Annotated in this window: 53 protein-coding genes and 1 pseudogene (2 of these 54 running past the window's edge); 40 read left to right on the top strand and 14 right to left on the bottom strand. The window is 33.0% G+C overall.

Annotated features, from left to right (window positions below):
- On the bottom strand, nt 1–296 hold the 5' portion of the coding sequence (locus LNP04_RS06475; protein WP_229985735.1) for a 5'-nucleotidase C-terminal domain-containing protein. 460 nt of this gene lie to the left of the window's left edge; the window shows 296 of its 756 coding nt (coding positions 1–296); its start codon is at nt 294–296; its stop codon lies beyond the left edge, outside the window.
- Nucleotides 297–403: 107 nt separating this feature from the next.
- Here LNP04_RS06475 and dapA point away from each other — a divergent pair, with 107 nt between their 5' ends.
- Both dapA and LNP04_RS06465 read left to right on the top strand, forming a co-directional pair.
- Nucleotides 404–1,276 carry a 4-hydroxy-tetrahydrodipicolinate synthase gene (gene dapA, locus LNP04_RS06470; protein ID WP_229985734.1) on the top strand — a complete coding sequence of 291 codons (873 nt, stop codon included), beginning with the start codon at nt 404–406 and terminating at the stop codon, nt 1,274–1,276.
- A 257-nt stretch (nt 1,277–1,533) separates the two neighbouring features.
- Complete coding sequence (locus tag LNP04_RS06465; protein ID WP_229985733.1) at nt 1,534–2,034, top strand: GNAT family N-acetyltransferase; 501 nt, start codon at nt 1,534–1,536, stop codon at nt 2,032–2,034.
- An 84-nt stretch (nt 2,035–2,118) separates the two neighbouring features.
- On the opposite strand, the gene LNP04_RS06460 is transcribed toward LNP04_RS06465, so the two are convergent.
- The 4 genes from LNP04_RS06460 to LNP04_RS06445 all read right to left on the bottom strand — a co-directional run bounded on the left by LNP04_RS06460 (nt 2,119) and on the right by LNP04_RS06445 (nt 6,447).
- Complete coding sequence (locus tag LNP04_RS06460; protein WP_229985732.1) at nt 2,119–3,777, bottom strand: ribonucleoside-diphosphate reductase subunit alpha; 1,659 nt, start codon at nt 3,775–3,777, stop codon at nt 2,119–2,121.
- A 448-nt stretch (nt 3,778–4,225) separates the two neighbouring features.
- Nucleotides 4,226–4,513 carry a hypothetical protein gene (locus tag LNP04_RS06455; RefSeq protein WP_229985731.1) on the bottom strand — a complete coding sequence of 96 codons (288 nt, stop codon included), beginning with the start codon at nt 4,511–4,513 and terminating at the stop codon, nt 4,226–4,228.
- Nucleotides 4,514–4,558: 45 nt separating this feature from the next.
- The gene (locus LNP04_RS06450) at nt 4,559–5,467 is read right to left on the bottom strand and encodes a TIR domain-containing protein (RefSeq protein ID WP_229985730.1); all 909 of its coding nucleotides are present in this window, start codon (nt 5,465–5,467) and stop codon (nt 4,559–4,561) included.
- A 5-nt stretch (nt 5,468–5,472) separates the two neighbouring features.
- Nucleotides 5,473–6,447 carry a ribonucleotide-diphosphate reductase subunit beta gene (locus LNP04_RS06445; protein ID WP_229985729.1) on the bottom strand — a complete coding sequence of 325 codons (975 nt, stop codon included), beginning with the start codon at nt 6,445–6,447 and terminating at the stop codon, nt 5,473–5,475.
- A gap of 431 nt (nt 6,448–6,878) precedes the next feature.
- Between LNP04_RS06445 and LNP04_RS06440 the strand changes: the two genes are divergently transcribed.
- The 4 genes from LNP04_RS06440 (at nt 6,879) to LNP04_RS06425 (ending at nt 11,611) form a co-directional block, all read left to right on the top strand.
- The gene (locus LNP04_RS06440; RefSeq protein ID WP_229985728.1) at nt 6,879–7,568 is read left to right on the top strand and encodes an ABC transporter ATP-binding protein; all 690 of its coding nucleotides are present in this window, start codon (nt 6,879–6,881) and stop codon (nt 7,566–7,568) included.
- Between the two features lie 181 nt (nt 7,569–7,749).
- Complete coding sequence (locus LNP04_RS06435; protein ID WP_129534694.1) at nt 7,750–8,979, top strand: ABC transporter permease; 1,230 nt, start codon at nt 7,750–7,752, stop codon at nt 8,977–8,979.
- 85 nt (nt 8,980–9,064) lie between these two features.
- Nucleotides 9,065–10,336 carry an ABC transporter permease gene (locus LNP04_RS06430; RefSeq protein WP_185145182.1) on the top strand — a complete coding sequence of 424 codons (1,272 nt, stop codon included), beginning with the start codon at nt 9,065–9,067 and terminating at the stop codon, nt 10,334–10,336.
- 78 nt (nt 10,337–10,414) lie between these two features.
- The gene (locus tag LNP04_RS06425; protein ID WP_229985727.1) at nt 10,415–11,611 is read left to right on the top strand and encodes an efflux RND transporter periplasmic adaptor subunit; all 1,197 of its coding nucleotides are present in this window, start codon (nt 10,415–10,417) and stop codon (nt 11,609–11,611) included.
- A gap of 108 nt (nt 11,612–11,719) precedes the next feature.
- Here LNP04_RS06425 and LNP04_RS06420 read toward each other — a convergent pair whose 3' ends face one another.
- On the bottom strand, nt 11,720–12,013 hold the full coding sequence (locus LNP04_RS06420) for a hypothetical protein (protein WP_229985726.1): 294 nt from the start codon (nt 12,011–12,013) through the stop codon (nt 11,720–11,722).
- Nucleotides 12,014–12,294: 281 nt separating this feature from the next.
- Between LNP04_RS06420 and glyA the strand changes: the two genes are divergently transcribed.
- The 26 genes from glyA (at nt 12,295) to rimO (ending at nt 44,423) form a co-directional block, all read left to right on the top strand.
- A complete protein-coding gene (gene glyA / locus LNP04_RS06415) occupies nt 12,295–13,560 on the top strand; it encodes a serine hydroxymethyltransferase (RefSeq protein WP_229985725.1) in 1,266 nt (421 codons plus the stop codon).
- A 109-nt stretch (nt 13,561–13,669) separates the two neighbouring features.
- Nucleotides 13,670–14,137 (top strand): regulatory protein RecX, encoded by a 468-nt coding sequence (locus LNP04_RS06410; RefSeq protein WP_229985724.1) that lies wholly within the window; start codon nt 13,670–13,672, stop codon nt 14,135–14,137.
- A gap of 355 nt (nt 14,138–14,492) precedes the next feature.
- A complete protein-coding gene (locus tag LNP04_RS06405; protein ID WP_229985723.1) occupies nt 14,493–17,309 on the top strand; it encodes a gliding motility-associated C-terminal domain-containing protein in 2,817 nt (938 codons plus the stop codon).
- Between the two features lie 421 nt (nt 17,310–17,730).
- On the top strand, nt 17,731–18,861 hold the full coding sequence (locus tag LNP04_RS06400; RefSeq protein WP_229985722.1) for an aminotransferase class I/II-fold pyridoxal phosphate-dependent enzyme: 1,131 nt from the start codon (nt 17,731–17,733) through the stop codon (nt 18,859–18,861).
- Between the two features lie 127 nt (nt 18,862–18,988).
- Nucleotides 18,989–20,893 carry a nucleoside-diphosphate sugar epimerase/dehydratase gene (locus tag LNP04_RS06395; RefSeq protein ID WP_229985721.1) on the top strand — a complete coding sequence of 635 codons (1,905 nt, stop codon included), beginning with the start codon at nt 18,989–18,991 and terminating at the stop codon, nt 20,891–20,893.
- Between the two features lie 123 nt (nt 20,894–21,016).
- Complete coding sequence (locus LNP04_RS06390) at nt 21,017–21,748, top strand: polysaccharide biosynthesis/export family protein (protein ID WP_229985720.1); 732 nt, start codon at nt 21,017–21,019, stop codon at nt 21,746–21,748.
- A 48-nt stretch (nt 21,749–21,796) separates the two neighbouring features.
- The gene (locus LNP04_RS06385) at nt 21,797–23,092 is read left to right on the top strand and encodes a nucleotide sugar dehydrogenase (RefSeq protein WP_229985719.1); all 1,296 of its coding nucleotides are present in this window, start codon (nt 21,797–21,799) and stop codon (nt 23,090–23,092) included.
- 74 nt (nt 23,093–23,166) lie between these two features.
- The gene (locus tag LNP04_RS06380; RefSeq protein WP_229985718.1) at nt 23,167–25,518 is read left to right on the top strand and encodes a tyrosine-protein kinase; all 2,352 of its coding nucleotides are present in this window, start codon (nt 23,167–23,169) and stop codon (nt 25,516–25,518) included.
- 5 nt (nt 25,519–25,523) lie between these two features.
- Entirely contained in the window at nt 25,524–26,522 is a 999-nt protein-coding gene (locus tag LNP04_RS06375; RefSeq protein WP_229985717.1) for a mannose-1-phosphate guanylyltransferase, read from the top strand.
- A 2-nt stretch (nt 26,523–26,524) separates the two neighbouring features.
- On the top strand, nt 26,525–26,866 hold the full coding sequence (locus LNP04_RS06370) for a phosphomannose isomerase type II C-terminal cupin domain (protein ID WP_229985716.1): 342 nt from the start codon (nt 26,525–26,527) through the stop codon (nt 26,864–26,866).
- Between the two features lie 183 nt (nt 26,867–27,049).
- Nucleotides 27,050–28,312: a lipopolysaccharide biosynthesis protein gene (locus tag LNP04_RS06365; RefSeq protein ID WP_229985715.1), complete on the top strand. Its 1,263-nt coding sequence runs from the start codon at nt 27,050–27,052 to the stop codon at nt 28,310–28,312.
- Between the two features lie 4 nt (nt 28,313–28,316).
- A complete protein-coding gene (wzy, locus tag LNP04_RS06360; RefSeq protein WP_229985714.1) occupies nt 28,317–29,636 on the top strand; it encodes an O-antigen polysaccharide polymerase Wzy in 1,320 nt (439 codons plus the stop codon).
- On the top strand, nt 29,617–30,414 hold the full coding sequence (locus tag LNP04_RS06355; RefSeq protein WP_229985713.1) for an alpha-1,2-fucosyltransferase: 798 nt from the start codon (nt 29,617–29,619) through the stop codon (nt 30,412–30,414). The genes wzy and LNP04_RS06355 overlap by 20 nt, the downstream gene beginning before the upstream one ends.
- Nucleotides 30,399–31,313 carry a glycosyltransferase gene (locus tag LNP04_RS06350; RefSeq protein WP_229985712.1) on the top strand — a complete coding sequence of 305 codons (915 nt, stop codon included), beginning with the start codon at nt 30,399–30,401 and terminating at the stop codon, nt 31,311–31,313. Before LNP04_RS06355 ends, LNP04_RS06350 begins: the two co-directional genes overlap by 16 nt.
- The gene (gene gmd, locus LNP04_RS06345; protein WP_229985711.1) at nt 31,306–32,370 is read left to right on the top strand and encodes a GDP-mannose 4,6-dehydratase; all 1,065 of its coding nucleotides are present in this window, start codon (nt 31,306–31,308) and stop codon (nt 32,368–32,370) included. Before LNP04_RS06350 ends, gmd begins: the two co-directional genes overlap by 8 nt.
- Before the next feature lie 3 nt (nt 32,371–32,373).
- A complete protein-coding gene (locus LNP04_RS06340) occupies nt 32,374–33,444 on the top strand; it encodes a GDP-L-fucose synthase (RefSeq protein WP_229985710.1) in 1,071 nt (356 codons plus the stop codon).
- Nucleotides 33,445–33,450: 6 nt separating this feature from the next.
- Nucleotides 33,451–34,557 (top strand): glycosyltransferase family 1 protein, encoded by a 1,107-nt coding sequence (locus LNP04_RS06335; RefSeq protein WP_229985709.1) that lies wholly within the window; start codon nt 33,451–33,453, stop codon nt 34,555–34,557.
- A 63-nt stretch (nt 34,558–34,620) separates the two neighbouring features.
- Nucleotides 34,621–35,577, top strand: a complete 957-nt coding sequence (locus LNP04_RS06330) for a GDP-mannose 4,6-dehydratase (RefSeq protein ID WP_229985708.1) — start codon at nt 34,621–34,623, stop codon at nt 35,575–35,577.
- 97 nt (nt 35,578–35,674) lie between these two features.
- Complete coding sequence (locus tag LNP04_RS06325) at nt 35,675–37,216, top strand: glycoside hydrolase family 55 protein (protein WP_229985707.1); 1,542 nt, start codon at nt 35,675–35,677, stop codon at nt 37,214–37,216.
- A 14-nt stretch (nt 37,217–37,230) separates the two neighbouring features.
- Nucleotides 37,231–38,256, top strand: coding sequence for a glycosyltransferase (locus LNP04_RS06320; protein WP_229985706.1), 1,026 nt, complete (start codon nt 37,231–37,233; stop codon nt 38,254–38,256).
- 33 nt (nt 38,257–38,289) lie between these two features.
- On the top strand, nt 38,290–39,810 hold the full coding sequence (locus tag LNP04_RS06315) for a glycoside hydrolase family 55 protein (protein ID WP_229985705.1): 1,521 nt from the start codon (nt 38,290–38,292) through the stop codon (nt 39,808–39,810).
- Nucleotides 39,811–39,852: 42 nt separating this feature from the next.
- The gene (locus LNP04_RS06310) at nt 39,853–40,596 is read left to right on the top strand and encodes a glycosyltransferase family 2 protein (protein WP_229985704.1); all 744 of its coding nucleotides are present in this window, start codon (nt 39,853–39,855) and stop codon (nt 40,594–40,596) included.
- Between the two features lie 9 nt (nt 40,597–40,605).
- On the top strand, nt 40,606–41,499 hold the full coding sequence (locus tag LNP04_RS06305; protein WP_229985703.1) for an NAD(P)-dependent oxidoreductase: 894 nt from the start codon (nt 40,606–40,608) through the stop codon (nt 41,497–41,499).
- A complete protein-coding gene (locus LNP04_RS06300; protein WP_324292110.1) occupies nt 41,500–42,465 on the top strand; it encodes a glycosyltransferase family 4 protein in 966 nt (321 codons plus the stop codon).
- 16 nt (nt 42,466–42,481) lie between these two features.
- Entirely contained in the window at nt 42,482–43,027 is a 546-nt protein-coding gene (gene rfbC, locus LNP04_RS06295) for a dTDP-4-dehydrorhamnose 3,5-epimerase (RefSeq protein WP_229985702.1), read from the top strand.
- Nucleotides 43,028–43,121: 94 nt separating this feature from the next.
- A complete protein-coding gene (rimO, locus tag LNP04_RS06290) occupies nt 43,122–44,423 on the top strand; it encodes a 30S ribosomal protein S12 methylthiotransferase RimO (RefSeq protein ID WP_229985701.1) in 1,302 nt (433 codons plus the stop codon).
- Between the two features lie 53 nt (nt 44,424–44,476).
- On the opposite strand, the gene LNP04_RS06285 is transcribed toward rimO, so the two are convergent.
- Nucleotides 44,477–44,638, bottom strand: coding sequence for a hypothetical protein (locus tag LNP04_RS06285; RefSeq protein ID WP_229985700.1), 162 nt, complete (start codon nt 44,636–44,638; stop codon nt 44,477–44,479).
- Nucleotides 44,639–45,076: 438 nt separating this feature from the next.
- On the opposite strand from LNP04_RS06285, the gene LNP04_RS06280 reads away from it, so the two are divergent.
- Nucleotides 45,077–45,448 (top strand): septal ring lytic transglycosylase RlpA family protein, encoded by a 372-nt coding sequence (locus LNP04_RS06280; protein ID WP_229985699.1) that lies wholly within the window; start codon nt 45,077–45,079, stop codon nt 45,446–45,448.
- Between the two features lie 59 nt (nt 45,449–45,507).
- On the opposite strand, the gene LNP04_RS06275 is transcribed toward LNP04_RS06280, so the two are convergent.
- Together LNP04_RS06275 and LNP04_RS06270 are read right to left on the bottom strand one after the other, a co-directional pair.
- Nucleotides 45,508–46,272: an exodeoxyribonuclease III gene (locus LNP04_RS06275; RefSeq protein ID WP_229985698.1), complete on the bottom strand. Its 765-nt coding sequence runs from the start codon at nt 46,270–46,272 to the stop codon at nt 45,508–45,510.
- A gap of 259 nt (nt 46,273–46,531) precedes the next feature.
- Nucleotides 46,532–48,076: a bifunctional response regulator/alkaline phosphatase family protein gene (locus tag LNP04_RS06270; RefSeq protein ID WP_229985697.1), complete on the bottom strand. Its 1,545-nt coding sequence runs from the start codon at nt 48,074–48,076 to the stop codon at nt 46,532–46,534.
- Between the two features lie 256 nt (nt 48,077–48,332).
- On the opposite strand from LNP04_RS06270, the gene LNP04_RS06265 reads away from it, so the two are divergent.
- The 7 genes from LNP04_RS06265 to LNP04_RS06235 all read left to right on the top strand — a co-directional run bounded on the left by LNP04_RS06265 (nt 48,333) and on the right by LNP04_RS06235 (nt 54,962).
- A complete protein-coding gene (locus LNP04_RS06265) occupies nt 48,333–49,538 on the top strand; it encodes an HD domain-containing protein (RefSeq protein ID WP_229985696.1) in 1,206 nt (401 codons plus the stop codon).
- A gap of 89 nt (nt 49,539–49,627) precedes the next feature.
- Nucleotides 49,628–50,659 (top strand): UDP-3-O-(3-hydroxymyristoyl)glucosamine N-acyltransferase, encoded by a 1,032-nt coding sequence (lpxD, locus tag LNP04_RS06260; RefSeq protein ID WP_229985695.1) that lies wholly within the window; start codon nt 49,628–49,630, stop codon nt 50,657–50,659.
- On the top strand, nt 50,652–52,049 hold the full coding sequence (locus tag LNP04_RS06255) for a bifunctional UDP-3-O-[3-hydroxymyristoyl] N-acetylglucosamine deacetylase/3-hydroxyacyl-ACP dehydratase (protein ID WP_229985694.1): 1,398 nt from the start codon (nt 50,652–50,654) through the stop codon (nt 52,047–52,049). Before lpxD ends, LNP04_RS06255 begins: the two co-directional genes overlap by 8 nt.
- A complete protein-coding gene (gene lpxA, locus LNP04_RS06250; RefSeq protein ID WP_129534663.1) occupies nt 52,050–52,838 on the top strand; it encodes an acyl-ACP--UDP-N-acetylglucosamine O-acyltransferase in 789 nt (262 codons plus the stop codon).
- Nucleotides 52,839–52,853: 15 nt separating this feature from the next.
- The gene (locus LNP04_RS06245) at nt 52,854–53,201 is read left to right on the top strand and encodes a hypothetical protein (RefSeq protein WP_229985693.1); all 348 of its coding nucleotides are present in this window, start codon (nt 52,854–52,856) and stop codon (nt 53,199–53,201) included.
- Nucleotides 53,202–53,220: 19 nt separating this feature from the next.
- Nucleotides 53,221–53,787, top strand: a complete 567-nt coding sequence (gene efp / locus LNP04_RS06240) for an elongation factor P (RefSeq protein WP_229985692.1) — start codon at nt 53,221–53,223, stop codon at nt 53,785–53,787.
- 272 nt (nt 53,788–54,059) lie between these two features.
- Complete coding sequence (locus LNP04_RS06235) at nt 54,060–54,962, top strand: LpxD N-terminal domain-containing protein (RefSeq protein WP_229985691.1); 903 nt, start codon at nt 54,060–54,062, stop codon at nt 54,960–54,962.
- A gap of 13 nt (nt 54,963–54,975) precedes the next feature.
- Here LNP04_RS06235 and LNP04_RS19520 read toward each other — a convergent pair whose 3' ends face one another.
- The 5 genes and pseudogenes from LNP04_RS19520 to LNP04_RS06220 form a co-directional block, all read right to left on the bottom strand.
- The gene (locus LNP04_RS19520; protein ID WP_324292109.1) at nt 54,976–55,260 is read right to left on the bottom strand and encodes an IS1 family transposase; all 285 of its coding nucleotides are present in this window, start codon (nt 55,258–55,260) and stop codon (nt 54,976–54,978) included.
- Nucleotides 55,260–55,673 carry an IS1-like element transposase gene (locus LNP04_RS19515; RefSeq protein WP_324292108.1) on the bottom strand — a complete coding sequence of 138 codons (414 nt, stop codon included), beginning with the start codon at nt 55,671–55,673 and terminating at the stop codon, nt 55,260–55,262. The genes LNP04_RS19520 and LNP04_RS19515 overlap by 1 nt, the downstream gene beginning before the upstream one ends.
- A 119-nt stretch (nt 55,674–55,792) precedes the next feature.
- Nucleotides 55,793–55,843: pseudogene (locus tag LNP04_RS19565) on the bottom strand (hypothetical protein); the annotation flags it as partial.
- Nucleotides 55,844–55,930: 87 nt separating this feature from the next.
- On the bottom strand, nt 55,931–56,182 hold the full coding sequence (locus tag LNP04_RS06225) for a hypothetical protein (RefSeq protein ID WP_229985690.1): 252 nt from the start codon (nt 56,180–56,182) through the stop codon (nt 55,931–55,933).
- Nucleotides 56,183–56,186: 4 nt separating this feature from the next.
- Nucleotides 56,187–57,671, bottom strand: the 3' portion of a protein-coding gene (locus tag LNP04_RS06220; RefSeq protein WP_229985689.1) for a polymorphic toxin-type HINT domain-containing protein. It continues 72 nt past the right edge of the window; 1,485 of the gene's 1,557 nt are visible here — the last part of the coding sequence; its start codon lies beyond the right edge, outside the window; the stop codon is at nt 56,187–56,189.

Below are 57,671 nucleotides of genomic sequence, written 5' to 3'. Positions count from 1 at the left end.
GCTTTTGCCCAAACATTCGCTCCGTCAAAAGTATAATCTGCCAAAAGATTTCCAAGATTACTGTTGTCACCTTCTTTTGTTAAATCTACTAGGGTATAAGAGATTTTTTGATTCATCTCTTTATTGAGTTTCTCTGTGTAAGGCTCGATAAATTTAGCAAAATCTTCATTAGCCTTCAGGTCCTGATTAATAGAAATATTCTTCTGCGTCTGCACATTGGCAACCCGCAACGATGATGTTCTACAGGCTGTGAGCGAAAACAAGGCAATTCCTAGTAATAAGAATTTATTTTGCATAATATCTTTAGTATAATGCAAATATAATTATATGTATAATAAAATAGGATTAAATATTGTAAATTCTTGTATGAAATTATTAAATTTGGGGAAAATAATTCGAACAGATGAGCATTTTAAAAGGAGTAGGTGTTGCTTTGGTAACGCCCTTTAATGAAGATTTATCCGTAGACTTCGATAGTTTGACAAAACTTGTTGAATACAACATCGAGAACGGAACCAACTATTTGGTAGTATTGGGAACTACAGCAGAAGCTGCTACACTTTCTTCAGACGAGAAGAAACAGGTAGTTGAACACATCATTAAGGTTAATAATAAACGTCTTCCATTAGTTTTAGGAATTGGCGGAAACAATACTCTTGAAGTCAAACAGCAAATCGAAGAAGCAGATTTATCTGATTTTACAGCAGTTTTATCGGTATCTCCATATTACAATAAACCTAATCAGGAAGGGCTTTACCAGCATTATAAAATGTTGGCTTCTACAGGAAAAAACATCATCATTTACAACGTTCCCTCAAGAACCGGACAAAATGTTGAGGCTGAAACGACTTTGCGTCTGGCAAAAGAATTCCCGAATTTATTCTTAATAAAAGAAGCTGCGCCAAACATTCTTCAGTATTTTGATATTTTAAGAAAAAAACCTGAAGGATTTAATTTGGTTTCTGGAGATGACGAATTCACACTTCCGGTGACTTTAGCTGGTGGAGCAGGAGTGATTTCTGTGATCGGACAAGGGTATCCGAAAGAATTTTCAACTATGGTTCAGTTGGCTTTTGATAAAAAAGTAGATGAAGCGTATGAAATTCACAATAAATTGGTAGAAATCACAAGACTTATCTTTGCAGAAGGAAACCCTTGCGGAATTAAAGTGGTTTTAGCAGAAAAAGGATTGATTAAAAATTACCTGAGACTTCCATTGGTTCCTGCTTCAGAAGGTCTTTACGCTAAAATTAAAGCTGAAATGGCGAAAATTTAAATAAATTAAAAGTTCTATAAAATATTAAAAGTGAAAGGCTCAATGCTTTTCACTTTTTTAATCTAAAAAATTTAATTGCATTTTTTTACACATAAGTTACCTGAAGTGATTGATTCGAATGTTTAGAAGAACACATTAGTTCTTGAAAATCTTTGATTTTCCTCTTAGGTGTTCTAAATATTTTCAAAGGATTTAAACTGAAAAAAAAACTTAGGTGTTCTAATGTGTTTAAAAAAAATCTAAATAATTATTCAGAAATGAAATTAATCGAAGCAAAAGAAAAGGATATTCCTCTAATTCAGGATTTGGCAAAAAGGTCATGGGAAAATGCTTACGCAGAAATTCTTTCACAAGAACAGATGAAATACATGTTGGATACAATGTATTCAGAAGCTGAAATCTCAGAACATTTAAAAAATTCAAACTACCATTATTATCTAGTTTTTGATGAAATTTTAAATGTTTTTGATGGATTTTTGGGCTACGAAAATCATTATGAAGACCAAACCACAAAACTTCACAGAATTTATTTAGTTCCGGAAAGTAAAGGAAAAGGTTTAGGCAAAAAAACACTTGAATTTTTGAATAAAAAGGTGAAAGAAAGTGGCGATAACCGAATTATTTTAAATGTCAATAAATACAATTCAGCACAAAAATTCTACGAATCTCAAGGTTATAATGTTTATGAGGAAGGTGTTTTTGATATAGGAAACGGCTTTGTTATGGATGATTATTTGATGGAAATAAAATTTGGATAAAACAAAAACCGCAGAAAAAATTCTACGGTTTAATATATTCACAGCCAAAAAATTGGCTCTTTAAACTTTTTACTTGGCTCTTTTCTAAGCTTCACAAGCCGAACAGCTCACAAAATTCACCATCATTTCCTTAGAAACAGATGAACTTCTTTGGTAGTACAAAGTTTTCACCCCTTTTTTCCAGGCTTCAATGTAAAGGTAATTCACATCCTTCACAGGCATTGTAGAAGGAATCTGTAAGTTTAGAGACTGCGCCTGATCGATGTACTGTTGTCTTTGTGCAGCCTGAGAAATAATCTCCATCGGAGAAATTTCTTTGAACGTTTTAAATACTGCTTTTTCTTCGTCAGTTAGTTCATTCAGGTGCTGTACAGAACCGTGGTTCAACATAATTGTTCTCCATGTTTCTTCATTGTCTAGACCTTTTTCTTCCAACAGTTTAGCAAGATATTTATTCTTACGCATGAAGTTTCCTTTCGCCAAACCTGCTTTGTAATAATTCGATGCAAAAGGCTCAATTCCAGGAGAAGTTTGACCCAAAATCGCAGAACTAGAAGTCGTAGGAGCGATCGCCATTACGGTTGTATTTCTCATTCCGTAACCTTTCAGAAGTTCAGGCTCACCGTAGATGTTTGCCAATTCTTTTGATGCAATATCAGCCTGCGCTCTGATGTGTTTGAAAGCTCTTGCATTGAATTGAGTCGCCTCAAAACTCTCAAAAGGAATCATATTTTTTTGAAGATAAGAATGATAACCCAAAACTCCTAAACCAAGCGCTCTGTGACGCATTGCGAAGTCTCTTGCTCCCTGAAGGTAATAATTTCCTTCAGTTTTTTCGATAAATTCAGATAAAACAGCATCAAGGAAATAGATTGCCAATTGTACAGCGTTGGTATCTTTCCACTCGTCGTATAATTCTAAGTTCATAGACGACAGACAACAAATAAAAGACTCTTCTCTGGTTGACGGAAGCATAATTTCCGAACAAAGATTACTCGCATTGATGGTCAATCCAAGGTCTTTGTACACCTGAGGTTTGTTTCTGTTCACGTTATCTGTAAAGAAAATGTACGGAAGACCTTTTTGCTGACGGCTTTCCAAAACTCTTGCCCAGATTTTACGCTTGTCGGCATCACCGTCAATCATATCCTGCATCCAGTAATCTGGCACACAAATTCCTGTAAACAGGTTCTGAATCGGACTTCCGATGTCTTTAATTGATAAAAATTCTTCAATATCACCGTGATCAACATCAAGATAGGCCGCAAAAGCACCTCTTCTCACACCGCCCTGAGAAACGACATCCATCGAAGTGTCAAAAAGCTTCATAAACGAAACTGCACCAGAAGATTTTCCGTTATCGGTCACTGCCGTTCCTCTGTTACGAAGTTCCCCGAAATATCCCGAAGTTCCGCCCCCGATTTTCGTCTGCATAATCACTTCACCCATTTTGTGGGTAATTCCTTCAATGCTGTCCGGAATATGCACGTTGAAACAAGAGATTGGAAGACCTCTCTGCGTTCCCATGTTCGCCCAAACCGGAGAAGAAAAACTGATCCATCCTTTCATGATCATCTCCTTGAAAGCCGGCTGTAGTTCAGGTTTGTATAGTTTTTTTGCTGCTGCAGTGGTGATTCTGTCGATTGCACCGTCTACGGTTTCCCCTTTCAAAAGGTAACCTCTGTTCAGCATTTGCTCAGATTCTTCGTTGAGCCACCAGATATTGTTGTTTTGTTCTTCCATTTTTTATATTGTAAAATGCAACCTGTGCATTGTTATGTTATTGTTATTTAGGAGCAGAAAATGTTGTCTTTCTCCTCACTTGTGTACCTGCTTTCGCTACTCGCTTTTTTCTTTTGCAAAGAAAAAGAGCTCAAACATGCCGCTCAATCGGGGCTAAATTGATGATTTATCATTTTTTTGCTGATCTAAAATTTACCAACCTTGACAAATTTCTTTCCGAATTAATGTCTCTGTTTCAACCCAAACCTAACGGGTTTTTAAAACCCGTTAGGTTTTACTTTTCCATCAATTTCCATTTTTATCATCGGCTATGCCGAATCTTCGATTTCTGAGAAACTAAGAATCTCAATTTTGTATGTGAGATGCTTCGACTTCGCTCAGCATGACAACTCTAATACTAACTGTTTCGACGCTCGCTTCGCTCGCTTCGCTCGCGCCCTTATTTATTTCAAACAGGCTTCAAAAACTCTACTTTATGAGAATCATTCAATCCGCTTTCGTCTCTTAACCTCTGAAATTCTTTGAATGACGGCACATTTAAAACCTTATTCTGAACTTCTTCGTTTTCATAATTTGAAAAATGAACAAACGTAACACCATCTTCTTTTACAAAAACTTTATACTCAAATTTTGTCTGATCCAAATTTTTAAAATCATTCAGAAATTTCTGAATGTTGTTTTTGTTTTCAGAAACAAATTCAGGTTTTACGGTATAACTTACGATTACATTAATCATATTTTTATTTTTTTTGTCATTGCGAAGAATAAAGCAATCTTTGTTTTAAAAAAGATTATTTGTATCAATTTTGAAACCAGCTGATTTCAATTCTTTCACAAGTTCCGACTTCCAATTTCCATAAGCATCATAATGAGTATATACAACACCTGAAATATCATTGGGGGTTTCAATGCCTTCTTCCTTCAAAGTCATCACATTTTCTCTTCCAAGCTTTCCTATAAAATATCCTAATTCAAAAATGACGTTTTGTCTTGCTCTTTTATTTAGATGTTCTATGTTTTTAGAATTACCCAAATCATCAGCTGTCAGTAAAATTATAGCGAAAGAAACATCCGAGAATTTTTCAAATTTCTCTATTATAGTTTTGCCATTATTTACTTGCTCATGTAATATTATTGGCGTTAAATTTAGTTTTTCAATCGTTCTAGCAACATCTAATTTTAAAGTATCGTTGTGACCATGAACTATAAAAATTTTTCTTTTGTCCATATTAGGCTCTTTAACTTCGTAAATTTTTTTGTTAGCTACATCCTGTATTTGTGTTGATGGAAATTCTGAATTTTTTACGTGGCTTATTTCCTTTATTCTATTAATATTTTCTAAACTAAATTGTGCAAGCTCTAAGCTTTCTAAAATATTTTTAACATCAATTCTATCTTTACTAAATAAAATAAATTCAATGATTATCTCAACAATAACTATTTCGTTATGAAAAGTTTTATCATTCAATAAAGATTTAAATGTATCTGTTGAATTCCATAACTCATAATCGCTTCCAACAGAATATACGCTTCGAGAACTATCAATTTGTTCCATTCTGCTTCTCCAAAAATCATAATAATCTTTTCGAATCATAAAAGATTTAAAATCTCTTGATTTAAAGAATGAACTAAATTTTACATTCTGTAAATCATTATACAAGACTTCGTATTTTGGAAGTAAATTGATCATAAATATTAAAACAAATCATTCGCCGTAATACTCTTATCGTGCTTCGTATAATCCACTGGTCTTTTTGCGAAGAAATCATCCATAGAATTGGCGAAAACTTCTTCTTCAAACCATTTCATCGGGCTGTATTGTTCTGCGGTGGTGTTGTAACGTTTTTCCATGTTGATTTTGGTTAAACTTTCGTCAACACGGTATTTCATAAAGTTAATTAAATCTTGTTTAGAGAATTTATCCAGTTCGCCCATTTCAAAGATCCAGTCAAGAATTTCACCCTCCACCTCGATAGATTGATCAACCAAAGTATAAATATCTTCAATATCAGAATCAGTCAAAAGATCCGGCTGCTCTTCACGGATTTTATTAATCAGATAAATTCCGCCGTTTGCGTGAATCTGCTCATCAATAGACGTCCACGCAATAATATTGGAAACATTTTTCATGAAACCTTTGAATCTTGTGAACGATAAAATAATCGCAAACTGTGAAAACAAGGACACATTTTCAATCAGGATACTGAATAAAAGCAAAGAAGAAACATATTCTTTCGGCGTTGTAGAATTGGCGTGTTTCAGAACGTTGGATAAGAAATCAATTCTTTTCTTTAAGGCAGGAACTTCTACAACGTGGGTAAATTCTTCGTTATATCCCAAAACTTCCAACAAACGAGAATAGGCTTCAGAATGACGGAATTCACATTCTGCAAATGTAGATCCTAAACCGTTCAATTCAGGCTTTGGTAGGTGATGATATAGGTTTCCCCAAAATGACTTTACCGAAACTTCGATCTGAGCAATCGCCAAAAGTGCATTTTTTACCGCATTTTTTTCGTGCGGCTCCAGCTGCGACTGGAAATCCTGAACGTCTGCCGTGAAATCAACTTCTGAGTGTACCCAGAAAGATTTGTTGATCGCTTCTGTAAACTGAAGAACCTCAGGATACTCAAATGGCTTGTAGCTTACTCTTTTATCAAAAATTCCCATATTGAATGTAATGTCTTTAAAAATTATAAAAAATAGATCACTGTGTATAAAACCCGCGAGATGGTTAACTTTCTGATTCGTTGTAAGTTATGTTTGAAACTTATTAACGGAAGTAATCATTCATCTCTCGTACCGTGCGAAGCACAAAGTTCGAAAAAAAGAAACGATTTGGAAAGGGGTAAAGAGTAATTGACTGACTTTTAACCTTAAAAGTTTTCCACATTTACATGAAACTCGCTCTGATATTGGTTTATAGATACTTAACACTTAAAAATCGAAGTTATGGTAAGTTTGTAATTAAACACTTTATTTTAATTTATTGAATATTAATTAATTAAATATTAAACAAGATTTTTTTTAAAGATTTTTTTAATCTTGTAACAAAACGAAAATATATACTACTTATTGGAAATAAAAACAGCAATCACTTAATGTTAGTAATTCAGGATCTACATAAATCATACGATACAGGCAAGAGTAAACTGCACGTTCTCAAGGGTATTAATCTTAATATTGACGAGGGTGAATTTGTCTCTATTATGGGAAGTTCCGGCTCCGGAAAATCGACTTTACTGAATATTATCGGAATTTTGGATGAAAAAGACAGTGGCGTTTATGATCTCGACGGAATTCCTATTGAACATCTGAATGAAGTAAAAGCGGCAGAATACCGTTCGAAATTTCTGGGATTCGTCTTCCAATCGTTTAATTTGATTGGATATAAAACGGCTTTAGATAATGTTGCACTTCCTTTATATTATCAAAACGTTCCGAGAAAAGAGCGTAATCAAAAAGCAATGGAGTATCTGGAAAAAGTAGGTTTGGCACAATGGGCAACCCATCTACCAAACGAACTCTCAGGTGGGCAAAAACAGAGAGTTGCGATTGCCAGAGCATTAATTACCAATCCTAAAGTTGTTTTGGCAGATGAACCCACAGGAGCGTTAGATTCAAAAACGACTCACGATATTATGAAGCTCCTTCAGGATATCAACAATGAAGGTAAAACCATCATCGTGGTAACCCATGAACCCGATGTTGCTGCACAAACCAAAAGAAATGTCATCCTCCGAGACGGAATTATTGAGAGTGATGAGTTTATTAATCAGATTGTTTTGTAATAGGCTGGATGTTAGATGTTGGATGCTTGAAGTTTTATTAAGTGGTTCCAATTAAATTGTAGTTATAACTGACTTTTCAAAATAAAAAACATTTCATTCTTTACTTTGAAAATTTAAATAAGATTAAAAAATCTGCGGTAGGATTGGAAACTTCCATCATCCCGCATCAAACCAAAAAATTATGTTTGACCTAGATCGTTGGGAAGAAATATTCAGTTCTATTCGCAGTAATGTATTGCGGACGGTGCTTTCGGGCTTTACGGTGGCATTGGGTCTGTTTATATTTATCGTTCTTTTCGGAATTGGAACCGGGCTGAAAAATGCTTTTACACAAGGTTTTGCGAGAGATGCTCAAAATCTGATTTCAATTTTTACGGGAAATACAACAGTTGCTTATAAAGGTTTGCAGTCAAATAGAACGGTGACAATGAATAACGACGACTATGATTTCTTAATCGACAGCGATAAAGAAAAAGTAGGGTATTCTACCCCGAGATATACTGCAAATCTGATGGTAAAATATGGTAAAGAAAGCGGAAATTACCAGATCAACGGTGCAGATCCTGAAGAGAAATTTATCGAAAACAGGAAAATGCTCGAAGGACGTTACCTTACCCCCGGAGATTTACAAAGAAAGCAAAATGTTGCGGTTGTAGGAAGAATGGTGCAGCGGGATTTAATCAAAAATGGAAGTCCGGTAGGTAAAGATCTCGATATCAACGGAACGATGTTCAAAGTAGTTGGAGTTTTCTCAGATGACGGTGGCGACTGGGACGAAAGACACATTACAGTTCCCATCACCACTTTGCAGCAAATGAAAAAAGGTTCTGATACGGTGAGCGGAGTTTATATTGCTTATGATGAAAATATGACACCGGAACAGGCCATCAAATACGGTGACCAGCTTAAAGAAAGGCTTAAATCCAGAAAAAATGTTTCTCCGGATGATGAAAACGCAGTCCGTGTCTGGAACAATGCTCAAAATATGAATGAAACCTTCATGTTTATGGCAGTTCTTACAGGAATTGTGACTTTTATTGGACTAGGAACTTTATTGGCAGGAATTATCGGGATCAGCAACATTATGGTGTATATCGTAAAAGAAAGAACCAAAGAAATCGGTGTGCGAAAAGCTATTGGTGCAAAACCACGAAGCATTGTTGCTTTGATTGTTCAGGAAAGTGTCGTGATTACCGTAGTTTCAGGGTTTGTAGGAGTTGGTTTGGGTGTTTTAGCATTACATTTAATAGGTGACAGTCTTGAAGATTACTTCATTAAAGATCCGAGTGTGGGTTGGGGAACTATCTTTGCGGCATTTGTAGCATTGGTTTTTTCAGGTTTGATTGCAGGATTCGTTCCTGCCTACAGAGCCTCAAGAATTAAACCTATCGAAGCATTAAGAACAGAATAATTTAATTTGAAAAATTTGTTAATGAGATAATTTGAAAACAAAATTCAATTTACAGCTCATAATTAATAACTTATAACTCATCAAAGTGAACATTTTATTTAAAAAAGATACCTGGCAGGAAATTTATTATTCACTAAAGAATAATAAGCTCCGCACATTCCTTACCATGATTGGAGTGGGTTGGGGTATGTTTTTGTATGTAGTTTTACTGGGTTCCGCAAAAGGAATGGAGAATGGTTTTGATAAATTGTTTTCAGGATTTGCGACCAATTCTATTTTCCTTTGGGCACAAAACACTTCGATTCCTTACGAAGGTTTTCCAAAAGGGAGAGATGTGAATCTGAAATTAACTGATGTTGAAGTTTTAAAAAGAAAAATATCAGATATCGATTATATTTCGCCACAGAACTCAAGAGGAAGTTTCACAGGAACGCCCGGCGAATCGATGTCAAGAAACGGTAAAAATGCAACCTATTCTTTAACGGGAGATTACCCGATCGGGAATAAAATTTCAGAAAAGAAACTGATTTTCGGAAGATATATCAACGATGCAGATGTTTCCGGAAATAAAAGTGTAGCAGTGATTGGAGAAGAAGTGTACAACAACTTTTTCGATTCAAAAAAGAAAGAAAATCCGCTAGGGAAATCAATTAACGTGAAAGGACTTTTCTTTAATGTGATCGGAGTTTTCAGAGTGAGAAAAGGGGGTGGTTTTGAAAATGACCGTACTGTTTTTATACCGCTTTCTACGTATACCAAAATGTACAATGCAGGAGAGCAAATCGATATGTTTGCGATTGTGAGCAAGCCCAATGTTGATGTAAATAGCGTTGAAGAAAGAGTGAAAACAGAATTAAAAGCCAAAAATCAGGTTTCGCCGGAAGACACTAATGCTTTTGGAAGTTTTAATTTAGGTAAAGAATTTAAAAAACTCACTGGGTTTTTAACCGGAATGCAGCTTTTAACAATAATCGTAGGAACGCTCACTATTTTGGCCGGGGTCATTGCGATTTCAAATATCTTATTGATTACCGTAAAAGAAAGAACTAAGGAAATAGGCATTCGAAGAGCTTTAGGTGCTAAACCTTCTGAAGTAAGAAACCAGATTTTGCTGGAAAGTGTGGTCATCACGCTCAGTTCGGGTATATTAGGCTTTATTCTAGGGATTTTTGTTTTGATGATATTCAACTCATTGACTCAGAATCAGGATGAATTTCCGTTTTATAACCCGACTGTCAATTATACCAATGTTTTTGCGGCAATGTCGGTGATGGTAATTTTAGGTTTAATTATCGGAATGATTCCTGCTCAAAGAGCGGTGAAAATACGACCGATTGAGGCATTAAGAAGTGAATAACAATTTGGGAATATATATTTAGATTTAGTTTTAAATCTTCAAATAAATTAAATTATTAAATAAAAAATAAACTACTATATGAAAAAGAAGTTCACCTGGAAAAAAGCAATCTATATCGTCTTGGGACTTTTATTGGCATGGGCATTATTTGCAGGAATCAGTTATCTTGTAAAATCAAATTCTAAAGAAAGTGAAGCGTTCCTTACCAGAAAACCGACTGTTCAGAATATGGATGACAAAGTGATGGCGACAGGGAAAATTATTCCAAAAGAAGAAATTGAGATTAAGCCCAATATCGCAGGAATTATCGATAAAATATTGGTAGATGAAGGTGATAGAGTAGAAGCCGGACAATTGATCGCCACAGTGAAAATCATCCCGAATATCGCTGAGGTCAACAATGCACAACAGGAAGTTCTTAACTCTCAACTTCAGATCAGCAATGCCAAAATGAATGTTGATAATATGCAGAAGCAGTTTGCAATGCAGCAAAAACTATTCAGTCAGGGTGTAATTTCAAAACAGGAGTATCTGAATTCTCAGCAACAATTATATTCAATGCAGCAAAGTTTGAAGAATGCCAATCAGCAACTTCAGACTGCGCAAAAAAGATTGCAAATTGTAAAAACGGGTGCAACTCCTGAATTACAAGGTTTGGCGACAACCCAGATTCGTTCAAAAGCTGCAGGAACTGTTCTTGAAGTTCCGGTAAAAGTGGGAAGTCAGGTAATTGAGGCTAACTCTTTCAACGCAGGAACTACGATTTGTTCGATTGCAGATTTGAATTCTTTGATTTTTCAAGGTGAAATTGATGAAGCTCAGGCAGGAAAATTGAAGCAGGGTATGGATATGAATATCGTGATTGGTGCTTTGCAAAACAAATCTTTCCCGGGAAGACTGACGATGATCGCTCCAAAAGGAAAAGATAACAACGGAACGATAAAATTTCCTGTAGAAGGTGATGTTCACAATCCTAATAACGAGTACATTAGAGCCGGATTTTCAGCAAACGGAGAAATCGTCATGAGTTCTCAGAAAAACGCTTTGTTATTAGATGAATCTTTGGTACAGTATGAAAAAAGCAATGGTAAAGACAAAGCTTTTGTTGAAGTAAAACAGCCAGACGGAAAATTCAAAAAAGTATATGTGAAATTGGGCGCAAGCGACGGTATCAATGTACAGATTCTTTCAGGGATTGATAAAAACGCAAATGTAAAAGTCTGGAATCCGTCTGATAAAGATAAAGAAGAATTGAAAGAAAAAGCGAAAAAGTAATTGCAACTCATATAGATAAAAAAGTCCCGGTAATCCGGGACTTTTTGTTTTACTATTCTTCAACCTAAAAGGTTTTAAATTTTAATTTAATAAAAAATTGACGTTAAATTAACTTAAAAACTTAATTTCTTTATCTTTAAATTTATTTTTCATCACCAATTTATTCATTGTTTTCAACATTTGTCGGCGAAGTTTGGCTAATTTTCTTATGTTTTTATCTTCGCTGTAATCAAAAATATTATCCTTGAAACTAAATGTGTCACCATCTTTGAATGTGATATTGTTTTTCTTCAATTCCCTCTGTATCATAAGATTGGTCATGCTTTTAAGGATTAAATATTCAGATTTACCAAGAGATTTCAAAGAAGTAAGCAACTGTTTTTTGTATTTTTTCTTTCCCATAATTCAGACTATTTTTTCCTTTTTAAGATTTGTTCAAATATATATTTTTCTTAACAAACTTTTTTAAAATTAGTCAAAATTTATTCCTCAAACACTATAGAAGGTAATCTTAACGAATTTTATGAAATTTCCTTTATCCAGCTTTAATAAAAGAAAATTTAAACAAATTTCTATAAAATGCTGAATGATTAATCAATTGCAAATTAATGGACTGATTGATAACAAATAATTCTCTAAAATTCCGTAATTTTGGCATTCAAAATCTAAAAATCTAAAAGTAAATGGACATTATTTTTGACCTTATCGAAAAAGAAAGAGAGAGACAATCCCACGGATTAGAACTTATTGCTTCAGAAAACTTTGTTTCTGAAAATGTAATGAAAGCAATGGGAAGTGTGCTTACAAACAAGTATGCAGAAGGGTATCCCGGAAAAAGATATTACGGAGGTTGTGAAGTAGTAGATGAGGTTGAGACTTTGGCAATCAACAGAGCTAAAGAACTTTTCGGAGTAGAGTATGTAAATGTTCAACCACATTCTGGTTCTCAAGCGAATGCTGCGATTTATTTAGCAGTTTTGAAGCCTGGAGATAAAATCATGGGGATGGATCTTTCTATGGGAGGGCATCTTACTCATGGTTCTGCAGTGAATTTCTCAGGAATTCAGTACGACGTAGTTTCTTACGGCGTTCAGCAGGAAACAGGTTTGATCGATTATGATCAAATGAGAGAAGTGGCTTTGAGAGAAAGACCAAAAATGTTAATTGCAGGTTTCTCAGCTTATTCAAGAGATTTAGATTATGCAAAATTCAGAGAGGTTGCAGACGAAATAGGAGCTACACTTTGGGCAGATATTGCACACCCTGCAGGTCTTGTTGCTAAAGGTTTATTAAATAACCCATTCGAACATTGCCACGTTGTAACAACAACAACTCACAAGACTCTAAGAGGTCCAAGAGGTGGAATGATCATGATGGGTAAAGATTTTGAAAACACTTACGGTCACAAAACTCCAAAAGGAGAAATCAAGCAGATGAGTCAGGTTCTTGACGGAGCTGTTTTCCCAGGAATCCAAGGAGGTCCTTTGGAGCACGTAATTGCCGGTAAAGCTGTTGCTTTTGCTGAAGCAATCGATGATCAGTTTTTAACGTACGCTAAACAAGTACAGTCTAATGCTCAGGCTTTATCAAAGGCAATGGTAGATTTAGGTTTTGATATTGTAAGCGGCGGTACAGATAACCACTTGATGTTGGTAGATCTTAGAAACAAAGGTGTAAACGGAAAAGAAACCGAAAAAGCTTTGGTAAAAGCAGATATTACTTGTAATAAAAACATGGTTCCTTTTGATGATAAATCTCCGTTCACAACTTCTGGGATCAGATTAGGAACTGCGGCTATTACAACAAGAGGTCTTAAAGAAAATGATATGGAAACTATTGCAGGATTGATTTCTGAAGTAGTAGACAATATCAAAAACGAAGAAGTGATTTCTGAAGTTAGAAAAAAAGTAAACGGATTGATGGAAGGTAAAGCTTTATTCAATTACTAACGAGCTATTGGCTTTTTAGCTTTAAATAAATCAAATAATATAAAGAGGTGCAAATTATTTTGTGCCTCTTTTTAATAAGTCTTAATTTTTAATTACTCATGATCTAAATATGCAGTCTGAAAAAAAACTTTTCACCTTTGAAGAAACTAAACAAAAGCTAGTTAATTATTGCGTGTATCAGGATCGTTGTCATGCTGAAGTAGAGCAGAAGATGAGAGAATTTGTATTGATTCCCGAAGCGAAGGAGGAAATTCTTTTGTACTTAATGAAAGAAAACTATCTGAATGAAGAACGTTTTACAAGAAGTTATATTCGTGGTAAGTTTTACATAAAACATTGGGGCAAAACCAAAATCAAAATGCATCTCAAGCAAAAAGGGATCACGGAAAAGTTGATTACTAAAAGCTTTGATGAAATTGACGAGGAAGATTACGTGAAAACAATACGAAGATTATACGAAAATTACGAATCAAAACTGACTGGATTACAGGCGTATCAGAAGAAATCTAAAACCATAAAGTACCTTTTAAGCAGAGGTTTTGAATATGAGGTGATTTTACAACTGACTGAAAATTAAGACCATTGTGATTTTAAATCTTTATTGAGTTTTTTCGGGATGAAAGGTGAATTTTGAATTAGAAATATTTCTGTTAGAATGAATGAAAACATTTATTTATCAAATGTAGAGCGGTTTAGAATATATATTATTTGGAGGTTTTTGTAAAATACAATTTGCTACAAAATACAAATGTAATTACTTTTTGATATTATAAATTATTATTGAATGATCGAAATATACATATGAAAAATGAATAGAATTAATATTATGGATATGTTATTTTAATATTTTTTATGATTATTTTAGGAAATAAAAAGTGAAATTTGTATATTTAATACGAGATAGCTCTGATATTAAATGAAAATGATTAAATATGAAAAAGCTTTTATTTTTTTTACTCCCTATTTTTTTGTTTAGTAATTTTTTTTACGCCCAGCGAGACACAGATCATTGGTTTGCTCCTTATTATGACAGCTCCTCTACTAATTATGTTCACGCTATATATCTTTCTACCGATTCTGTTATACCTTTCCAGGTTCGTGTTTATAATAATAATATTCAAATAGGAACAGTAACAATAAGTAAAGGCAGTCCTCAGGTTTTCAATGTTCCGACCGCATTCATTAAAGCTAATGTGGTGAATAATGCAGCTCAGGTTAGGACTTTGGGTCTACATACAAACGGTAATTTACCTTATTTCGCTACACTCAGAATTTATAGTCCCAACCATGGAGAAGTGGTAACGTCAAAAGGTAGAGCTGGTCTTGGTCGATTTTTCTATAATGTTTCTGCTCCTATGACCTACACGAATAGTACATTGAATTTTACGACAGGTTTTTTGGCTGTAGAAGATGATACTACTGTCACAGTTTCAGATTTTGATAATGGTGTTCAGTTTATTAATGTCACTGGTTCTCCTTCTACGATAACGTTTACATTAAACAAGGGACAATCATATATTCTTGCAGGGCAATCTGTGGTACCGGAAAACAGATCCGGATTTATAGGGGCGAAAATTGTTTCAGATAAACCCATTTCTGTAACAAATGGGAATGCTAACGGTTTCTATGCCACTACAAATACACCACTTGGTTCCGATCTAATATTAGATCAGTCTGTTCCAAGTACACGGTTAGGCTCTGAATTTACAATAGTTAAAAGCTTGTCAACCAGTCCCAACAATATGGAGGGGGGGATTATTGTGGCTACTGAAGATAATACACAAATATTTTTGAATAATAATCCGACACCGGTTGCAACTATTAATGAGGGGGGATTTTATCGGGTTTTAACTTCTTCTTTCGTTAATCAAGGACAGGGGCATTTTAATCTGTATGTAAAAACATCTAAAAATGTATATTTCTATCAGCTGGTTGGTGCGTCAGGAAATACAAATTATACTGGAGGTTTCAACTACATTCCGCCGCTCAATTGCTATCTCCCAAAAACGATTGATGAAATTGGTTTTGTTAATCAAATGCCAACCTATACCGGTAATATTAATTTAAAACTTAATATAATAACAGAAACAGGTGCTGCTGTTACAGTGAATGGTATAGCACCGACTGCTGTCCAGGGGCCATATCCTGTAACAGGTACCAATCAATGGGTAACCTATTCAATTCAGGGGATTTCCGGTAATTTAACTATTAACTCTAACCGTGCTGTTACTGCAGGAATAAATGGTGGTTATTCAAATGCGGGTTATGGCGGTTTTTTTGCCGGTTTTTCATCTTTACCGGCGATTACCAGATTAACAGGTGACTGTATTCCCGGAATAGTTCTTCGTACTGAGGCTATTTATAATACCTATCAATGGTATTTAAATGGTAACTTAATTCCTGGGGCGACGAATAGTATTTATACGCCTTTACAGGCAGGTGTTTATAGTTTAATGGTAAGTGCGGGGGGCTGTGCTCCGATTATGACTGCGAATTATAAAGTGTATACTTGTCTTTATGAAACAGCACAGACTACTACTATGTGCGAAAGTTCACTTATGATAACACCTCAATTTTCGACCTCGCAGCAAGCAGTTTTAAATTCTTCAGTCCATATTATTACACCACCCACAAACGGTACGGCAGTAGTAAATCCTGCAACCGGAGTAATAACCTATACTCCAAATACAGGCTTTTTAGGTACAGATACTATTTCCTATCAATTTTGTGGTAATGTTCAGGATTTTCAGGATTGTGAATTGATTACATATACGATTAATGTTGTACCGATCCCCGTAGTGAACAATGCTGTTTTGCGCTCATGTGCAATCGAAACCAATCCGGCAAACGGTTTATTTGATCTTACTACAGCACCGGTTAATGCTCAGCCAGGTGTCGTGAAAACCTACTTTACATCATATAATAATGCGGTTAACAATACGAATCCTATTTCTGCTGTCTCAGCATACACATCAGGCAACGCAACAATTTTTGTAAGGGTAGGGTATCCCGGAGGTTGTTTTAAAATCGCTGAAATACAACTGTTTATTATTCCTTTGGTTTATTCGCAAACGTTATTAGATCAAACCATTTGTCAAGGAGCTACCACAACGCTGGACGCAGGTGCCGGTTTTGATTCTTATCAATGGAGTACAGGGGCAACAACCTCTTCTATCACTGGGGTTGGAGTAGGAACTTATTGGGTGAAACTGACAGAAGGACAATGTACTGTTCAGCAATATGTTAATGTATTTGCTGCTTCACCACCAGTAATAAGCAATGTAGAGATAAAATCAAATGGCTTTACGGTTATAGTGACCGGAGGGAATCCTCCTTATGAATATTCTATCGATGGATTCAATTGGAGTACTTCCAATGTTTTTACCAATGTGATGCGTGGAGATATTACAGTGTATGTACGGGATAGGTACAAGTGTACTCCAGTGAAATATGAATTTTTTCTTCCAAATATTGTAAATGCTATTACTCCGAATGGGGATGGGCATAATGATATCTTAAATTATGCAGGATTAAGTACCTACCCTAACTTTAGATTTGAAGTCTTTAACAGATATGGTGCTGTGGTTTTTTTAGGAAGCAAAAATAATAATTATACTTGGGACGGAACAATCAATAATAATATTAAACTTCAAACCGGAACCTATTGGTATAAATTAAGCTGGAGTGATCCCAAAAGCAATATTTTGATGGACTTTACAGGATGGATCCTGCTTAAAAATCGGGAATAAATGATGATTTGTAATTATGAAAAATCAGGTCTTTCCTCTTATGAATAATTATGTTTAAAATATTGTTTTCTGTTAAACTGATGATTTCGAGACTGAAATTAGGAACTGTTAAGATTTTTTTATGTAATGTTTTGATTTTTAGTAAATTATTGATAGGTTTTACATGGCATTGTGTAAAACCAAAATCAAAATACATCTCGAGCAAAAAGGCATTACGAAAAAGTTAATACTAAAAGCTTTGATCAAATTGACGAGGATGATTACGTGAAACAATATAAAGATTATACGAAAATTGCGAATCAAAACTGAAGGAATACAGGCGTATCGGAAGAGAAATCTAAAGCCATAAGTGCCTTTTAAGCAGATGTTTTGAATATGATAAAATAAGTGATACATTTGATCAATTATAAAATACAAATTTTTGAATAACAATAAAATTTGGCTTTCACCACCCAGTATAGGGGGAAGTGAGCTAGAATATATACAAAACGCATTAGAATCAAATTGGGTTTCTCAATACGGCTCAAATATAGATGAATTTGAAAAAAAATTAGAACAATATTTGGGGGAGAATTCTCATGTTTCTGCTTTGTCTTCCGGAACTGCAGCTATTCATCTGGGGCTGAAACTTCTAAAGGTTGAAGAAGGTGATTTTGTGATTTGTCAGTCTTTTACTTTTGTGGCATCTGCCAATCCTATTTTATATCTAAAAGCAATTCCGGTATTCGTTGATAGCGAAAAAGATACTTGGAATATATGTCCTAATGCATTGGAAGATGCAATCAAATTTTGTTTAAGCAAAGGGAAAAAGCCGAAAGCCATTATTGCCGTTTCTTCATACGGAATGCCTTTTAAGGTTGACGAAATCTTGGCTTTGTCGAAAAAATATGAAATTCCGGTTTTGGAAGACAGTGCAGAAGCATTAGGGAGTAAATATAAAAATAAACCGTGCGGTACTTTTGGGGATTTGTCGGTCATTAGTTTTAATGGAAACAAAATCATAACCACTTCAGGTGGCGGAATATTGGTCTCAAAAACTCAGTCTGAGAAAGATAAAATTTTATTTTTGGCAACCCAATCAAAAGATAAAGCAGATTATTACAGCCATTCTGAAATAGGATATAATTATAAAATGAGTAACATCTCTGCTGGAATTGGTAGAGGGCAGATGGAAGTTTTAGAAGAGAGAATAAAGCAAAAGAGAGAAAATCATGAATTTTATAAGAATTTAATTGAAAATTTAGAAGGTTTTACTCTTTTTTCAGAACCAAATGAAGATTTTTTTTCTAATTTTTGGTTAAATACCATCATGATTGAAAATAGTAATTTGTCACCTGAAATACTTAAAAAGCATTTTGCAGAAGTAAATATTGAAACAAGGTACCTTTGGAAGCCCATGCATCTTCAGCCTTTGTATGAAAAATATCATTTTTTCGGGAATAATTTCTGTGGTGAGCTTTTTGATAGAGGGTTGTGTTTGCCTTCAGGCACTTCTCTTACAGATACTTGTAAGGATACTATAAGTGGGGTATTTAAAATTATGTCAATTTAATTTTAAAAGATAAAATTTTATCATACTTTTGTGCGATATTTCGAAGGGTAAATCGTGTCTTAGAAATACAAAGCACATATATAAAATATGAACAACAATATTAATGTTTAGTTCTGTAAGAAAAAAAATGTTTAGGGGAGATAATGTTGTTAATCTCTCGGATGTAAGGTATCTTCCTCGTTGGATTATACTTGCAATTGATGTTATAATCTTAATTATCTCATTATTCCTCTCTACTTATATCATAGAAAAGATATCTCCACGTGAATTTATTTATCATGAGGAGCAAACTGTCGTTTTCGGATTCATTATTTTAATCAATGTTTTATTTATGTATGTTTTCAAGACATACGCAGGAATTATAAGACATTCTACATTTATAGATTTATTTAAACTTTTGATGGCGAGTTTTTGTACATCAATTGTTGTCGGAGCTTCCAATATTATTTTACTTTGGGTGACAGGAGAAAAGTTTATCCTCACACCTTATCTGATTCTGTATTTCATAACATCCTTTATGGGATTGTTTTTATTCAGATTATATGTTAAAGAATTTTTTCATATAGTTCGTGAATATAGAAGGAGTGCTTTGAAAAAAAGAATATTGGTTTTGGGAATAGATGAGCAGTCTATTGCTATTGCAAGAGCTATTTTAGATAATCCTAGTTTGCCTTACCAAGTAGTTGGTTTCCTTACACAACGTACAGATAGTAAAAGAGCATCTCTACTGGGAAAACCTATCTATGCTAAAAGGAGAATAGAAGAAAATACCAAAGATGATCTTATTATCGATGGCGTGCTAGTGGTAAAAGAAATGATGTCTAAAGATGAGATGAACTCTTGGGTGAATTTATTCTTAGAAAAAGATTTGAGAATTTACAAATCGCCATCTGTACAAAAATTGAGAGAAAGTGATTTGGGAGTTTCTATTAAAAACCTTCAAATAGAAGATCTTCTTAACAGGAGACCTATCAAGATTGAGAATGAAGAAGTAAGAGCAAGGCATTTTAATAAAAATATATTGGTAACTGGGGGCGCCGGATCAATAGGCAGCGAAATTGTAAGACAAGTTGCGCAGTTTAATCCTGCACTTATTGTTGTTTTGGATCAGGCTGAAACACCCTTGTACGATATAGAATTAGAATTAAAAGAAAAATTCCCTCAGGTCAGATTCAAATTTGTATTAGCAGATGTTTCAAATAAATATCGTGTTGAACCCATATTTGAAATGTATAATTTTTCTATGGTCTACCATGCTGCAGCGTATAAGCATGTACCACTAGTTGAAGAAAATCCGCATGAAGCAATATTGGTTAATGTTTTGGGTTCTAAAAATATCGCAACTTTATCAAGCAAGTATAAAGTTAATAGATTCGTTATGGTATCTACCGATAAGGCTGTAAATCCTACGAACGTAATGGGAGCGTCAAAAAGGGCTGCCGAATTGCTTGTACAATCAATCCAAAATATAGAAGGAAATACTACGAAATTTATTACCACGAGATTTGGAAATGTTCTAGGTTCAAATGGTTCTGTAATTCCTCACTTTAAAAGACAAATCGAGGCGGGAGGTCCTGTGACGATTACGCATCCTGATATTGTAAGATATTTCATGACTATTCCTGAGGCATGCGAATTAGTATTACAAGCGGGAACGATGGGGAAAGGTGGTGAAATTTTTGTGTTTGATATGGGAGATCCTGTCAAGATATTAGATTTAGCACAAAGAATGATAAAGCTCTCAGGCTTCGAACCCCATGTCGATATCAAAATAATATATACAGGTTTACGACCTGGTGAGAAGCTTTATGAAGAGTTACTTAGTGACGATGCAAAAACACTTCCGACACACAATGAGAAAATCATGATTTCTAAAGACCCAACTTTAGAATATTCAGAGATTGATTCTTTAGTTAATCTGATTACCAAAGCGTCGATTAAGAAAGATAAAACTGATATTGTGAGAATTCTTAAAATAATTGTTCCTGAGTTTAAAAGCAACAATTCGATTTACGAAGTATTAGATAATTAAAAAAAAGATAAGTGTATATTTGCACAATTTTAAGACATGAAGAGTAAAATATTAATTATATTATCAGCAATCATAATTGTTTCTTGCAGGACAAATCCGAATGCGAAGAATGATTTAAATTACATGCAAAACATAGAACAGGTAGCTATTGAGAATTCGATGAGAAATTCTAATTCGACTATTCAGCCTGGTGACCAGTTGGTGATTCTTATCACTGCAAAAGATATGGATGTTGTAAAACCATTTAATCAGAATTACTCTTCTTCAGAAATGATTCAAACCAATACTTTGGCAGGAGGTAATACACCAAACCAAGGAATGATGACAATACAAGGACCTACTTATATTGTAGATACAAAAGGTAATATAGATTTTCCTATTTTGGGCATTTTAGATACCAATGGTAAGACTTTAGTTGAATTAAAAGAAGAGTTGAGAGAAAAAATGTTAAAGTATGTAATCAATCCTACAATTAGCATACGATTAACAAATTTTAAAGTTACAGTTTTAGGAGAAGTAAACAGGCAAGGTGATTATACAGTTGCGAATGGTCAAGCAACAATTTGGAATGCTTTGGGGATGGCAGGTGATCTTACGATGTATGGTAAAAGAAATGATGTATTGGTTATAAGGACAGAAAATGGAGTAGTTTCTCATGGTAAAGTCAACTTACAAGATGCATCTCTTATTGATTCTCCCTATTATAATTTAAAGCAAGGTGATGCTATTATAGTATCTACAAATAATTCTAAAGATATTCAGGCTAAGCAGAATCCTAATACAGGTCTGTATTTAACTGCAGCGTCTATTGCAATAACTGCTGCCGCTGTAGTGGTAACTTTAATTACTAAGTAAAAGAATAAATATTTACCAGTAATCAACACAACCAATCATATCAATTAAATGATGAAATCTTACAAAATAGTAATAATAGGCCAAGGTTATGTCGGACTTCCATTGGCATTAGAATTTGCTAAATATTTTCCTGTTTTGGGGTTCGATATTAATTCAGAAAGAACTGAACAGCTAAATAATGGAGTAGATGTAACGCTGGAAGCTGATATTGAAAAACTTAATGCTCATCTTAATCTTTATATAGAATCTGAGGGTGAATTTGGCTATAAGGCAAGTGCTGATTTAAACGAAATTTCACAATCAAATATTTTTATTGTAACCGTACCAACACCTATAGATAAATATAATGCTCCAGATTTAAAGCCATTGCTATCAGCATCAAAAATGTTGGGCGGAATTCTCAAAAAAGGAGATATTGTCATTTATGAATCAACAGTTTTCCCGGGTTGTACAGAAGAAGATTGTGTACCCGTTTTAGAAAAACATTCTAATTTAAAATTCAATGAAGATTTTTTTGTAGGATATTCACCTGAAAGAATTAACCCAGGAGATAAAATACATACGCTGACTTCAGTAATGAAAGTGACTTCAGGATCAACTCCCGAAATTGCAATTGAGGTTGATGAATTATATAAAAAAATAATCACAGCAGGAACTCATCTTGCACCTAGTATTAAAGTAGCAGAAGCGTCAAAAGCTATAGAAAATGCACAAAGAGATGTTAACATCTCTTTTGTAAATGAGTTGGCATTGATCTTCGACAGAATCGGTATCGATACAACGGATGTTTTGGAAGCGGCAGGCACAAAATATAATTTTCTTAAATACAGACCAGGATTAGTAGGTGGTCATTGTATTTCTGTTGATCCTTATTATTTGGCACACAAGGCAGAGCAATTGGGTTATCATCCTGATGTCATCTTATCTGGTCGTCGTGTAAATGACTCTATTGCCAGATTTATTGCTGCTAAAGTAGTGAAATTACTTATAGCTAAAGGAGAAGTTATAAAAAACTCAAAAGCGCTTATTTTAGGAGTTACTTTTAAAGAAAATTGTCCGGATATTAGAAATACAAAAGTGTTCGATATCTATAAAGAACTTTTAGATTATGGGATTAATGTAGATGTTTATGACCCTTGGGCGAGTAAAAAAGAAGTGAGAGACGAATATGGAATTAAGTTGCTGGACTATTTGAGCGAAGACAATAAATATGATTCAATCATAATTGCAGTTTCGCATACACAGTTTCTTACAATTGATTTTGAAAATTTAAAAAATGACAATACTGTTATTTTTGATACTAAATCTTTTCTACCAAGAAATCAAGTAGATGCTAGGTTATAAGAATATTCATAAACATAATCCCAAAACAAAGTATAATTGTACATTTGTAAATCTAAAAAAAATAATTATTTTAAATGAATAATTCAACACAAGAGGAATCAAACGAAATTAATATTCAAGATATTGTTAAGCCCTATTTACATCATTGGATATGGTTTGTAATAGTTCCAATGATATCAATATTTTTAGTTTATTTTTATTTAAAAACGGTTACTCCATTATATAGCATTCAATCATCTGTTCTTATAAAAGATGCAAAAGCTACACCTTCAGTAGGTGGAGAATTTGGTATTTTACAAGATCTGTCTGGACTTGGGGGGATGGGTACTAATAGTGTTGATAATGAAATAGAGATATTTAAGTCTAAAAAATTGATGCGTGATGTCGTTAAAAATTTAGATCTGCAAACTTCAATATATTCCAAAGATAAACTAAAGACTCAGGAACTTTATAAAGACACTAGCCCTTTCACTGTAAAGGTGTTGAATGAAAAACCATTTGCATCTAAACCCCAAAAACCTATCAATGTAAAGTTTTCAGGGAAAAATATTGTGTTAAGTTCTGAGGAATTCTCAAGTGATATTAAAACTGCTTTTAATAAAACCATCAATCTCCCGTATGCGAACATTATTATTTTACGCAATTCTAAATTTAATAAGGTTAAAGCAGGGGATGTAGAAAATCTTTCTTTTACTTACTTTTCTGTAGATGATAAAGTAAGTGAGCTACAAAAAATTTTACTTGTAACTTTAGCTAATAAGGATGCTACGGTAATTAGTTTATCCTTAAATTATAGCAACACAGACAAGGCCAAAGATATCCTCAATAACCTTGTCGAAGTTTATAATAGTGATGCTATTAAAGATAAAAATTCAGAATCTGAAATAACACGTGATTTTATTGATGAGAGAATAAATATTATTGCAAATGATCTAGGTGAAGTTGAAGGTCGTAAAGAACGATTTAAAAGTTCTAATCAAATTACTGATTTGGAAACTGAAGCAAAATTAGGTCTTGAAAGCTCAGCTGGAGCTCGTACGAAAGAGATTGAGATAGATTCAGAATTAGATATTACCAATGCATTAATTGGTTTTATGGCTAAAAAAGGTAATGGACAAGTGCTTCCTTCAAATATAGGTTTGAAAAGCTCTGAAGCTGTAAGTAACATCTCCATCTATAATCAGTTAGTAATAGACAGAAACAGGCTGCTTGAGAATGCTACGCCACAAAATCCATTAGTTATTGATCTAAATAATCAAATTTCGTCATTAAGATCTTCGTTATTGGAAAGTTTGAATAAAAGTAAAGCAGGCTTAGAGTTTGCTAAAAACCAATATGTAGCGGAGCAAAATAAAGTTTCTTCAAGAATATCAAAAATTCCTAATCAAGAAAAATTATTTAGAGATATAGAAAGACAACAGCAAATAAAAGAGAGCCTTTATTTACTTTTATTACAGAAAAGAGAAGAGACAGCAATCTCTTTAGCGGTAACTGCAAATAAAGCAAGAATTGTAGATTTTGCTTATGCGTCCGCTAAACCAGTATCACCGAAAAAAATCATATTTTTATCACTTGCACTTTTGTTTGGATTACTTTTGCCTTTCATAGTTATTTATCTTAAAGAACTATTTAATGATAAGATTCTCACCAAACATGATCTTGAAAAGTTATCTAGAAATAAACCTGTAATTGCAGAAATTCCTACGTTGGTTAAAGGGCAACCGGAGTTGGTGAAAATTAATGATCTATCTCCTATGGCAGAAGCTTTTAGAATATTAATTACTAATATGAATTTTATGCTGCCTAAGAAAAAAGCTAAGGTAGTATTTGTAACTTCCACTGTAAAAGGTGAGGGTAAGACATTTGTATCGGTAAACCTTGCTCTTACTTTAGCTTCACCGAAGAAAAAAGTAATTATCATCGGTTCAGATATAAGAAATCCTCAGCTTCAGAGATATAATCCGGCTAGAAAAGGTTTAATAGGACTTACCGAATACCTACACAATGATAAAACCATTCTTAATGATATCATACATGTGTCTACTTTTAATCCTTACTTAGACGTCATTTATTCAGGCGGTATTCCTCCCAACCCGACCGAATTACTAACAAATGGAAGATATGAAGTATTATTAGAGAATTTAAAATCTAATTATGATTATATTATTCTAGATACTGCACCATTAATGCTGGTTACTGACACTTTCCTATTTGCAACAATGGCTGATGCAACATTATATGTTACAAGATCTAAGTATACTGAAAAGACATTGATTGATTTTGCTAATTCTAATATAGAATCAGAAAAAATCAAGAATGTAGGTTTCGTGCTTAATGATGTTGAATCACAATATTTAGGTTATGGTAACAAATATGGATACGGCTATAATGCCGAAGAAAAGAAATGGTGGCAGAAAATATTTTAGAAAATATGTCAAAAACTATAAACGTAGTATTAACAGGCGGTGTAGGCAGTAGACTATGGCCGCTATCTCGGAAAAGTAGTCCTAAGCAATATTTAGATTTATTTGAAGGTAAATCTTTATTTCAACAAACAGTATTAAGAAATAGAGAATGCTGTTCTGAATTATTTATTGTTGGTAATGTGGATAATTATTTACTATCGATAAAAGCTTTAAAGGCTTTAAATATTCAGGAGTTTACTGAAATTCGAGAGGCTATTCCACGGAATACAGCCGCTGCTATTGCTTTTGCGGCATTACAAGCAAATGAAGAAGATATCTTAGTAGTTACTCCTTCAGATCATCTTATTGAAGATGAGGAAGCTTATTTACGATCTATACATCACGCAATTTTGCTTGCAAAAGAGGATTCTATTGTTACATTTGGCTTGAATCCTACAAAACCAGAAACTGGTTATGGGTATATTCAAATCAAAGAAAATAAAGTGTTATCGTTCCGTGAAAAACCTAACGCAGAAACGGCAAGAGAATTTTTGAAGGATGGTAATTTTTTCTGGAATTCTGGTATGTTTTGTTTTAAAGCAAAAGTTTTTTTAGCAGAATTAGAAGCTTACGAACCCGCCCTTTTTAAGGCAGTAGTGAAAGCTTTTAATAAATCTGAGCAAGGCCAGCTTCCATTAGAAGAAAGTTTGTTGATTCCATCTATATCAGTTGATTATGCTGTAATGGAAAGAACAAAAAAATTAAAGGCTGTGATTGGTGAATTTCGTTGGTCTGACATGGGATCCTTTGAATCTATTTACGATTATCTTTTAGGAAAAGGGCATCCTGTAGATCAGTATGGAAATATGGTGATAGGCACAACTATTCATACAGAATTTTTAGGTATCAATGAAAGCATATTAATATTTACAGAAGATGCTATCTTGATACTTAAAAAAGATAATGCACAGCAGGTGAAGAGTATTTACGAAAATTTAGAAAAAAACAAATCAAAATTAAGATAATTATGGAACATGATATAAGACCTTGGGGTGAATATTGGGTTTTAGAAGATGCTGAAACACATAAAGTGAAAAAAATTCTGGTAAAACCCGGGGGAAGATTGTCTTTACAATATCATCATCATAGGGCAGAAGTTTGGACTATTGTATCCGGGATAGGAACAATTACGATTGATGAAACTATTCGAAATTATAATGTGGGAGAAGTTGCTCAAATACCGCTAGGTGCTCATCACAGAATTGAAAACAAGACACAAGATCCTGTAGTTTTTATTGAGGTTCAGTACGGGACCTATTTCGGCGAAGATGATATTGTAAGAATTGAAGATGATTATAATAGAGCATAAAAATATTGTATTCAACCTAAATAATAAGTCTACCAAAAAGATTGATAACGAAGAGAAAATATAGAGCTAAAGTAATATAGGTATCAAGCAATTTTTCTGCTATGAACTTAATAGTTTAGTTACTTTATTTAGAAGTAAAATCTAAGTTTCAATAATGATTTTAAGATTATTAAGAGTAGTATTGTGAAATATTTTAGCTTACAAAAAGAAAGATATGTAGAAATATCGTTGGTAATTGCAAACAATTTTTTAGAATTTTTTTCTATTATTGTTATTACTAAGCTGGCATCTTCAAATTTATCTAAAGAACAATATGGTTTTTATGCACTTATACTTTCTATATATAGTTTAATTTCGATGTTGCCGTTTCTCTCTTTACATTCTGCGATAGAAAAATATCTTATCGAGTATAAAGAAGATGGTAAGCTAAAATCCAACTACATTTATATACTTTGTATTCACTTATTATTTTTTATAGTATATTTATTACTACTTCCTTTCATCAAAATTTTCTTACCCGTTATTTGGAAAGATATTTCATTACTATTATTATTGTTTATTTTAACAAAAGTGTATCGCACGCTTTTTATGGTAACGCTTAATAGTCAAAAAAAAAGATTGACGTTATTAATCATCAGAACGATTGAATTTAGTACACAATTAATAATTATTTTATATTTTGTATTCTACAGCTCGCCTGATGTTATTTTGTTTATTTCTAGTAGTATTATTTCTTCTTTATTAACTATTGTTTTGAGTATATGCTTTGAAAGAAAAAATATCAGGCTGAAACACTTTAGCATTGCAAAATTCAAGGAAATTTTTTCACTTATATTAAAATTTTCACTACCATTTTTACTGTGGGGTTTTTTTATATGGCTTCAAAATATGATCTGTAGATGGTACTTAGATGCACTACTTACAAAAGCAGATGTTGCAAATTACAGTCTTATGGTTGCTTTGGCACTCACACCGGCTAGTGCTTTTATAGCTGTCGTAAGTAATATGTATGTTCCAATAGCTTATGCTAATGAAAAAAATAATCCAGGGTATATATCAAATGCTAATAAAGCTTTAAAAAAATACTCTATATTATTTTGGATATTTGTGTTTATGTTTTTTATGTTATTCAATGATTTTATTGTAAGAATATTACTAGATGCAAAATATATTGATGTTTCCTGGAGTCTTCCTTATCTTGTAGTAGGTACAGCCTTTTATGCAATAGGACAAGTTTCTATCTATGAAATTTATTATTATAAAAAAGCAAAAATTTTAGTTCTTAGCAATTTACTGCCAGGGCTATTTACGGTAATTTTTGGTTATTTATTTATCAAATATTTTCAGTTTGAAGGTGCAGTAATATGTACTTTAATATCATTTATTATTTCAGGTGTCATAACATTATTCGTTAGTAGTAAGTTTTCAAAATCCAATATTAAATAATAGGATGTTAGAATTTTATGTAATTATATTATTAGTATTAATATCCATAAATTTAGTCTATATAAATAAAAAAATTGAGATTCACAATCTCTTAAAGATTTTTATAACAATAGCATTTGTAATGTGGTATTTTATCCCAATAACTTTAACATTATTGGGCTATACTATTGTTTTTGATTTTCTTAAAATTGATATGAACTTTTATTATAAACTTTTAATAAAAGAGCTCATATTCTATAATGCTATACTTCTACTATTTACGATATTATTTAGGAAAAGGAAGATAAATTTTACCAATTATAGAGTAATCTATTATAAGGAGAACATTAGAGATATATTCTTTTTTAGATTTAGTTTTATATTTTTAATTATATACATAATTTTTTTGGTAAAGAATAATCTAGATTATATGGAGAATAACTCTATTGAAAATCAACAAGGTGGGGTTTTACAAGTTTTAGCTTTCTTTAGTAACTTTTTAGTAGCATATTTTTGGGTCTATTTTCTATACGGGGCAGATGAAAAAAGAAAAAAGTGGATAGGATCAGTTTTGATCACATTATCAATTGTTCTGGTTTTGGGTGGAAGTAGAATCTATTTATTAGGATTAATATATGTTCTTTATTTCATATACAAACGTGAAGAAAAGAAAGCTAAAAAAGTTGCGATATCAGTTTTTACAGCAGTTTTTCTTGTTTTTTCAATTGTTTTACTACCATATCTTTCATCTAGTCGGGTTTCTGATTCGGATGTAAGTATTAAACAAAATGATGTATTCAATCTTGCTTTAGAAGAATTCAATACAAAACTTAATAGTTTTGCTTACAGTACAGCTTTACTAAAATATGATGGTGAGGAATTTGCCGGGTTTAATCCATACTTAGGTAGTCTTCTCAAATTTATTCCAAGAGTAGTCTGGAATGAAAAACCAACTGCTACAAGTTTTAATTCTGAAGTTTCAGGCATTCCTTCCCGAAGAGTACCTTATCTATTAGGAGATACCAGTGAAACTTTTAATACTGGAGTATCTGCCTACGCAGTTTCGGCATGGCAAATGGGTATTTTTACAGTCGTTGTATCAATTGTTTTTAATGTTGTTATGTTATTTTTCATTAATAGATGTTTTATGCATCGTTCTGTTTATATTAAAAGTTTAGGTTTTATGATGACTGGCTTTCCACAACTTATTATGCTCCCAACTTACGGTGACAATATAATACAATGGGCTATTCAAACAATGATGTTTTTCTTGGGATTGTTATTTTTACGTATCATAATAATAAAAAAAAAATCACAAAATAAATATGAAAATAATAGCTTTTAAAGGAGGATTGGGAAATCAAATGTTCCAGTATGTATTTTATAATTATTTGCTTTCTAATTGTAAAGATGATATAGTGGGGTTTTATGGAAGAAAAGAATTGGGGGATCACAATGGCTTTGAATTGAAAAATTGTTTTCAGGATATTTCTCTTCCACCAAAAAGCTTAAAGTCTAATTTTATAATTAATTTATTTAAACTAAAAAATAGACTTTTAAATAAAGGAGAAATGATTGAATCTTCAAATATGCAAAATAAAGTATTTTATGGTTATTGGCATGATTTAGATTTTTTTACGCCAGCTACGTTAGATTTATTTAATTTTAATGTGTCTCTTAATGATGAAAATAAATTGGTATTAAACAAAATAAAAAACTCACAATCTGTAAGCATACACATAAGAAGGGGAGATTATATCGGATTGAATAGTATTTATGGTAATATTTGTACTATTCAGTACTACAAAGATTCCATAGAAATGATAAAACAAAAAGTTGAAAATCCCATTTTTATTTTTTTTTCAGATGATATGGCTTGGGTAAAGGAGAATTTCAATATTTCTAATGCAGAATATATAGATTGGAATACTAAAGAAAATGCTTATATAGATATGTTTCTAATGTCAAACTGTAAACATAACATCATTGCCAACAGTACGTTTAGCTGGTGGGGAGCCTACCTTAATCGAAATTCTGACAAGATAGTTATTGCACCCTCAAAATGGATTAATCTTCCAAATCAAAAATTAAATATTTTTCCAAAAAATTGGATAAAGCTATAAATATGTCTATCACTGAACAAAAAACATGGATTTCTGTACTCCTTTGTACTTACAATGATGGGAAATACATTGCGGAGACTATTGAAAGTATTCTAAATCAAACCTATCCTTATTTTGAATTTATTATTATCAATGATGGTTCTACAGACAATACAGGGGAGATTATTGATGCGTTTAGAGACCCTAGAATAAAACATATCAAAAGATTAAATCATGGTCTTACTAAGTCTCTTAATTTTGGCATCACGCAATGTCAATACAATTGGATTGCTAGAATAGACGGTGATGATGTTGCCTTACCAAACAGATTTGAAAAACAATTAGAATATATAAACAGTAATGTTGCTGCAATTGGAACTCAATATAAACATATTGATTCTGAGGGGAATATTATTGCAAATATTTCTTTGCCACTTTCTCATAAAAACATTATCAGAAGAGGAATAACCGGAGCTACAATGTTTAATCATCCTTCAGTTTTAATCAATAAAAAATTACTAAATCAAGTAGGAGATTATGATGAGCATATTGATGCTGCTGAAGATCTAGATCTTTGGTTAAAATTATCACATTATGGTAGATTGATTAATGTAGATATTCCTCTAATGCTTTACAGAATGCATGAGAATAAAATTTCAATATATAAAAGAGAAACACAGTACACCAATGCACAGGTGGCGATATTGAAATTTAGAAGTAAAATTCATAAGAATTTAACTGATTTTGAATATTCTCGCATAAGAAAGAAATTAGAAAAAAGCAGTTTTTTTCATATAGGTAAAATTTTAAATTCAAAAAGTAACACAGCTAAAGGGTTTGAATTAAAATTCATAAATTTGGCGTTCAGAATAAATCAGATTTTAATTAATATATTTATAAAAAAAATAACAAATGAGTAAAATAGCCTTAATTACAGGTATTACAGGACAAGATGGGTCTTTTTTAGCAGAATTATTGCTTGAAAAAGGGTATGAGGTTCATGGTATTATTAGGAGAGCTTCATCATTTAATACAGATCGTATTGAACATCTATATTTGGATGAGTGGGTAAGAGATATGCATACAAAAAGACTTGTAAATCTTCATTATGGAGATATGACAGACTCCAGCTCGCTTATAAGGATTATTCAGATGGTCAAACCTGACGAAATTTATAATCTTGCTGCGCAAAGTCATGTGAAGGTTAGTTTTGATGTTCCGGAATATACTGCTGAAACAGATGCAGTAGGTACATTAAGACTTCTTGAAGCAGTGCGTATATTAGAGATGGATAAGAAAGTGAGAATTTATCAGGCATCAACATCCGAATTATATGGTTTGGTACAAGAAGTACCACAAAGTGAAACCACTCCGTTCTATCCAAGAAGCCCTTATGGCGTTGCAAAAATGTATGGGTTTTGGATCACTAAGAATTATCGCGAATCTTATGGAATGTATGCTGTAAATGGTATTCTTTTCAATCATGAAAGCGAAAGACGAGGAGAAACTTTTGTTACCCGAAAAATTACACTTGCTGTTGCGAGAATAGTTCAGGGGTATCAGAATAAACTGTACATGGGTAATCTTGATGCACTTAGAGATTGGGGATATGCAAAAGATTATGTAGAATGTATGTGGCTGATGCTTCAGCATGATACACCGGAAGACTTTGTAATTGCTACCGGAGAGATGCATACTGTAAGAGAATTTTGTACTAAAGCTTTTAAAATTGCTGGAGTGGATATTGTGTGGGAAGGAGAAGGTGTGGATGAAAAAGGACTTGATGCTGTTTCAGGAAAGGTATTAATAGAAGTGGATCCAAAATATTTCCGCCCGGCAGAGGTAGAGCAGTTATTAGGAAATCCTACTAAAGCGAAAACATTGCTGGGTTGGAACCCTACAAGAACAAGCTTCGATGAATTGGTGAAAATAATGGTGGAGAGTGATATGAAATTGATAAAAAAAACACATTCATAAAAAGTGAAAAAAACTAGCAAAATATATATTGCGGGGCACAAAGGTCTTGTGGGTTCAGCAATTAATAAGAAGCTTAAAGAGAGTGGATTTACAAATATTGTGGGCAAAACATCCAGAGAGCTAGATCTTCTGGATGCCACAGCTACAGAGAAATTCTTTCAGCAAGAAAAACCCGAGTATGTTTTTCTTGCTGCAGCGTACGTAGGAGGAATAATGGCTAATAATACTTACAGAGCAGATTTTATTTACAGAAATCTCCAGATACAGCAAAATGTTATCTACAATGCTTATAAGTACGGAGCGAAAAAATTACTGTTCTTAGGGAGTACTTGTATTTACCCTAAGAATGCCAATCAGCCTATGAATGAGAATGAGCTGTTGACACATGAGCTTGAATACACTAATGAGCCCTATGCTATTGCAAAAATTGCAGGACTGAAAATGTGTGAAAGTTTTAATATTCAGTATGGCACTAATTTTCTTTCGGTTATGCCAACCAACTTGTATGGTCCAAATGATAACTTTGATCTTGAAAAAAGCCATGTACTTCCAGCAATGATCCGTAAGATTTTTCTCTCAAAATCTTTAATGGAAAATAATTGGGAGGGAATACGGGCTGATCTTGAAAAAAGACCGGTAGAAAAAAATGATGGTCACACTTCCAATGAAGAAATTGTTTTGCTCCTAAAAAAATATGGTGTTTTTAGCGGTAAAGTAGAGCTTTGGGGTACGGGGGAACCAATGAGAGAATTTCTCTGGAGTGAAGATATGGCTGAGGCTTGTATTTTTATAATGGATAATGTAGATTTTAAAGATTTAGCTCAAAATAAAAAAGAGATACAAAACACGCATATTAATATTGGTACCGGAAAAGATCTTACAATAAAAAACCTTTCTAAAATCATTGCAAAAACCTTAGATTATAAGGGCGAAATTCTTTTTGATGCTTCAAAGCCAAATGGCACTATGAGAAAGCTAGTTGATGTTACAAAACTCAATGATTTAGGTTGGAAGCATAACATCGAAATTGAAGATGGGATCAAAAAAATTTCTGATTGGTACCTTGAGAATTAATATACTATGAAAATTATTTTTGATAATATAATATTTTCTTTACAAAAATCAGGCGGCATATCTACTTTGATATATGAAATTTTAAAGAAGTACTTTCCACTTTCTGCAAATAAGAATATATATTTTCTTGATTATAAAGAAAATGAAAATAATATTTATAGAAAAACATTTGAAATCCCAAGTGATAAAATCTTAAATCAAAGAAAAGAACCGGTAAAAATCCTTAGATATTTAAATCCTAAAATTGCGAATTTAGAAACTGAAAAATTTATTTTTGTCTCCTCTTATTATCGTTATTGTAAAAATAAAACTGCTATTAACGTAGTAATAGTGTATGATTTTACATATGAATTTTTTGGAAAGGGTTTAGCTAAGACTGTACATTCATATCAGAAAAAGAAAGCGATACTTAATGCATCATATATTATTTGTATTTCGGAGAACACTAAAAAGGATTTAATTTCTATAATACCACAAGTCAATAAGGAAAAAATAAAAGTTTTACATATTGGTGCCAGCCCCGACTATTATGCAATTACTTCTGATTATAATCTAGGAGAAATTAATGAGGATTTAGACAAACTAAAAAATAAGAAAATTGTTATTTTTGTTGGTGGAAGAGCTCCTTACAAAAATTTTGATAAAGCTGCAGAAGCATTTTCACTATTAGATGATAGTTATCATTTTGTGATTGTAGGACCTCCACTTACTGAAAACGAAGAGAATTATCTATCTGCTTTATTATTGAAAACAAATTTTACTGTGCTTAATGGAATAAGTAATAATAATCTTAATATGATATACAATAAAGCATGGGTTTTATTGTATCCTTCAGAATATGAAGGTTTTGGCATTCCTGTTGTCGAAGCTATGAATACTGGCCTTCCGGTAATTGCTTATAATAAATCATCTATACCAGAAGTTGCAGGTGATGCTGGGATTCTTTTGAATAATCTTTCTCCACAGAGTATTAAAGATGCAATTCTAAAGTTAAATAATAATGATTATAGAAATGAAATTATTGAAAAAGGATTTGAGCAAGCAAAAAAATTTACTTGGGATAAAACAATAGAAAATTATATTTCCTATTTTGAAGAAGTCAGTAAAACCTAAGAGCATTTTTAACGATGATTTTTATGAAAAATATCTTGTAACAATTTAATTAAAATATAGAAATTGAAAAAAATTCTTATAACAGGATTTTCAGGATTTGTAAGTAAACATTTTCTAGAATATATAGATACCCTTGAAGAAAAGATTGTAGTTGAAGGAATTGATATCAATGAACCTACTTTTAATCTTTATGGTTTCAAGAATATCACTTGTCGCTTTACACAATTAGATCTTCTTAATAAAAATGAGATTGATAATCTTATTTTTCAATTTCAGCCGGAATATATATTACACCTTGCATCCTTCAGCAGCGTAGCTTTTAGTTGGAAAAACCCGGTTGCTAGTTTTACCAATAATACAAACATATTTCTAAATCTTTTAGAGCAGATAAAAAATCTAAATCTTAAATGTAGAATCTTATCAGTAGGTTCTTCAGAAGAATATGGAAAAGTTAGTAAAGATGCAATCCCGTTAAATGAAACAGAAATTTTAAATCCTATAAGCCCGTATGCTGTTGCACGGGTATCTCAAGAATTATTGAGTAAAGTGTATGTGTCTGGATATCATTTGGATATAGTTCTTACAAGATCTTTCAATCACATAGGACCCGGGCAGAAAGATCTTTTTGTAGTACCTTCATTTGTTAAAAGAATCTTAGAAATAAAAAAGTATAATCTTACTTCTGTTTTAAAAACAGGCGATTTATCAATTATAAGAGATTTTACAGACGTTCGAGATGTTGTAAGGGCTTATCATCTTATTCTTACAAAAGGGGTAAGTGGTGAAATTTATAACGTATGTAGCGGGAATGGTATCAGCCTTGAGGAAATAATCAAAAAAATTTCAAGTAATGTTGATATTGATATTACTACAGAAAGAGATGAATCTCTTATAAGACCAAATGATAATGAAATTATTATTGGGAATAATTCTAAATTAAAAAAGCTTGGTTGGGCACCATTATTTAATCTTGATGAAAGTATTTGTGATATTATAAAATATTGGAAAGATAAAATATAATTTATTTTAATACGTCAAGTTTTGGCGTTACCTAATATTATTTTTGTTTTAATGATAAATGTCTAGCAGGAATTTATACAATAATTTTAACAAAAATATGATGATAACACTAACAGATCCTTATACTAAGGAGCAAGTAAATTACTACAAAATTCCTTTTGCTGAAATTGATGGTAATATTGATAATGTATTGTATAAAGAAATACTCAATGAGACCACTGGAATAACCACCTATTACAAAAGAGCTTACACCGGAAGTGTTTCTGTAAAATGGTTTGGAGCAGTAGGGGACGGAATTACTGATGATACAAACGCTATTGAAACCGCTATTCAATCTCTTAATTCGCGAACAGACCTTAAATTTTCTACTTTAGACTTGGAAACTGGTGTATATATTATTTCAAGATCATTGACTATGTTGGCAGGCATTAATTTGATAGGTCAAGGAGCGACAAAGAAAGTAGCAGTTGGTGGTGTGGTTCAAAACCATTCTACAATATTACGCTGGAATGGAGCTTCAAATAAAACTATGCTATATCTAAAAAATGTATCTGGAATTACTATATCTGGAATTTGCTTTGATACTATGACTAGCCCTCAGGATACTGATCAAACAGATATTAGTATCTTAGGAATAACAGCAATCACATATATTAATAGATCTATTACCAGATACAACGAAATTTCAAATTGTATGTTCAATTTATTAGAGGTAGGAATTCATTATTTAGATGATAAGGGTGATAATCCAAATACTATTGATCCTTCAGCTGATCATAATATGGATACTAATTATATTGATAGGTGTGAATTTCGTTATTGTGTAATTGGAGTAAAAGTAGAACAGACAAATGTTTATAATCCTTTAATTAGTAGAAGTGCTTTCTATGGATCAGAAACATATACAAAACACCATTTGTTAATATTAAAAGGTCATGCTGATATTTCTGATTCATTTTTGGGTCCGTTAAAAAATAAAAATAGTATAGGTGGTAGAGATGGTATTGCTGTAGAAGTAAATCAGGGATACTGTAATTTATATAATATTTATGCAGAGGCTCATAATGGACCATTTTTTGTTTGGAAATCAACTCTAAATAATTCTGAGAATTGTATTTGTAATTTAATTTCTTGTAATGTAGTTACAGAGATTTTGACAAATCCAACAACTCAAGAAATTGATTTTCCAACAAATTATTTGGTTGAAAATAGAACTAATAAAACGTTGTTTGTTTCAGGAGGATTTTATACCTATAATTTTTCGCAAAAAAAACAAAATGGAGTGGACCTTACTGATAATAGTAAAGGAGGGTCAATTGTCATTTGTGGCACAGATACAGCAAATGTATCTCCGGATTCATTGCCTGATAGGATAATTTTTTATGGCAATAAATATGGAAATCTTCCGGTTGTAGGATCACTTGCAGACATAAATAATGCAGGAGGTGGAAAATTATATATAACTGGTCAGGCAGTTCAGCTCAAGCTAGCACAGCTTCCAAGTTTTAAATCGTTAACATTTGATTGGTCAGGTGATACTTTAAAGATACATGTTCCGGATTATTACAATAATACTAGTGTAGAATTCAATTTTGCACAAAAAAAAATGAAAATGACTGGATGGACGATTGAGCAATAATAAATTTTTGTAATATGCTTTTGATAGATGCCATATATATTCACGAAGGTGGTGCCAAAGTTTTATTGGATTATTTAATGGCAAAATTGGAACAAACCAATATGAAAGTTTTTTATTTATTGGATGACAGAATAATGCAAAAACAGGAAATCAAGGTGAAAAGTACCAATGATATTCTGTTTTTGCAGTCATCTTTTATGAAAAGAGTAAGATTTTATCGAAAGTACTCATCAAGATTTGATTCTATATTTTGTATTGCAAATGTTCCGCCACCGATTCCTGTAAACAGTTACGTAGCGACTTATTTTCATCAGTCTTTAATGTTAGATAGTAGTGCTTTGTCTGATTTGAAAGATAAATTAATTTTTAGCATCAAAAGAAATATTGTTGGTTTTTTAACAAAAAACACAACGGAATGGATTGTGCAGACAAACACAATAAAATTACAACTGAGCGAAAAATTTTCTCTTACAAAGTGTAGAATTAAAGTTATTCCTTTTTATCCTCCGCTTTTATCTTCCAAAAGCCAAAGCATAGAAAAAGAAAGCAACAGGTTTTTATATGTGTCAAATGCCTATGCTCACAAAAATCACAAGAATTTAATTGAAGCTTTTTGTAGGTTCTATGCATTGAGACAGAAAGGTAAACTTGTTCTCACAGTGTCTTCTAAATATAAAAGTATATACCATCTCATCAAAATGAAGCAGGATTTAGGATTCCCGATTATTAACTTACAATTTGTAGATAGATCAAAGCTTGGAGAAGAATATGAGAAAGCAGAACATGTAGTATTTCCTTCGTTTACTGAAAGTTTTGGACTAGGATTATTGGAGGGTATTGAATCTGGCTGTAAAATCATTGCATCAGACCTGCCTTTTGTATATGCAGTATGTACTCCCAGTCTTATTTTTAATCCGCAAGATGTAAAAAGCATCCAGCAGGCATTTGAAGACGCTGTTGATAAAGATGTAATAGAAAGTGAGATAAAGATATATGATCAAATAAATGCACTGATTTCATTATTTAAAACCTATTGTTGAAAATTTTAGTATTTTTAGTCAAATTCTGAAATTATGAACAAATTTTTCGCTTTTCTTTTTCTTTTGTTTTATTCCCTTTTTGTAGCACAAGTGCTCACTAAGAAAGATAAAAATACAAGTGAAGTTATTAACTACAATAAAGTTAGCATCTTTGAAGATGGTACTCCGATGACAAAAGCAAAAGCAGATGGCATTATTTATTTAGAAGAAAACGGAGAGTTTTATAAAAGAGCTTACACCGGCTCGGTTTCGATCAAATGGTTTGGAGCAAAAGGAGATGGGGTAACCGATGATTCGAATGCTATTCAGAAAGCTGTAAATACACTTAATGGGTTCAAATTTTCAAGTATCTTTTTTGACGCAGGAGTTTATCTTATTTCTAAGCCGGTAATAATTTCAGGAACCGTTAGCATGATTGGAGAAGGATCCAAAAAACAGATAAAACCCGGAGGAAAAGAAGTTTCGACATCTACTATTATTAGGTGGAAAGGACTAGCTAATTCAAGAATGTTTACTGTAGATAATATAAGCGGAACCAATATTCAGGATATTTGTTTTGATACGTATACGACAAATCAGGAGGAGATTCAAATCAAAAATGTAACTGGAATTACTTATACAACACAATCTGGTACTCGATACAATGAAATTCGCGGATGCCAGTTTTCACTGCTTTCAGTAGGGGTGCATTATTACGATGAAGCAAAAAACAAGGAGTCAGATTTTAATATGGATTGTAATTATATAGATAAAACAGAATTCAAATCATGTGAAATAGGAATAAAAGTTGAGCAATCAAATGTGTATAATTTATTAATTTCTCGATGCGGTTTTTATGGTTCATATGCTTACACAAAAAACCATCTTCTTATTTTAAAGGGACATGCTAATATTTCTGATTCTTATCTTGGAGTCTTGAAAAATGAAAAAAGTATTGGTGGAAAAAATGGGGTGGCGGTTGAAGTAAATAATGGATATTCAAATTTGTATAACATCTACGCCGAAACTCATAATGGTCCCTTCTTTGTCTGGAATTCTATTTTGAATGGAACCGAAAATTGTACCTCAAACCTTGTTTCCTGTAATGTTGTAGCCCATTCCAAAACGATGCCATATAATTACATGATTGAAAATAAGACATCTAAAACTTTAAATGTTTCTGGGGGCGAATATTCATACTGGTTTTCACAAAAGAAAGGATCAACTGGTTCAATAGTTATCTCAGGCACTGACAACGTTAATATTTCTCCAGATTCAGAACCAGATCGCATATTCTTTTACGGTAATAAATATGGAAATATTCCTGTTGCCGGATCTATAGCTAACATAGGAAAAGATAAAAATGGGAAACCTGTGAATGGCGGAAAGCTTTATATTGTAGGTGAAACAGCAGAATTAGATCTAACACAAATTAAAGATAATATTTTTAAAAAAATGATGATGAAATGGGTTGGCAACTCACTATTTCTGTCCGTACCGGGTCATTATGAAGGTATTGAATTTAATTTCGAAAAGAAAATATTAAAAATGCCTGGCTGGAAAATAGAACAGTGATCTTTTTTATTTTAATTATCTTTGTCACTAAAATCAGAATGTATGAAAATATCAGTTATCACTGTTTGCTACAACAGTGCGGCTACAATAGAAGACACTATAAAGTCAGTGATGGAGCAAACTTATGATGACATAGAATATATAATTGTAGACGGTAACTCAAAAGATGCAACTCTTCATATTATAAATCAATATGAAAATAGCATTACAAAGTGGATATCAGAACCTGATAATGGTTTGTATGATGCAATGAATAAAGGAATTAAGTTAGCGACAGGAGATATAATAGGCATTCTTAATTCTGATGATTTATTCTGTGATTGTGATGCCATATCAAAAGTTATGACAATTTTTAATAATGATAAAAAATTAGATTCTGTATATGCTGATATATACTATGTAGACCAAAATAATACAAATAACATTGTTAGAAAGTGGAAGTCAGGTTTGCGAAAAAAATTCTCAACCGGCTGGCATCCAGCACATCCTACTTTTTATGTTAAAAAGAATATATATGATGAATACGGGTATTTTGATCTTTCCTTTAAACTTGCTTCAGATTTTGAGATTATGCTTCGTTTTTTAGATCGTTACAATATCTCTACTTATTATTTAGCAGAACCACTTATCAAAATGAGGTTGGGCGGAGAAACCAATAAAAGTTTCAAAAATATCATTAATCAAAATTTAGAATGTATTAAAGCATTTAAGAATAACGAGGTTAAGGTTAGTACTTTCTTATATCCTTTCAAAAGATTATTACCTAAATTCAAGCAATATCTATAATTTTTAAAAATGAAAGTATTATTTACTGGAGCTAATGGTTTTTTAGGTAGAAATGTAATTCCTCTACTTAGAAAAAAAATGTTTGATGTAAAGACATTTGGTACTCATAATGCTGATTATATTTATGATATCGCTAAAGAAATTCCTTTGTTTCAGGAAAATTTTGATATTGTTTTTCATGCTGCAGGTAAGGCACATTCAGTTCCTCAAAATAAGGAAGATGAAAAAAAATTCTTCGACATTAATTTGGAAGGAACAAAAAATCTGTGCAAATCTTTAGAAATACAAACGCCTGATATTTTTATTTTCATTAGTACCGTAGCTGTCTATGGTAAAAATTTTGGAGAAAATATTAATGAAGATTTTCCTTTGGATGGAAATACTCCTTATGCAAAAAGCAAAATTTTAGCTGAGAAATTTCTTTTAGAATGGTGTGAAAAGAATGATGTGAAATTATTTATTCTAAGACCATCTTTAATTGCTGGTCCTAAACCTCCAGGAAATTTAGGAGATATGATTAATGCTATTAAAAGTGGGAAGTATTTTAATATTGCAGGAGGTAAAGCTCGAAAAAGTATATTTTGGGTTGAAGATTTTGCTGAAATTACATATAAAGTTATCAACAATAATGGAGGAGTTTATAATGTATGTGATAATAATAATCCTAGTTTTAAAGAGATTTCAGACAAGATTTCTGAGATTTTAAATAGAAAATCATCAGTAAGTATACCATATTTTATTGCAAAAACTATCGCATTAGTTGGTGATCTGTTAGGAAATAAGGCTCCTATTAATTCATTAAGATTAAAAAAAATTACGGATTCACTTACTTTTTCTAATAAAAAAATCAAAAAAGAATTAGGATTGAATCCTTCAAACGTAATGGAAAAATTTAGAATATAGATGATGGTGTTCATAATTATAACATTTTTGCTTTTTATATCCATATTAGTCTATTTCAAAATAGCCGACAAATATAATATTATAGACAAGCCCAACCACCGAAGTGCACACACACAAATCACTCTACGTGGTGGCGGAATTATTTTTCCCATCTCATTTATTCTTTTTTGTTTATTTAACTTAAATCAAACGATAGATCACTATTGGCCATTTGGTTTAGGGTTGTTGGCAATCTGTACAGTAAGTTTCATTGACGATATCAAACCCTTGTCAAACCGAATTAGGTTATCGGTTCACTTAATTTCTGTGATTTTACTCCTGTATTTTACCGGAGCTTTTAGCGTAATGCCATATTGGGTTTGGCCAATACTTTTCGTTGTTATCATCGGAACATTGAATGCCTATAATTTTATGGATGGTATTAATGGTATGAGCGGAATATACACTTTAATTACCTTGTCAACTTTATTTTATATTAATGAAGAAGTAGTAACTTTTACAGATAATGATTTTATTATTTATCCTATTTTAGCTTCTTTGGTTTTCTTGTTTTTTAATTTTAGGAAAAAGGCAAAATGTTTTGCAGGAGACATCGGAAGTATGGGAATGGGCTTTTGGGTAATTGGCCTTATCACTTTGCTGATTATGAAAACTCAGGATTATAAATATATTTTGTTGTTATCAATTTACGGAATGGAAGTGGTTCTTACCATCATTGAGAGACTACTATTGAAAGAAAATATTTTTGAGGCTCACAGAAGGCATCTTTATCAGCTTTTTGCCAACGAAAAAAAAGTGTCTCATTTGATTATTAGTTTGGTTTATGCCGCGTTTCAAGTGTTAATCAATATATTTTTAATAAATTCGCAACTTCCTATTTGGGCTCTTATTCTTGTCATTTTTATTCCGATTGGTGGAATCTATTTGGCTTTAAAATGGAGTTTAAAAAAACAATATAATCTGTAACACTGCAAATACATCTATGAAAATAAAAGAAACACCGCTTAAAGATTGCTATATCATCGAACCGACAATCTTTGAAGATGAAAGAGGTTATTTTTTTGAAAAATACAACGAAAAAAAATTCGAAGAATTGACTGGGATGAATGGTCATTTTGTACAAGATAACATTTCAAAGTCTTCTTATGGAGTTTTGCGTGGACTGCATTTGCAAAAAGGTGAACATGCTCAGGCAAAATTAGTATCTTGTTTAGAAGGTAAAGTGTTTGATGTCGCTGTAGATTTACGTAGAGATTCTCCAACTTTTGGACAATGGTTCGGGGTTGAATTAACTCCTGAAAACAAATTACAACTATATGTACCAAGAGGTTTCGGACATGGTTTTTCTGTTTTAAGTGAAACAGCAATTTTTGCTTATAAATGTGATAACTTTTATAATAAAGAATCTGAAGGAAGTGTAATCTGGAATGATAAATACTTAAATATCGATTGGAAACTTCCCGAAGATGTCATCCAATTGTCAGAAAAAGATAGCCAACTTCCCACTTTTGCAGAAGGTAACTTTTAAAAATTAAATTCATAACCACTTAAAAATTAAGTGGTTTTTATATGTTTAAGATACAGAGTTATATTTTGTATCTTTGCACACTCAAAATAGAAAGATGCGTACAAAATCTGTAGGAAAGAAAAAAATAAATATTGTAACCCTTGGTTGTTCCAAGAACGTTTACGATTCGGAAGTTTTGATGAGCCAGCTTAAAGCTAATGGAAAAGAGGTGGTGCATGAAGATAAAGGCGATATTGTGGTAATCAATACCTGCGGATTTATTGATAACGCAAAAGAAGAATCTATCAACACCATTCTTGAGTATGTTGAGGCGAAAAATAGAGGTGAGGTTGAGAAAGTTTTTGTTACAGGTTGTCTTTCTGAGAGATACAAGCCAGATTTAATAAAAGAAATTCCTGATGTTGATCAGTATTTCGGAACAAGAGATTTGCCGATTTTATTGAAGCATTTAGGGGCAGATTACAAACATGAGTTGGTAGGAGAGCGATTGACGACCACACCAAAACACTACGCATACCTTAAAATTTCCGAAGGCTGCGACAGACCTTGTTCGTTCTGTGCAATTCCTTTGATGAGAGGCGGACACGTTTCTACACCAATCGAAAAATTGGTGAAAGAATCTCAGAAATTAGCTAAAGTTGGAGTGAAAGAATTGATCTTAATTGCTCAGGATTTGACCTATTACGGTTTAGATATATATAAGAAGAGAGCTTTGGGCGAACTTCTGAAAGAATTGGTAAAAGTAGAAGGAATCGAATGGATTCGTCTACATTATGCTTTCCCGAGCGGTTTCCCGGAGGATGTTTTAGATATTATAAGAGAAGAGCCAAAAGTTTGTAATTATATAGATATCCCGCTTCAGCACATCAATTCAGATTTATTGAAATCGATGAAACGTGGAACGACACACGAAAAAACAAACGCTTTATTAGATAAATTCAGAGAGAAAGTTCCGGATATGGCAATCAGAACGACTTTAATCGTAGGTTATCCGGGTGAAACTGAAGAAAGATTTCAGGAATTGAAGGAATGGGTGAGAACGCAGAAATTCGATCGATTGGGATGCTTTACTTATTCTCATGAAGAAAATACAGGAGCTTACGTTTTAGAAGACGATATTCCTCAGCAAGTGAAAGAAGCAAGAGTAGAAGAGATTATGGAATTGCAGTCACAGATTTCTTGGGAGAAAAATCAGACTAAGATTGGTGAAGTTTACAAATGCGTTTTCGACAGAAAAGAAGGAAATTACTTTGTGGGAAGAACGGAATACGATTCGCCAGACGTAGACAATACGGTTTTGGTTCCTGCAGAAAATACATATATCTCAATTGGTGATTTTGCCAATGTAAAGATTACTTCCGCAGAAGAATTTGATTTATATGGTGAACTTGTGTAAAGTACAATAAGATAAAAAATGAAAACCAATGATTAAGTCATTGGTTTTTTGTTTTAAATATTTTTCGAATACTCTTTTTTTATTTTGGCAGCTTTTCCGCCCTCCGTTCCCGCTTTTTTGCAAATTTCCGAAGCTTTATCCTTGCTGTAATTTGCAAAAAGAGCTTCACTCAGGTCGGGCTGTTGCAATTCGATGTATAAAGCGTGAAAAATCATTAATTAAAGCGTTGATGTAGATATTCCCCAAATTCTTTTCCTGCAGAAAATATTGAGATTAGGAGTACAGCCAAAATTAAAACGAGTAATATCTTGTTATTTTTCAATTTTTCCATGATGCTTTTCATCAATAAGTAGTTGGTTTTTTTGATTAGTTACAACCAGATTTTAGTAAAATCACAATTTTTTAATTAATTGATTTTTAAACTGTTGTAAACTAAATCCGTCTCCAGATGATTTTAAAGCAGTTAAATCCGTTAACTTTTTGTCTGTAATTTTAACGTTTTTTAACATACCTACTTAAATGCCCTGATAATAGGCAGTTAGAATTTTATTTAAGATATTTTTAACTTTTATTTAAGGCTTGTTAACATTTAAAATAGGTGAGTAAGAAGTTTCACTATACTTTTGCCCTGTCAAACAATAAAATAATTCAAAATGATGAAAAGATTCATTCTCGTAATCATAATGATGATTTCAACACTAGGTATCTATTCTTTCAAGAATGATGCCGAAGATGCGAAGAAAACAAGTTATGCGTCGTACTACCACGACAAGTTTAATGGTAGAAAAACAGCTAGCGGAGAAATTTTTAATAATTCAAAACTAACCGCAGCACACAGAACGCTTCCTTTTGGAACCGAGATCAAGGTAACCAATCTTAACAATGGAGAAGAGGTAATTGTAACGATTAATGATAGAGGGCCTTTTCATTCATCAAGAGCATTAGATATGTCTAAAGCTGCGTTCGATGAAATTGGGGGAATACAAAAAGGTATCATCCCAGTAGAGTACGAAATTGTCGATTAAATTTAATACGATTCTTAAAAATTAAATAAAGCCAGCTGATTCAGCTGGCTTTAATGTTTTTAGACGTTTACTTCAATTAATGCTGGGCAATGATCAGAATGCACGGCTTCCTTTAAAATAACGGCTCGTGAAAGCTTATCTTTCAGAGAATACGACGCAAAGTTATAATCTAGTCTCCATCCCTTATTATTGGCTCTTGAATTTTGTCTGTAGCTCCACCAAGTGTAATTATCAGGTTCCTGATTAAAAAACCTGAAACTGTCTATCAATTCGCATTCGTTAATGAAATTCGTCATCCATTCTCTTTCCATAGGTAAAAAACCTGAAGTGTTTTTCAAGCCTACCGGATTATGAATGTCAATCGCTTCATGGCAGATATTAAAATCTCCGGAAATAATCAGATTTGGAATGTCTTTCTTTAAGTTTTTAATGTATTCTAAAAAATCATGGCAGAACTGCATTTTAAATTCCAGCCTTTCAATATTAGAAGCTGACGGAACATAAACTGAAATCACAGAATAGCCGTCAAAATCTGCACGGATGATTCTTCCTTCATTATCATAGCTTTCAATTCCGCAACCGTATTCTACGTGATGAGGTTTTGTTTTAGAAGCAATTCCGACTCCGCTGTAGCCTTTTCGCACTGCTGAATGCCAATAACTATGATAGCCGATTTTCTCAAGACTTTCGATGTCTATTTGATCATTGCCGGCTTTGCTCTCCTGAATGCAGATAATGTCCGGATCCGCAGTTTTCAGCCAGCCCAGAAAATCTTTTGTAAAAGCGGCTCTGATTCCGTTGACGTTGTAGGTGATTAATCTCATAATTAAAAATAGAATATAAAGAGATGAAATTTTATTACCACAAAAATAACAAAAGAAATGCTTGAAAAAAGAACTTCAAAAGCTTACAAAAATGTAAGGTCTTTATTTTACAAATTACAAACTTTCATTGCTGAAAAATATTTTGATTCTTCTGCTGTTAAAAAAAAATAGGTACTTTATTTAAAAACGAAAAAAGCTCGGGCGGAAAAAATCGAAGATTTTTTCCGCCCGAGCCCAAAATTATAACTATGAAAAAAAACTATTTTGGCTCCAAAATACTGATTGGAATAATACATTCTTCTAAAGAAATTCCTCCGTGCTGATAGGTTTCTTTATAATAATTTACAAAATGATTGTAATTTTTTGGATACGCTAAAAATGTGTTGTTCTTAGCGAAAATATATTTCGAACTTAAATTTCCTTTAGGTAAAAATATTTTTTCAGGATTGGTCACTGCCCAAACATCTTTCTCGTCATACGTCAAGCTTTTCCCTGTTTTATAACGAATGTTGGTTGAGGTTTCTCTGTCTCCAACCACACGACTTGGTTTTTTAACGTAAACAGTTCCGTGATCGGTTGTGATAACTAATTTATAACCACTTTCTGCAGCCAATTTGATGATCTTGATTAAAGATGAATTCTCAAACCAGTTAGAAGTCAACGAACGGAAAGTTTTATCATCTCTGATCAATTGGTCAACAATATGATTGTCGGTTTTAGCATGAGATAAAATATCAATAAAGTTATAAACGATCACCAAAAGGTCATTATTCTTATGCTGATTAAAATCTTCGTAAATCTTTTTCTCAAAATCGGCATTCAGAACCTTTAGATATTTCATCGATTTAGAATTCAAACCAATTCTCTTCATTTGATCTTCTAAAAAATCACGCTCGTATTCGTTTTTGTTTCCGTCTTCATTGTCATTAAACCATTTATCCGGAAAACGTTTTTCAATTTCTGAAGGAAGCATTCCTGCGAAAAATGAATTTCTTGCATATTGAGTTGCTGTAGGAAGAATACTGTAATAATAATCTTCAGATACTTTATTGTAAAATTTAGTAAATAAAGGTTCAATGACTTTCCACTGATCGTATCTTAAATTATCAACCATCAGCAAAAGAACTTTGTCTTTCTCAACTTCAGGTTTTACTTTATCTCTGAACAACGTGTGACTCATCAATGGCTTATCACCGCCATTCAACCAATCTTCGTAATTATTTTCAATAAATTTAGCGAACTGGATATTAGCTTCTTCTTTTTGAGATTGCAGCAAATCTGCAAATTCGTTATCGGCAACTTTATCAAATTTCAATTCCCAGTTGACGATTTTTTTATAATATTCTGCCCAATCCTGATATGTTCTCAAATAAGAAAGTTCCATAGAAAGGTTTCTGAATTCCTGCTGATACTGAATAATAGTTTTCTGCTCTACAAGATTATCTTCCTGAAGATTCTTTTTTAGAGATAATAATATTTGATTAGGATTTACCGGCTTCAAAATATAATCTGCAATTTGAGATCCGATTGCTTCTTCCATGATGTGCTCTTCCTCACTTTTCGTAACCATCACAATTTTCAGAGAACTGTCTTTCTCTTTAATCATTGGTATTGCTTCAAGACCAGAAATTCCGGGCATGTTTTCATCAATAAGCGTCAATGCAAATTTTTCTGAATCTATCAATTCTAAAGCCTCGTTCACATTATTTACTGGAGTTACGTGGTAACCCTTCTTTTCTAAAAATACGATATGAGGTTTGAGTAAATCTATTTCATCATCGATCCATAATATTTTTTCTGACATAAAAGTTTAATTTTTTCTATGGTTATTGTATCAAAACTGCGACCAAAAGCCTTTAACAAAAGCCAAATTGATACGCCTAAAAGTTAAATCTTAGTTAAAGATATTTTTGATTTTAAATATAAAATATGTGGTATGAAGATAATCTAAAATCTCCGGTTTTAAAAGCATTATTAATAAAAATTCATCCGATTAAATTTCTCAATTTTCTCTGAATTAAGTTTAATACCTTAATTTTGCATTCATCACAGTTATTTCAATGCAGAACAAGCTTAAAATTATCAACGATCCTGTACATGGTTTTATTAAAATTCCTCACGAAATTTTATTCGATATCATAGAGCATCCTTATTTTCAGAGGTTAAGAAGAATTTCGCAGACCGGACTTTTAAACCTAATTTTTCCAGGAGCCACGCATACCAGATTTCATCATGCTTTAGGAGCCATGCATTTAATGTTTACTGCTTTGGAAACTTTAAAGCAAAAAGGAATTCAGATTTCCGAAGATGAGGAAAAAGGAGCGATGCTGGCAATTTTAATGCACGACATTGGTCACGGTCCGTTTTCTCATGCATTGGAAAATATGTTGATGGATGACTGGCATCACGAAAATCTTTCTTTATTATTAATGAATCGATTAAATGATGAATTTAACGGACAGCTTTCAACTGCAATAGAGATGTTTCAGGGAAAATATCAAAGAAAGTTTTTTAATCAGCTGATCAGCTCTCAATTGGATGTCGATCGTTTAGATTATTTGAAAAGAGACAGCTTTTTTACAGGAGTTTCTGAAGGTAATGTGAATACCCAAAGAATTATTTCAATGATGAATGTCTGCGAAGACGAGTTGGTGATTGATGCGAAAGGTGTTTATTCGATTGAAAATTTCCTTACTGCAAGAATGTTCATGTACTGGCAAGTGTATTATCATAAAACATCGGCTTTGGCAGAATTTATTTTGGTTAAAATTTTAGAAAGAGCAAAATATCTGGCTTCACAAGGAGTAGATTTGCCCGCGACTGAAAATTTAAAGTACTTTCTGAATCGTGAAAAAAGTGAAGAAACGGATGAGGATGTGCAAAGATTTACCCAAATGGATGATAATGATATTATTCATGCGATGAAACTTTGGCAGACTTCTGATGATTTTATTCTTTCCTATTGGTGTCAATGCGTAATTCAGAGAAACCTTCCGAAAACGATTATTTCTTCGCAGCCTTTCGATCCGGAATTTGTAGAGGAGAAAATAAAAAGCACCAATGTGTTTTTGGGAATAGACAATGCTCACGAACTTGTACATGAGATTGAAAGAACGCTGTTGCCCTACAATACAGAAAAACAGCCTATATATTTATTACAGAAAAGTGGAAAAATATTAAGACTTGACGAGTCTGAAGACCAGCTTTTATCTGGTTTGATTACCAATAAAACTACACGCTACATTCTTACTTTTCCAAGACATTAATGAATTTAAATTCTTAAAGAATATTAAAATCTGTATTCCTCAAACTAAAAAATGTTGGTGAATAATAGAATTTGTTATCTTTGCAGAATATGGAATTCACAGCTTCGCAAATTGCGAGTTTTATTGACGGAAAAATTATAGGTGACGAAAATGCACTTATAACAGGAGTTTCGCCTATTGAAAGTGGGGAAGCAGGGCATCTTTCTTTTATTGCCCAAGAACGTTTTTCGCATTATTTAGATACTTCAAATTGTTCCGTTCTTATCGTTTCGGAAAATATTTTAACTAAAGACAGTTACGACCAGACGATCATTGCTGTGAAAGATGCTTATCTTTCTTTTCAGGTTCTGATGAATTTATATCAGGAAATGCAGGGAAGAAAAGAAGGTGTTGAAGACGGTGCTTCTATTCACGATACCGCAGTGGTAGGTGATAAAGCGTATGTCGGAGCATTTACTTATGTTTCTGAGAAAGCCAGAATCGGGGATGGATCACAGATTTATCCTCAGGTTTATATCGGGAAAGGTGTGAAAATCGGCAAGAACTGCAAAATTGACAGTGGTGCCAGAATCTATGATTACTGCATTATTGGTGACAATTGTGTCATTCATTCCAATACAGTAATTGGTGGTGATGGTTTTGGTTTTCAGCCTACTCCTGAAGGTTTCAAAAAAATTCCTCAATTAGGAAATGTGATCATTGAAGATGATGTTGAAATTGGTTCAAATTGCAGCATCGACAGAGCAACCATTGGTTCAACGGTAATAGGTAAAGGAACTAAAATCGATAACTTGATTCAGATTGCACACAATGTAAAAATTGGTCAGAACAATGTGATTGCTTCACAAACCGGTATCGCAGGATCTACAATCGTTGGTGACTGGAATCAGATTGGCGGTCAGGTTGGCATCGTAGGACATATTAAAATTGGAAATCAGGTGAAAATTCAGGCACAAAGTGGTGTGAATTCTCATGTGAATGATAAAGAAACGGTTTACGGTTCGCCGGCAATCAGTTATAACGACTATCTTAGAAGTTACGTTCATTTCAGGAATCTTCCTGAGCTCGTAAAACGAATAAATAATCTTGAGAATAACTCAAAAGATCAGACTAATGAGTGATATGCAAAAAACACTTCAGGAAGAGGTTACTCTATCCGGAATTGGCCTTCATACTGGTAAAGAAGTAAAATTGACCATCAAACCTGCTAAAGAAAATACAGGTTTCATCTTCGTAAGAACAGATTTGGAGGGTCACCCTCAGGTTGAAGCTGATGTAAACTATGTTGTAGCAACTGAAAGAGGGACAACTCTTGAAAAGTTAGGCGTAAAAATCAACACTTGCGAGCATCTTTTAGCGGCATTGGTAGGTTGTGATGTCGACAATGCTTATTTGGAGATGGATGCTTCAGAGCCACCAATTTTAGATGGTTCTTCTAAATTTTTCGTAGAGGCAATCGAAAGCGTAGGAATTGTAGAACAAAAAACTGCCAGAGAATATTTGGTAGTGAAAGAAGTTTTGAGCTACAGCGATCCTGCAACCGGTTCTGAGATTACAATTATCCCTTCAGATAATTACGAAATTACGACAATGGTAGATTTTGGGACTAAAGTTTTAGGAACTCAAAATGCTACTTTAAAAAATATTTCAGAGTTTAAAGAAGAAATTTCTTCTGCAAGAACATTCAGCTTTTTACATGAATTAGAAATGCTTCTTGATCACGGTTTGATCAAGGGTGGTGATATTTCAAATGCGATTGTATATGTTGATAAAGATCTTACTGCTGAAACAACAGAAAAATTAAAGAAAGCCTTTGGTAAAGATCACGTTGCGATCAGACCCAACGGAATTCTTGATAATTTAACTTTAAACTATCCAAACGAGGCTGCAAGACATAAATTGCTTGATGTAATCGGTGATTTAGCTTTATGCGGAGTTAAAATTAAAGGTAAAATTATTGCCAACAAACCGGGACATTTTGTAAATACTCAGTTTGCCAAAAAACTGAACCGTCAGTGGAAATTGCAGAAAAAGAAAAACGTTCCTGATTTTGATTTAAATAAAGAACCGGTTTTCGATATCAACGGAATTATGAGGTTAATGCCTCACAGACCTCCTTTTTTATTGATAGACAAGATTCTTGAGTTATCAGACACTCATGTGGTAGGTTTGAAGAATGTAACGATGAACGAACCTTTCTTCGTGGGGCATTTCCCGAAAGAACCTGTAATGCCTGGAGTTTTACAAGTTGAAGCTATGGCTCAGACAGGTGGTATTTTGGTTTTGGCAAGTGTACCGGATCCTGAAAACTATTCTACTTATTTCATCAAAATGGATAAAGTAAAATTCAAGAGAAAAGTAGTTCCGGGTGATACTATGATTTTCAAAATTGAATTGATTGAACCAATCAGAAGAGGTATCGTGCACATGCAGGGTTACGGATATGTTGGTGACACGATAGCAGTAGAAGCTGAGCTTATGGCTCAGGTTGCAAAAAATAAAGTTGAGTAAATGATTCATCAATTAGCCGCCGTTGATAAACGTGCAAAAATCAGTAAAAATGTAATTGTAGAACCGTTTACTACCATTGCAGGCGATGTGGAAATAGGTGAAGGTACCTGGATTGGATCTAACGTGACAATCATGGATGGTGCAAGAATCGGGAAAAACTGCAGGATTTTTCCTGGAACTGTAATTTCCGCTATTCCTCAGGATCTGAAATTTGATGGTGAAGATACGCAGACCATCATCGGTGATGATACAACGATCAGAGAATGTGTTACCGTAAACAGAGGGACAAAAGCTTTAGGTTATACTAAAATTGGCAGTAACTGTCTGATTATGGCTACCTCTCATATTGCACATGACTGTGTGATAGGTGATCATGTAATCATTGTTAACGGATGTGGTATTGCAGGTCACGTAGAAATAGGTGACTTTACGGTAATGGGTGGCTTAAGTGCTGTTCACCAGTTTGGAAAAATTGGGAAGCACGTGATGATTTCCGGAGGAACTTTAGTAAGAAAAGATATTCCGCCTTATGTAAAAGTAGCGCGTGAGCCGATGTCTTATGCAGGAATCAATTCTGTAGGTTTGCGTAGAAGAGGATTTACCAATGATAAAATTTTTGAAATTCAAAAAATTTACAGAGCCATCTTTCAGATGAAAATGAACGTTTCTCAGGCAGTTTCACACATCGAGAAGGAAATGCTTCCAACAGCTGAAAGAGACGAAATTCTACAGTTCATCCAAAACTCTCCAAGAGGTATCGTAAAAGGATACGGAACAGGGAAAGAATAATTTAAATTTACAATAATGAAAACTCTAATCTTGATTTTTTCAGCATTTTCAGCATTTGCTTTTGGGCAGCAGAAAAGAAATTTAGAATTAATCACTAATGATTCTCTGGCGGTTAAAAATGTGAATTCAATTTTAGACTATTCCAAAAAGACATATTTCAGGTTTGGTACTGATTTAAGTTTAAAATCAGAAGTCCAGTACAATATCAATCAGTTATTAATTAACAATAATAACTTTGACAATGTAAATGGAGGTCGTTATGGTGATAACTCCCATCCGTGGTCGTTATTAGAACCTAGATTAAATATCATCAATACTCAGGTTAGAACATTAACGTCTATTCCCGTTTACAAATCAAAATAAAAAAACATACTATAAATAAATGGCAACAAGTAACGATATCAAAAAAGGTCTTTGCATAGAATACAGCAATGATATTTTTAAAGTAATCGAATTTCTTCACGTAAAACCAGGTAAAGGCCCTGCTTTCGTAAGAACAAAATTAAAATCAGTAACCAACGGTAAAGTAATTGATAACACTTTTTCTGCAGGTCACAAGATTGATGAGGTAAAAGTAATTACAAGAAAATTCCAGTATCTTTATGATGATGAGAATGGTTTCCACTTCATGAATAACGAAGATTTCTCTCAATTATATTTAGACAAAGAAATGATTGAAAACTCAAATCTGATGAAAGCAGGTGAGGAGGTTACGATCATTTTGAAAGAAGCTGACGAAACTCCGCTTTCTGCAGAATTGCCACAGTCAGTTTATCTGGAAGTTGTAGAAGCTGATCCGGGTGTAAAAGGAAATACAGCAACTAACGCTCTGAAAAACGCTATCGTTGAAACAGGAGCAAGAGTAATGGTTCCTTTGTTCATCGAAGCGGGCGACAAAATCAAAGTGAGCACAGAAGACGGTTCTTACTTAGAAAGAGTAAAAGAGTAATCTCATACAATATCAGAAAGCTGAAAGCATTAAACTTTCAGCTTTTATTTTTTTTATGGCAGCTTTTTCCGCCCTCCGTTCCCGCTTTTTTGCCTCCGCTTTGCTGCGGCAAAAAGAGCTCCACTCAGGTCGGGCTGCAATGGACACAGAAAAACAAATTTTGCTAGAGTTTCAGATCTTGGCAAAGTTAATTTAACTAAAGCATCATTAGAAACCTTGTCAAGGTTTTAAATCTTCACAAGGTTGATTTAAAACAAACATCATTAAAAAATATGACGTTTCATCAGCCACAAAAACTAAAAACAATCGCAGATCTTATCGGAGCAAAATTTGTGGGTTCCGAAGATTTTCAGGTTTTTGGTACCAACGAAATTCACAGAGTAAAATCGGGTGAAATTGTATTCGTAAATCATCCAAAGTATTATGATAAAGCTTTAAACTCAGCTGCTACCATCATCTTAATCGATAAAGAAGTAGACTGCCCGGAAGGAAAGGCTCTTTTAATTTCAGATGATCCGTTCGGAGATTTCAATAAAATCAATACCCATTTCACCAAAATCTACAACTTCACAGAAACACTTCATGATGTAGAAATAGGAGAGGGTACAAAAATCCATCCATCCGCAGTCCTTGGAAACAACATCACCATCGGAAAAAACACCATTATCTTCCCGAATGTTGTGATAGGCGACCGCACGGTAATTGGAGATAATGTCATCATTCAATCCAACACTGTTTTGGGGGGCGACGCATTTTATTACAGAAAATTAGACGGAAATTTTGACCGTTTAATCTCCGTAGGAAATGTCATCATCGAAAACAACGTAGAAATCGGAAACGGCTGTACCATTGACAGGGGAGTTACAGATTCTACCATTATTGGTGAGGGTTCGGTTTTAGATAATCAGATTCAGATTGGTCATGATACGGTAATTGGTAAAAAATGCTTAATTGCTTCTCAGGTCGGCATTGCAGGTTGTTGCATCATCGGTGACGAGGTCACTTTATGGGGACAGGTCGGCATTGCTTCCGGAAACAATATCGAAAGTGGTTCTGTATTATTAGGCAAAACCGGAGTCAACCGAGATCTCAAAAAAGGAACTTATATTGGTATGTTTGCAGAAGACTATAAAACTTATCTGAAAAAAGAGGTGAAGTTGAGAAATCTTGAGTGAGAATCTGAAATTTCTAAGTCCAGAAATATATTTTGAGAATAGAAACTAATACCGGAAGACTTTTGCTAAAGCAGATTGTTCTCCGGTTTAATCTTTTAAGATGGGTTCTTATACTCAGGTTTTTTCTTTCGATAGAATTAGTTCCAAATCTTTTGGTTTGATGAATTTCTTTTGGAATTAAGTAGTGATAATTTATTAGCCTATCCGTATAAATCATTTCAGGATTAGAATTGAGCAGCGTGTTTACTACTGTGCTTAACGTTTTGTTTGTTCTTTTCCCAATATAAAAACCAGCCACTATTTTACATTTTTTATCAATAGCATAAACCAGCCATTGCGGGTTGATTTTTTTCTGATGAAAAATCTCATTTCATCGAGCTCATAAGATTGATAAAATGAAATTTTAGGTTGACTTATATCATCTGCAATCTTAATAATTCTTCTGAGTAATGTTGTGGTGGAAATATTTAAAATTCTGGCTGTACTTCTGATTCCTAAACCTTCCTTCGCCAGTTGAATTATTTTTGAATTGATGTTCTTTTTATAGGCCTTATAACTGTAAAACTCTATAAATCTTTTATTACAATTCTTACAGATGTATTGTTGTTTTTTAGTCTTTGTAGTTCCGTTTTTAATAATATTTTTTGAATTACAGTTTTCGCAAATTCTAGTATCACTAACTCTGATACACGAGGAATGATCTTCAGTCATTTAGATCTATTTTTATCGCCAAAAATAAACAAGAGTAGGGAATGCCTACTCTTGTTTTGATTATTTTGTTTTTAATGAGTGTTGAAATTCAGTGATTTATATTTTTTTAATACTCATCACTAACTCTGATACATTACCCCATTCTCAGAAACATAGTAATTGTGATTGCCTTCAACTTCAAAGTTATAGACTTTATTTTCTCTTACATAAAATAAAAAAAGACTGTCCTAAAAGAGGACAATCTCATTTATATTTAATTAATTATCTAATTTATTAATATTATCAAAAATATTGTCTCTAAATTTTTCTACAGATTGTTTATTATCCTGCCAAGCCTTAGAATTTAATATATAATTGTCTGCTTCAGTAATTGATATTTTAAATTTGAAAACTAATAACATTGTTGATTGCATCATAGATAAATCATCTGTTTTCATATTTAATATTAAGTCTTCAATATTATTTATTGTGTAAACTTTATATTTTTCTAATAATTCTGTATTATTCATACTTTTATAATTTAATTAATTGGTCAAAAATATGTCCAGGATTTGCAGATGAACTATTAGGTGCACGTTGAAATTGAAGCCTTAAATGACTAAAACCATTCTCTCTTGCATAATTTTGTAGAACTTTAAAGCTTTGAATCATTTGTCTCTGTCCAAATGTATTAGCTATTTCATTTCCTAAAGCTCCTTTTGGATAAAAAGCCATTTCAGTTAATTCTAAAGTGCTGCTTTTCACATTGTGATTTGCCAAAAACTCAATTGATTCACCGCTTGCATACCTGAATTCTCCACCTATAATATTACTTTCTATTTTTGAAAATAATTGTGGAAGCCCACAATCATTATGCACCAAAATCCCTTTCTCAGAAACATAATAATTATGGTTGCCTTCAACCTCAAAGTTATAAACTTTTACTTTCTTATCCAAGAATTGAATAGATTCTACAGGAGAAGTTGTTCCGTCTAAAGTGGTTAAAAGTGTATCTTTTGTCAGGTTTTTGGCTTCTACCCAGTTTCCGTTCACAAAGAATGGGTGTTCCGGTGTACAGGTAATTTCAGTGCTATTAACAGAGATTTTCACTAATGAAGAAGAAGTATTACGGGATAGTTCAACTACTTTTTTTAGTTCTTTTTTGCCTGTTTCTTCGTTGTAGCTCCATACAAGATCACCTTCTTTGATGTCTTCAATCTTTTTATTACCATTTTCTGTGGCTACCAAAGTTCCTTCTGTGAAGCAGATTTTTATAATTCCGTTGGTCAATCTTCCAATAGGACCACACAAATATCTACCAATACCACTTGCTCTCCATCCGGCAGCAACAAGTTCTCCACCGGCAAAAGACATAGGTAATTCTAAAAACATAAAGGCCTGTGCTTCGCCTAAAGATTTTCCTATTTTTGTGTTTTCTAAGGCGTAATGTAGAGTGCTGCTGTTTGTCCTAAAATTCCAGGCATTTAAAGCACCTAAAATTCCGCTTCCCATGACCGCACTGTTAAATCCAAAGTTAGATGAATTATTCCATGTGTTTCTGTTTCCTTTCCCCTGCATGATTATTTCTTCAAGCACAACATCTACAGCGCCGCCACCGCCGCCTCCCATGGATCCTAAACCTACACTCTCCATAAGCATCCCTGTAGTGTCTGAACCCCAATTTATATTGTTACCGTCATAATCCATGGAGTTTCCTCCGCTACTAGTAAAGCCGATTCCTGTATTATACCAAGTTGTTCCTGATGAAGAATTCCAAATATTGTCAATAAATGATTGCGAGAGCATTCCGGTAGGATCGTTGAACATCACCGGATTGTTGTTGGCATAATGATAAGGCGATACATGTGGTGTTACTTCCGCCAATGGATCAACAACTCCCCATCTTCCCAGATCAGGCATGTAAAATCTCGCTCCGTAGTCATACATTCCAGTCTCCATTTGAAGTTCCTTATCATTATATTCATAATTGTAATTCACACCAGACTCATCAGCTCTGTT

The organism is Chryseobacterium sp. C-71, assembly GCF_020911865.1.
GTDB lineage: Bacteria > Bacteroidota > Bacteroidia > Flavobacteriales > Weeksellaceae > Chryseobacterium.
Note: the sequence above shows the minus strand (reverse complement) of the source record. Positions and strands in the feature narration are given on the sequence as shown.

What these genes read in the sequence shown, in the direction of transcription:
- LNP04_RS06305 (WP_229985703.1), top strand. Translation starts at nt 40,606, where the DNA reads ATGAAAGTATTATTTACTGGAGCTAATGGTTTTTTAGGTAGAAATGTA.
- LNP04_RS06275 (WP_229985698.1), bottom strand. Translation starts at nt 46,272, where the DNA reads ATGAGATTAATCACCTACAACGTCAACGGAATCAGAGCCGCTTTTACA.
- LNP04_RS06425 (WP_229985727.1), top strand. Translation starts at nt 10,415, where the DNA reads ATGAAAAAGAAGTTCACCTGGAAAAAAGCAATCTATATCGTCTTGGGA.
- LNP04_RS06285 (WP_229985700.1), bottom strand. Translation starts at nt 44,638, where the DNA reads ATGATTTTTCACGCTTTATACATCGAATTGCAACAGCCCGACCTGAGT.
- LNP04_RS06465 (WP_229985733.1), top strand. Translation starts at nt 1,534, where the DNA reads ATGAAATTAATCGAAGCAAAAGAAAAGGATATTCCTCTAATTCAGGAT.
- glyA (WP_229985725.1), top strand. Translation starts at nt 12,295, where the DNA reads ATGGACATTATTTTTGACCTTATCGAAAAAGAAAGAGAGAGACAATCC.
- wzy (WP_229985714.1), top strand. Translation starts at nt 28,317, where the DNA reads ATGTTAGAATTTTATGTAATTATATTATTAGTATTAATATCCATAAAT.
- LNP04_RS06410 (WP_229985724.1), top strand. Translation starts at nt 13,670, where the DNA reads ATGCAGTCTGAAAAAAAACTTTTCACCTTTGAAGAAACTAAACAAAAG.
- LNP04_RS06300 (WP_324292110.1), top strand. Translation starts at nt 41,500, where the DNA reads ATGATGGTGTTCATAATTATAACATTTTTGCTTTTTATATCCATATTA.
- LNP04_RS06270 (WP_229985697.1), bottom strand. Translation starts at nt 48,076, where the DNA reads ATGTCAGAAAAAATATTATGGATCGATGATGAAATAGATTTACTCAAA.
- LNP04_RS06310 (WP_229985704.1), top strand. Translation starts at nt 39,853, where the DNA reads ATGAAAATATCAGTTATCACTGTTTGCTACAACAGTGCGGCTACAATA.
- dapA (WP_229985734.1), top strand. Translation starts at nt 404, where the DNA reads ATGAGCATTTTAAAAGGAGTAGGTGTTGCTTTGGTAACGCCCTTTAAT.
- LNP04_RS06455 (WP_229985731.1), bottom strand. Translation starts at nt 4,513, where the DNA reads ATGATTAATGTAATCGTAAGTTATACCGTAAAACCTGAATTTGTTTCT.
- efp (WP_229985692.1), top strand. Translation starts at nt 53,221, where the DNA reads ATGGCAACAAGTAACGATATCAAAAAAGGTCTTTGCATAGAATACAGC.
- LNP04_RS06320 (WP_229985706.1), top strand. Translation starts at nt 37,231, where the DNA reads ATGCTTTTGATAGATGCCATATATATTCACGAAGGTGGTGCCAAAGTT.
- LNP04_RS06235 (WP_229985691.1), top strand. Translation starts at nt 54,060, where the DNA reads ATGACGTTTCATCAGCCACAAAAACTAAAAACAATCGCAGATCTTATC.
- rimO (WP_229985701.1), top strand. Translation starts at nt 43,122, where the DNA reads ATGCGTACAAAATCTGTAGGAAAGAAAAAAATAAATATTGTAACCCTT.
- LNP04_RS19515 (WP_324292108.1), bottom strand. Translation starts at nt 55,673, where the DNA reads ATGACTGAAGATCATTCCTCGTGTATCAGAGTTAGTGATACTAGAATT.
- LNP04_RS06245 (WP_229985693.1), top strand. Translation starts at nt 52,854, where the DNA reads ATGAAAACTCTAATCTTGATTTTTTCAGCATTTTCAGCATTTGCTTTT.
- LNP04_RS06255 (WP_229985694.1), top strand. Translation starts at nt 50,652, where the DNA reads ATGAGTGATATGCAAAAAACACTTCAGGAAGAGGTTACTCTATCCGGA.
- LNP04_RS06225 (WP_229985690.1), bottom strand. Translation starts at nt 56,182, where the DNA reads ATGAATAATACAGAATTATTAGAAAAATATAAAGTTTACACAATAAAT.
- lpxD (WP_229985695.1), top strand. Translation starts at nt 49,628, where the DNA reads ATGGAATTCACAGCTTCGCAAATTGCGAGTTTTATTGACGGAAAAATT.
- LNP04_RS06440 (WP_229985728.1), top strand. Translation starts at nt 6,879, where the DNA reads ATGTTAGTAATTCAGGATCTACATAAATCATACGATACAGGCAAGAGT.
- LNP04_RS06385 (WP_229985719.1), top strand. Translation starts at nt 21,797, where the DNA reads ATGATGAAATCTTACAAAATAGTAATAATAGGCCAAGGTTATGTCGGA.
- LNP04_RS06380 (WP_229985718.1), top strand. Translation starts at nt 23,167, where the DNA reads ATGAATAATTCAACACAAGAGGAATCAAACGAAATTAATATTCAAGAT.
- LNP04_RS06390 (WP_229985720.1), top strand. Translation starts at nt 21,017, where the DNA reads ATGCAAAACATAGAACAGGTAGCTATTGAGAATTCGATGAGAAATTCT.
- LNP04_RS06450 (WP_229985730.1), bottom strand. Translation starts at nt 5,467, where the DNA reads ATGATCAATTTACTTCCAAAATACGAAGTCTTGTATAATGATTTACAG.
- LNP04_RS06375 (WP_229985717.1), top strand. Translation starts at nt 25,524, where the DNA reads ATGTCAAAAACTATAAACGTAGTATTAACAGGCGGTGTAGGCAGTAGA.
- LNP04_RS06280 (WP_229985699.1), top strand. Translation starts at nt 45,077, where the DNA reads ATGATGAAAAGATTCATTCTCGTAATCATAATGATGATTTCAACACTA.
- lpxA (WP_129534663.1), top strand. Translation starts at nt 52,050, where the DNA reads ATGATTCATCAATTAGCCGCCGTTGATAAACGTGCAAAAATCAGTAAA.
- LNP04_RS06315 (WP_229985705.1), top strand. Translation starts at nt 38,290, where the DNA reads ATGAACAAATTTTTCGCTTTTCTTTTTCTTTTGTTTTATTCCCTTTTT.
- LNP04_RS06370 (WP_229985716.1), top strand. Translation starts at nt 26,525, where the DNA reads ATGGAACATGATATAAGACCTTGGGGTGAATATTGGGTTTTAGAAGAT.
- LNP04_RS06405 (WP_229985723.1), top strand. Translation starts at nt 14,493, where the DNA reads ATGAAAAAGCTTTTATTTTTTTTACTCCCTATTTTTTTGTTTAGTAAT.
- LNP04_RS06265 (WP_229985696.1), top strand. Translation starts at nt 48,333, where the DNA reads ATGCAGAACAAGCTTAAAATTATCAACGATCCTGTACATGGTTTTATT.
- LNP04_RS06435 (WP_129534694.1), top strand. Translation starts at nt 7,750, where the DNA reads ATGTTTGACCTAGATCGTTGGGAAGAAATATTCAGTTCTATTCGCAGT.
- LNP04_RS06445 (WP_229985729.1), bottom strand. Translation starts at nt 6,447, where the DNA reads ATGGGAATTTTTGATAAAAGAGTAAGCTACAAGCCATTTGAGTATCCT.
- LNP04_RS06460 (WP_229985732.1), bottom strand. Translation starts at nt 3,777, where the DNA reads ATGGAAGAACAAAACAACAATATCTGGTGGCTCAACGAAGAATCTGAG.
- LNP04_RS06335 (WP_229985709.1), top strand. Translation starts at nt 33,451, where the DNA reads ATGAAAATTATTTTTGATAATATAATATTTTCTTTACAAAAATCAGGC.
- LNP04_RS06355 (WP_229985713.1), top strand. Translation starts at nt 29,617, where the DNA reads ATGAAAATAATAGCTTTTAAAGGAGGATTGGGAAATCAAATGTTCCAG.
- LNP04_RS06420 (WP_229985726.1), bottom strand. Translation starts at nt 12,013, where the DNA reads ATGGGAAAGAAAAAATACAAAAAACAGTTGCTTACTTCTTTGAAATCT.
- gmd (WP_229985711.1), top strand. Translation starts at nt 31,306, where the DNA reads ATGAGTAAAATAGCCTTAATTACAGGTATTACAGGACAAGATGGGTCT.
- rfbC (WP_229985702.1), top strand. Translation starts at nt 42,482, where the DNA reads ATGAAAATAAAAGAAACACCGCTTAAAGATTGCTATATCATCGAACCG.
- LNP04_RS06395 (WP_229985721.1), top strand. Translation starts at nt 18,989, where the DNA reads ATGTTTAGGGGAGATAATGTTGTTAATCTCTCGGATGTAAGGTATCTT.
- LNP04_RS06325 (WP_229985707.1), top strand. Translation starts at nt 35,675, where the DNA reads ATGATGATAACACTAACAGATCCTTATACTAAGGAGCAAGTAAATTAC.